Source organism: Novosphingobium sp., from assembly GCF_031417815.1.
GTDB lineage: Bacteria > Pseudomonadota > Alphaproteobacteria > Sphingomonadales > Sphingomonadaceae > Novosphingobium.
The window spans coordinates 1-57,671 of sequence record NZ_JANOWI010000036.1; the positions used below are offsets into that span (position 1 = coordinate 1).

General features: G+C 64.2%; 40 protein-coding genes (1 of these 40 running past the window's edge). 19 read left to right on the forward strand and 21 right to left on the reverse strand.

What is annotated here, in order from left to right; all coding sequences use genetic code 11:
* Positions 1 to 55: 55 nt before the first annotated feature.
* On the reverse strand, positions 56 to 1,435 hold the full coding sequence (locus RMN99_RS08755) for an L-serine ammonia-lyase (RefSeq protein WP_309622927.1): 1,380 nt from the start codon (positions 1,433 to 1,435) through the stop codon (positions 56 to 58).
* Positions 1,436 to 1,829: 394 nt separating this feature from the next.
* Between RMN99_RS08755 and RMN99_RS08760 the strand changes: the two genes are divergently transcribed.
* From RMN99_RS08760 to RMN99_RS08785, 6 genes are all read left to right on the forward strand, one after another.
* Positions 1,830 to 4,613 (forward strand): TonB-dependent receptor, encoded by a 2,784-nt coding sequence (locus tag RMN99_RS08760; protein WP_309622928.1) that lies wholly within the window; start codon positions 1,830 to 1,832, stop codon positions 4,611 to 4,613.
* Positions 4,614 to 4,777: 164 nt separating this feature from the next.
* Entirely contained in the window at positions 4,778 to 6,790 is a 2,013-nt protein-coding gene (locus RMN99_RS08765; RefSeq protein ID WP_309622929.1) for a sulfotransferase, read from the forward strand.
* A gap of 54 nt (positions 6,791 to 6,844) precedes the next feature.
* Positions 6,845 to 8,104: an MFS transporter gene (locus RMN99_RS08770; RefSeq protein WP_309622930.1), complete on the forward strand. Its 1,260-nt coding sequence runs from the start codon at positions 6,845 to 6,847 to the stop codon at positions 8,102 to 8,104.
* Between the two features lies 1 nt (position 8,105).
* Complete coding sequence (locus RMN99_RS08775; protein ID WP_309622931.1) at positions 8,106 to 9,533, forward strand: aldehyde dehydrogenase family protein; 1,428 nt, start codon at positions 8,106 to 8,108, stop codon at positions 9,531 to 9,533.
* Positions 9,530 to 10,720, forward strand: a complete 1,191-nt coding sequence (locus RMN99_RS08780) for a mandelate racemase/muconate lactonizing enzyme family protein (protein WP_309622932.1) — start codon at positions 9,530 to 9,532, stop codon at positions 10,718 to 10,720. Before RMN99_RS08775 ends, RMN99_RS08780 begins: the two co-directional genes overlap by 4 nt.
* Positions 10,717 to 12,324, forward strand: coding sequence for a GMC family oxidoreductase N-terminal domain-containing protein (locus RMN99_RS08785; protein ID WP_309622933.1), 1,608 nt, complete (start codon positions 10,717 to 10,719; stop codon positions 12,322 to 12,324). Before RMN99_RS08780 ends, RMN99_RS08785 begins: the two co-directional genes overlap by 4 nt.
* On the opposite strand, the gene RMN99_RS08790 is transcribed toward RMN99_RS08785, so the two are convergent.
* Positions 12,321 to 13,274 (reverse strand): NAD(P)-dependent oxidoreductase, encoded by a 954-nt coding sequence (locus RMN99_RS08790; protein WP_309622934.1) that lies wholly within the window; start codon positions 13,272 to 13,274, stop codon positions 12,321 to 12,323. The two genes, RMN99_RS08785 and RMN99_RS08790, sit on opposite strands and share 4 nt — an antisense overlap.
* Before the next feature lie 151 nt (positions 13,275 to 13,425).
* Here RMN99_RS08790 and RMN99_RS08795 point away from each other — a divergent pair, with 151 nt between their 5' ends.
* From RMN99_RS08795 to RMN99_RS08840, 10 genes are all read left to right on the forward strand, one after another.
* Positions 13,426 to 14,556: a TauD/TfdA family dioxygenase gene (locus tag RMN99_RS08795; RefSeq protein ID WP_309622935.1), complete on the forward strand. Its 1,131-nt coding sequence runs from the start codon at positions 13,426 to 13,428 to the stop codon at positions 14,554 to 14,556.
* Positions 14,553 to 15,263, forward strand: a complete 711-nt coding sequence (locus RMN99_RS08800) for a class II aldolase/adducin family protein (protein ID WP_309622936.1) — start codon at positions 14,553 to 14,555, stop codon at positions 15,261 to 15,263. The genes RMN99_RS08795 and RMN99_RS08800 overlap by 4 nt, the downstream gene beginning before the upstream one ends.
* Positions 15,260 to 16,342, forward strand: coding sequence for an alcohol dehydrogenase family protein (locus RMN99_RS08805; protein ID WP_309622937.1), 1,083 nt, complete (start codon positions 15,260 to 15,262; stop codon positions 16,340 to 16,342). The genes RMN99_RS08800 and RMN99_RS08805 overlap by 4 nt, the downstream gene beginning before the upstream one ends.
* 100 nt (positions 16,343 to 16,442) lie before the next feature.
* Complete coding sequence (locus RMN99_RS08810) at positions 16,443 to 18,962, forward strand: FAD-dependent oxidoreductase (protein WP_309622938.1); 2,520 nt, start codon at positions 16,443 to 16,445, stop codon at positions 18,960 to 18,962.
* 4 nt (positions 18,963 to 18,966) lie between these two features.
* Positions 18,967 to 19,332 (forward strand): cupin domain-containing protein, encoded by a 366-nt coding sequence (locus RMN99_RS08815; RefSeq protein ID WP_309622939.1) that lies wholly within the window; start codon positions 18,967 to 18,969, stop codon positions 19,330 to 19,332.
* Complete coding sequence (locus tag RMN99_RS08820; RefSeq protein WP_309622940.1) at positions 19,329 to 20,564, forward strand: aromatic ring-hydroxylating dioxygenase subunit alpha; 1,236 nt, start codon at positions 19,329 to 19,331, stop codon at positions 20,562 to 20,564. Before RMN99_RS08815 ends, RMN99_RS08820 begins: the two co-directional genes overlap by 4 nt.
* Complete coding sequence (locus RMN99_RS08825; RefSeq protein ID WP_309622941.1) at positions 20,561 to 21,814, forward strand: sarcosine oxidase subunit beta family protein; 1,254 nt, start codon at positions 20,561 to 20,563, stop codon at positions 21,812 to 21,814. The genes RMN99_RS08820 and RMN99_RS08825 overlap by 4 nt, the downstream gene beginning before the upstream one ends.
* Positions 21,814 to 22,086, forward strand: a complete 273-nt coding sequence (locus RMN99_RS08830; RefSeq protein WP_309622942.1) for a sarcosine oxidase subunit delta — start codon at positions 21,814 to 21,816, stop codon at positions 22,084 to 22,086. Before RMN99_RS08825 ends, RMN99_RS08830 begins: the two co-directional genes overlap by 1 nt.
* Positions 22,083 to 24,944 carry a 2Fe-2S iron-sulfur cluster-binding protein gene (locus RMN99_RS08835; protein ID WP_309622943.1) on the forward strand — a complete coding sequence of 954 codons (2,862 nt, stop codon included), beginning with the start codon at positions 22,083 to 22,085 and terminating at the stop codon, positions 24,942 to 24,944. The genes RMN99_RS08830 and RMN99_RS08835 overlap by 4 nt, the downstream gene beginning before the upstream one ends.
* On the forward strand, positions 24,937 to 25,449 hold the full coding sequence (locus tag RMN99_RS08840; RefSeq protein WP_309622944.1) for a sarcosine oxidase subunit gamma family protein: 513 nt from the start codon (positions 24,937 to 24,939) through the stop codon (positions 25,447 to 25,449). Before RMN99_RS08835 ends, RMN99_RS08840 begins: the two co-directional genes overlap by 8 nt.
* Here RMN99_RS08840 and RMN99_RS08845 read toward each other — a convergent pair.
* The 8 genes from RMN99_RS08845 to RMN99_RS08880 all read right to left on the reverse strand — a co-directional run bounded on the left by RMN99_RS08845 (position 25,424) and on the right by RMN99_RS08880 (position 35,274).
* The gene (locus tag RMN99_RS08845; RefSeq protein ID WP_309622945.1) at positions 25,424 to 25,903 is read right to left on the reverse strand and encodes a hypothetical protein; all 480 of its coding nucleotides are present in this window, start codon (positions 25,901 to 25,903) and stop codon (positions 25,424 to 25,426) included. The genes RMN99_RS08840 and RMN99_RS08845 overlap by 26 nt on opposite strands.
* A complete protein-coding gene (locus tag RMN99_RS08850; RefSeq protein WP_309622946.1) occupies positions 25,896 to 28,652 on the reverse strand; it encodes a 2Fe-2S iron-sulfur cluster-binding protein in 2,757 nt (918 codons plus the stop codon). Before RMN99_RS08850 ends, RMN99_RS08845 begins: the two co-directional genes overlap by 8 nt.
* Positions 28,649 to 28,912: a sarcosine oxidase subunit delta gene (locus RMN99_RS08855; RefSeq protein ID WP_309622947.1), complete on the reverse strand. Its 264-nt coding sequence runs from the start codon at positions 28,910 to 28,912 to the stop codon at positions 28,649 to 28,651. Before RMN99_RS08855 ends, RMN99_RS08850 begins: the two co-directional genes overlap by 4 nt.
* A 70-nt stretch (positions 28,913 to 28,982) precedes the next feature.
* Complete coding sequence (locus RMN99_RS08860; protein WP_309622948.1) at positions 28,983 to 30,239, reverse strand: sarcosine oxidase subunit beta family protein; 1,257 nt, start codon at positions 30,237 to 30,239, stop codon at positions 28,983 to 28,985.
* The gene (locus RMN99_RS08865) at positions 30,239 to 31,363 is read right to left on the reverse strand and encodes an FAD-binding oxidoreductase (protein WP_309622949.1); all 1,125 of its coding nucleotides are present in this window, start codon (positions 31,361 to 31,363) and stop codon (positions 30,239 to 30,241) included. The genes RMN99_RS08860 and RMN99_RS08865 overlap by 1 nt, the downstream gene beginning before the upstream one ends.
* Complete coding sequence (locus RMN99_RS08870; protein WP_309622950.1) at positions 31,360 to 32,817, reverse strand: FAD-dependent oxidoreductase; 1,458 nt, start codon at positions 32,815 to 32,817, stop codon at positions 31,360 to 31,362. Before RMN99_RS08870 ends, RMN99_RS08865 begins: the two co-directional genes overlap by 4 nt.
* The gene (locus tag RMN99_RS08875) at positions 32,814 to 34,073 is read right to left on the reverse strand and encodes an aminotransferase class I/II-fold pyridoxal phosphate-dependent enzyme (RefSeq protein WP_309622951.1); all 1,260 of its coding nucleotides are present in this window, start codon (positions 34,071 to 34,073) and stop codon (positions 32,814 to 32,816) included. Before RMN99_RS08875 ends, RMN99_RS08870 begins: the two co-directional genes overlap by 4 nt.
* The gene (locus RMN99_RS08880) at positions 34,066 to 35,274 is read right to left on the reverse strand and encodes an aromatic ring-hydroxylating dioxygenase subunit alpha (RefSeq protein ID WP_309622952.1); all 1,209 of its coding nucleotides are present in this window, start codon (positions 35,272 to 35,274) and stop codon (positions 34,066 to 34,068) included. The genes RMN99_RS08875 and RMN99_RS08880 overlap by 8 nt, the downstream gene beginning before the upstream one ends.
* A 164-nt stretch (positions 35,275 to 35,438) precedes the next feature.
* Between RMN99_RS08880 and RMN99_RS08885 the strand changes: the two genes are divergently transcribed.
* A complete protein-coding gene (locus RMN99_RS08885) occupies positions 35,439 to 36,329 on the forward strand; it encodes a LysR family transcriptional regulator (protein ID WP_309622953.1) in 891 nt (296 codons plus the stop codon).
* Between the two features lie 64 nt (positions 36,330 to 36,393).
* Here the strand turns inward: RMN99_RS08885 and RMN99_RS08890 are convergent, their stop codons facing one another.
* The 6 genes from RMN99_RS08890 to betB all read right to left on the reverse strand — a co-directional run bounded on the left by RMN99_RS08890 (position 36,394) and on the right by betB (position 45,513).
* Positions 36,394 to 37,608, reverse strand: a complete 1,215-nt coding sequence (locus tag RMN99_RS08890; protein ID WP_309622954.1) for an MFS transporter — start codon at positions 37,606 to 37,608, stop codon at positions 36,394 to 36,396.
* Positions 37,605 to 39,305, reverse strand: coding sequence for a formate--tetrahydrofolate ligase (locus RMN99_RS08895; protein ID WP_309622955.1), 1,701 nt, complete (start codon positions 39,303 to 39,305; stop codon positions 37,605 to 37,607). The genes RMN99_RS08890 and RMN99_RS08895 overlap by 4 nt, the downstream gene beginning before the upstream one ends.
* A 112-nt stretch (positions 39,306 to 39,417) precedes the next feature.
* Positions 39,418 to 40,392, reverse strand: a complete 975-nt coding sequence (locus RMN99_RS08900) for a LysR family transcriptional regulator (protein ID WP_309622956.1) — start codon at positions 40,390 to 40,392, stop codon at positions 39,418 to 39,420.
* A gap of 93 nt (positions 40,393 to 40,485) precedes the next feature.
* Positions 40,486 to 41,850, reverse strand: coding sequence for an FAD-dependent oxidoreductase (locus RMN99_RS08905; RefSeq protein WP_309622957.1), 1,365 nt, complete (start codon positions 41,848 to 41,850; stop codon positions 40,486 to 40,488).
* The gene (gene betA, locus RMN99_RS08910; RefSeq protein WP_309622958.1) at positions 41,847 to 43,514 is read right to left on the reverse strand and encodes a choline dehydrogenase; all 1,668 of its coding nucleotides are present in this window, start codon (positions 43,512 to 43,514) and stop codon (positions 41,847 to 41,849) included. The genes RMN99_RS08905 and betA overlap by 4 nt, the downstream gene beginning before the upstream one ends.
* Entirely contained in the window at positions 43,501 to 45,513 is a 2,013-nt protein-coding gene (betB, locus tag RMN99_RS08915; protein WP_309622959.1) for a betaine-aldehyde dehydrogenase, read from the reverse strand. Before betB ends, betA begins: the two co-directional genes overlap by 14 nt.
* 345 nt (positions 45,514 to 45,858) lie before the next feature.
* Between betB and RMN99_RS08920 the strand changes: the two genes are divergently transcribed.
* Both RMN99_RS08920 and RMN99_RS08925 read left to right on the forward strand, forming a co-directional pair.
* Positions 45,859 to 48,297 carry a TonB-dependent receptor domain-containing protein gene (locus tag RMN99_RS08920; RefSeq protein ID WP_309622960.1) on the forward strand — a complete coding sequence of 813 codons (2,439 nt, stop codon included), beginning with the start codon at positions 45,859 to 45,861 and terminating at the stop codon, positions 48,295 to 48,297.
* A gap of 84 nt (positions 48,298 to 48,381) precedes the next feature.
* Entirely contained in the window at positions 48,382 to 50,001 is a 1,620-nt protein-coding gene (locus RMN99_RS08925; protein ID WP_309622961.1) for an APC family permease, read from the forward strand.
* On the opposite strand, the gene RMN99_RS08930 is transcribed toward RMN99_RS08925, so the two are convergent.
* The 5 genes from RMN99_RS08930 to RMN99_RS08950 form a co-directional block, all read right to left on the reverse strand.
* On the reverse strand, positions 49,998 to 52,034 hold the full coding sequence (locus tag RMN99_RS08930) for an NADH:flavin oxidoreductase (protein WP_309622962.1): 2,037 nt from the start codon (positions 52,032 to 52,034) through the stop codon (positions 49,998 to 50,000). The two genes, RMN99_RS08925 and RMN99_RS08930, sit on opposite strands and share 4 nt — an antisense overlap.
* Before the next feature lie 101 nt (positions 52,035 to 52,135).
* A complete protein-coding gene (tdh, locus tag RMN99_RS08935; RefSeq protein WP_309622963.1) occupies positions 52,136 to 53,182 on the reverse strand; it encodes an L-threonine 3-dehydrogenase in 1,047 nt (348 codons plus the stop codon).
* Between the two features lies 1 nt (position 53,183).
* Positions 53,184 to 54,386, reverse strand: coding sequence for a glycine C-acetyltransferase (locus RMN99_RS08940; protein ID WP_309622964.1), 1,203 nt, complete (start codon positions 54,384 to 54,386; stop codon positions 53,184 to 53,186).
* A gap of 103 nt (positions 54,387 to 54,489) precedes the next feature.
* Entirely contained in the window at positions 54,490 to 56,061 is a 1,572-nt protein-coding gene (locus RMN99_RS08945) for a BCCT family transporter (RefSeq protein ID WP_309622965.1), read from the reverse strand.
* Between the two features lie 230 nt (positions 56,062 to 56,291).
* Positions 56,292 to 57,671: the 3' portion of a trimethylamine methyltransferase family protein gene (locus RMN99_RS08950; protein WP_309622966.1), read on the reverse strand. Its footprint extends 156 nt past the window's final position; only the last 1,380 of its 1,536 coding nucleotides appear in the window; the start codon falls outside the window, past its right edge; the stop codon is at positions 56,292 to 56,294.

Genomic DNA, 57,671 nt, shown 5'->3' on the forward strand with positions numbered 1-57,671 from the left:
GGCCGGTGTTGCAAAGCTGATCGCGGAGGCGATCAGCGCACCAAACGAAAGCGCCTCAGCACTCCACCACATTCACCGCGAGCCCGCCGAGCGACGTTTCCTTGTACTTGTCGCGCATATCAAGCCCGGTCTGGCGCATCGTTTCGATCACTTTGTCGAGGCTGACGTGGTGAGTGCCATCGCCCAGCAGCGCGAGGCGCGAGGCGTCGATCGCTTTGACCGCGCCCATCGCATTGCGTTCGATGCAGGGGATCTGGACCAGCCCGCCGATCGGATCGCAGGTCAGGCCAAGGTTGTGCTCCATGCCGATTTCGGCGGCATTCTCGATCTGGGCGTTGGTTCCGCCCATCGCCGCGGTCAGCCCCGCCGCCGCCATCGAACAGGCCACGCCGACTTCGCCCTGACAGCCCACTTCGGCGCCCGAGATCGAAGCGTTCTTCTTGTAAAGCACGCCGATCGCCGCTGCCGTCAGCAGGAACGTACGGCGGGTTTCGGCCGTGCCGCCATAACAGCGATCGTGGAACCGCAGCACCGCCGGGATAATCCCCGCCGCGCCATTGGTGGGGGCAGTAACCACCTGGCCGCAGGCGGCGTTTTCCTCGTTCACCGCCATCGCCCACAGGTTGATCCAGTCAAGCACCGCCAGCGGATCGCCCAGGTTCATGCCCTGCTTTTGCGCCAGATCGCAGGCCAGCGCCGGGGCGCGGCGTTTTACCTTGAGCCCGCCGGGCAGCACGCCTTCGTTGCGGCAACCGCGATCGATCGAATCCGACATCGCCTGGGCGATCCGGTCAAGTCCGGCCTCTGCCTCTGCCGCCGGGCTGCGCGAACATTCGTTGGCAAACATCAGTTCGGCAAAGGTCAGACCGGTCTGAGCGCCCAGCGCCAGCAATTCCGCGCCCGAATGGAAATCGTACGGCAAGGCCATATCGGCAGCGTCGGCCCCGCTGTTGCTGCCCGCCTCGTCCTCGTCGAGCACAAAGCCGCCGCCGATCGAATAGTACATCCGCCGACAAATCTCGCCGCCATCGGCATCGAGCGCGATCATCGCCATGGCATTGGAATGGAACGGCTGGCGCTGGCGCTGCAGGAACGCGATGTCGCTGGCCGGATCGAAAGCGGCGCGGTGGCGGCCCAGCAGAAGCACGGTCTTTTCGCCGTGGACCCGCGCCAGCAAGGCCGGGACGCCATCGGTATCGACCGTGGCCGGTACTTCGCCGCACAGCCCCAGAATGATCGCGGTATCGGTGGCGTGGCCCTTGCCGGTCAGCGCCAGCGAGCCATAGAGATCGACTTTGATCCGAGCCGCCAGCCCCAGCCGCCCGGCCTGTTCGAGCCAAAGCGAAAAGCGCCGCGCCGCGACCATCGGCCCGACGGTATGCGAGCTCGACGGGCCGATGCCGATCTTGAACAGGTCGAACGTGCCGAAACTCATGGCCTGGCGGCCTCCTTCATCACACGCAGCCTGGGCGACCGGCGTTTGCTTGCACGCTTCATAGGGCTGCGCGCGCGTAGTGCCAAACGCCGATTCCCCAGCTTCACTGCCGCTAATGCCGCATCTAAGCCTTGCTGATGCAGGGCAATTAAAGTTTACCGCATCGTGAAACCCGGCAATCGTTTGCGCGGGAGAAAGCGCCAGCCTTTCCGTTAGAAACTCTGGGTCTTTCGCTCAGTCGCCGGTTCGAAAAGCAATCCGGCGCAGTTCCAGGGGGCGATGATGCATGGCCCCATGCGAAAATGAGATTTCGCGGCGACAGGCCCGTTGGCCATACCGTATGATACCCGGCATGAGACCGAGCAATTCGGACCGAATCCAGGGGAGGGAAAACATGAAGACGAGTTTGAAACTGTCGTCGGCAGCCATCGCGATCGCGGTTCTGTCCACCGCTTCACCTGCTTTCGCGCAAGCCGCGGACGAAAGCGCCGAATCTTCCAACAGCACCGTGCCCGATCTGATCGTGACGGCCACCCGCCGCGCCGAAAGCGCCAACCGCATTCCGGTGGCGATCCAGGCGATCGGCGGCGAAGAGCTGGACCAGCTTGGCGTCGCCAACTTCGAACAGCTGGTCGAATACCTGCCCAACGTGCGCACCGCTTCGCGCGGGCCGGGGATTTCGTCGATCTACATTCGCGGCTTGTCGACTGACACGGCCGGTGCGCAGATTCTGGGCGTTGCCGGGGTGCAGCCCAACGTCGCGCTTTACGTGAACGACGCGCCTGCCTCCACGCCGGGCCGCAACCTTGATATCCACGCCACCGATATCAACCGCATCGAAGTGCTGGCCGGCCCGCAGGGGACGCTGTTCGGCGCCAATGCGATGGGCGGTGCGATCCGCTATATCACCAACAAGCCCGAACTTGACGAAGTCCACGCCGGCTTTTCGGCGACCGCCGCCACCACCAAGGGCGGCGCGCCAAGCTTTGGCGTCGACGGCTTCCTCAATCTGCCGATCATCAAGGACAAGCTGGGCCTGCGCCTGGCGTTCTATAGCGATCATCAGGGCGGCTATATCGACAACGTTGCCGGCACCTACCGGATGCCGTGGGATCCGGGCGGCGCGGGCCGTCTGCCCACCGGCAATCCGCTGCTGGTGGCCCAGGCGATCGAAAGCTGCGTCGGAGTGGTCGGCTGCGTTGCCACGGCAACCGGCACCTCCGGCGGCTTCAAGGTTCCGCTGCGCCAGTCGATCTCCAACAGCGCCTTCATCGAAGACAATTACAACGACGCCAATTACAACGGCGGCCGCGCCACGCTGGCCTACCAGATCAACGATGACTGGTCGATCGAAGCAATGACGCTGTACCAGGAACTCGAAACCGACGGCGTGTTCGATTACACCCCGGCGATCGGCGATCTCAAGGTCCAGCAATACGGCCCCAACACGCTTGAAGACACGATCAGCCTGTCGACCCTGACGATCAAGGGCCGGCTCGGCATGCTCGACGTGATCTTCTCCTCGTCGTACCAGGACCACCACGCACTGCAGGTTGGCGATTATGCCAAATATGCCTCGTTTGGCCTCTATCTGCCGTTCTACAACTGCGATCGCGGCGTTTATTATTCGGGCTATACCGCCACGAACCCGGACTTTCTGGGCAGAACTTCTGCCGGGATGGGCCAGACCTGCTATTCGCCGAACAACAGCTACAAGATCGATGATACCAACCGGCGCTGGACGCAGGAACTGCGCATCACCACCCCGGCCGACAAGCGCGTCCGCGGCACGCTGGGCGTCTACTACGATGTCAACCGCATCTATGACGTGACGCAGTGGAACTATGTCCTGCCGGCCGCCGGGTTCATCTACAACCTGGCACCCAATCCGGCGGTCAATGTGCTGGGCGTCGGCCCGCTGGCCGGGGCGGGCTTCGTCAACACGATCCTGCGCCGTGATCGCCAGTTTGCGGTCTATGGCGAAGTGAATATCGACATCGTGCCCGACAAGCTGATCCTGACCGGCGGGGCGCGCTATTACAACGAAAGCGCGGGGATGTATGGCGGGTCGAGCACCAGCTTCTCGGGCTCGGTTCGGGCCAATTGCGCTTCGGTCAGCACCGATCCGGCAACCGGGCTAACCACCTGCAACTACGTGCCGCTGGCGGTTGCACCCACTTCGCTTCCAGCCAGTGCCAATCTCACGGTCAACCTGGCGGGCATCAACCCAGCCAGCTATTCGGGGGTCATCTTCAAGGGCAACCTGTCCTACAAGGTATCATCGACTTCGCTGGTCTACTTCACCTACTCCGAAGGGTTCCGTCCGGGCGGCTTCAACCGCAAGGGCTGCAACGGCGGGGTTGCCTCCAATGCTACCTATACCGCGGCCTGTTCAACCAACCGCGCCTACAAGCCGGACTCGGTGACGAACTTCGAAGTGGGTGCCAAGCTGGGCCTGTTCGACCGGCGGCTGCAGATCAACCTTGCCGCCTATGCGATCGACTGGAAGGAAATCCAGATCGCCGCATTCAACCAGAACATCTCGAACCAGACCTTTGTCAGCAACCTTGCCAACGGCAAGATCAAGGGCATCGAAGGCGATATCACGGCGCGTCCCAGCCCCGGGCTGACGATTGGTGCCGGGTTCTCGTACAACGATTCCGAGCTGACCGGCTGCACCACCAACGCGATCGCGCAGCTGCTGTGCAGCCAGGGCGTGGTCGTGGCGGCGGGCAGCCCGCTGGCGCTGAGCCCGAAGTTCCAGGGCAACATCCAGCTGCGCTACGAATGGGAAACCAGCACCGGGCTCAAACCGTTCGTCCAGGCCGGGTTCCACCACGTCGGATCAACCATCTCGTCGGTGATCGCCAATACCAACATCCTCTACACCGGCTGCAATTCGCCCTATGCGGTGTGCGGTCAGACTTCGGTGATCAACGGGGTTACGGTAACGCCCGGCAGCGCGATCCAGCTGCAACCGCAATCGTTCGCGCAGGCGGGTTACAGCACCTTCGAAGCCTCGTTCGGCTTCAGCAAGGACAACTGGTCGATCACCATCTATGGCGATAATCTGGGTGATGAACGGCCGCAGCTGTTCACCAGCGCCAACGATGGCGACAAGCGTGTCACCACCACGCGCCCGCGCACCATCGGGATGCGGGTGTCGTACAAGATGTAACAAGCAAGAGCCGCGCCCAATCCGGCCGGCGCAAGCCGCGTCCGGTTCGGGGTGTCAGGTTCTTCGGGTCGGGCAGGGGCAGCGTCCAGTACGCTGCCCCTGTTTGGCACCAAGGTTTGGGGGTTGGACAATGCCGCAAATCCAGCCAGATTGACCGGATGGGAATGGATAGAGCCACCGATCAGACCGATCCCGCCGCAGACCTTGCCGTCAAGGTCGAGGCGGCCAAGGCCGCCCTGCAACGCGGGGCGCCGGCCGAAGCCGAGCAGCTGTGCAAGGATGTCCTGACCGTCCAGGGTGAACACCGCGAGGCGCTGTATATCATGGCGGCGGCGCAGCGTTACGATCACCGCCCGGCCGATGCCCTTGCCGCCACCGAGGCGCTGATCAAGGTCGACCCGGGCTATGGCCGCGCCTATCAGGAACGCGGGCACTGCCTGCGCGCGCTGGGCCGGATCGACGAAGCCCTGGGCGCCTATCAGGATGCGGTGGCCCACAATGTCGGCCTGCTCGCCAGCTGGAAGATGCTGGTCCAGTTCCATACCGCAGCGGGCCGCGCCGAAGCCGCCCAGTTCGCCCGCGCGCAATGCGCCTATCTGGAAAGTCTGCCACCCGAATTGCAGGCGGTGGTCAGCCTGGTTCAGGAACACCGGCTGGGCATGGCCGAACGCCAGGTCCGCGCGTTCCTGCAGCGCAATGGCCGCAATACCGAAGCGATGCGGCTGCTGGCCGAGATCGGCGTGAAATTCAATTCCTATGACGATGCCGAATTCCTGCTGGAAAGCTGCCTCGTGCTCGAACCGGCCAATACCAACGCCCATTTCGATTACGTCAACCTGCTGCACAAGCGGCAGAAGTTTGGCGAAGCGCTGGACCAGGCCGCCGCGCTGCGCCGCAAGGCCCCGCACAACCCGCAGTTCGAGCTGCTTTATGCCAACCAGGCGCTGGCGGTCGGCCAGTTTGACGAGGCGCTGGACCTTTATGCCAATGCGATCACGCGCAACCCGGAAAATCCCACCCTGCACCTTTCGGTCGGCCATGCGCTGAAGACCATCGGCAAGCAGGCCGAGGCGATTGCGGCCTACCGCGATGCTTACGGCGTACGCCCCGATTTCGGCGATGCCTATTGGAGCCTCGCCAATCTCAAAACCTACCGCTTCGAAGATGCCGAGATCGATCAGATGCGCGCTTTCGAAGACCAGCCGGCCACCCAGCTGAGCGATCGCTATCACTTGTGTTTCGCGCTGGGCAAGGCGCTGGAGGACCGCGGAGCCTTCAGCGAAAGCTTCGGCTATTACGAACGCGGCAACCGCCTCAAGCGGGGTGAGGTCGGCTATGACTGGCGCCGGATCACCGCCGAGATTGCCCTGCAGCGCGAACATTGCACGGCTGAACTGTTCGAAAAGTTTGCCGGGGCGGGCTGCCAGGCGCCCGATCCGATTTTCATCCTTGGTCTGCCGCGCGCCGGTTCCACGCTGCTTGAACAAATCCTTTCATCGCACAGCCAGATCGAAGGCACGCTTGAGCTGCCCAACGTGCTGGCGCTGGCGCACCGGATTGACGGGCAGCGCCGGATTGGCGAAGCGGCCAACTATCCCGGCAACCTGACCGATCTGGGGCCTGACAAACTGCGCACCTTCGGTGAAGCCTTTATCAGTGACACCCAGATCCACCGCAAGCGCGGCACGCCGTTCTTCATCGACAAGATGCCGAACAATTTCCGCCATATCGGTCTGATCCACCTGATCCTGCCCAATGCGAAAATCATCGACGCGCGGCGCGGGGCGATGGGCTGCTGCTTTTCGGGCTTCAAGCAGCTGTTCGCCGAAGGGCAGGAATTTACCTATGGCCTGACAGAAGTGGGCCACTATTACCGCGATTACGTCGGCCTGATGGACCACTGGGGCGCGGTGTTGCCCGGCAAGGTGCTGCGCGTGAACTATGAGGACGTGGTGGCCGATCTGGAAAGCCAGGTCCGCCGCATGCTTGATTTTCTGGGGCTGCCGTTCGAAGCGGCCTGCCTCAACTTTCACGAAACCGAACGCGCGGTGCGTACCGCCAGTTCGGAACAGGTCCGGCAACCGCTGTTCAAAAGCGGCGTCGATCAGTGGGAGAACTATTCGGACCACCTCGATCCGCTGCGCGCGGTTCTGGGGCCGGAACTGGCAAGTACCTGAGGGGGAAAATACATGGCAACGATTGCACCACCGGCGCGGGACAGCAGCCCAAGTTTGGGACAGCGCTGGTACGTGCTGATCGTGATGATGCTGGTCTACACGATCAACATCGCCGACCGCTATGTGATGTCGACCGTGCTCGAACCGATCCGGGTCGAACTGGGGCTGTCAGACGGACAGGTGGCGTTCCTCACCGGGGTCTCGCTGGCGCTGTTCTATGTCACCATGGGGCTGCCGCTGTCGTGGGTGGCAGACCGCTATAACCGTCGCAACCTGCTGTCATTCTCGATTGCCGTGTGGTCCTTGATGACGGCGCTGTGCGGGATGGCAGTGGGGTATTGGCAGCTGCTGCTGGCGCGGATCGGGGTGGGGATTGGCGAGGCTGGCGGAACCCCGCCGTGCAACACCATTGTCGCCGACTACTTCCCGCCTGATCGCCGCACCATGGCGATGACCATCTTTGCCCTGGGCGCACCGATCGGCGCCTGGCTGGGGGCCGACATGGCGGGCCAGGTGGCCAATGCCTATGGCTGGCACGCCGCCTTTTATGTGCTGGGGGTGCCCGGAATCTTGCTGGCGCTGCTGATTTTGTTCACGATCAAGGAGCCACCGCGCGGCCGCTATGATGCACCGATGGATGGCGCTGCGCCCGATTTCATCACCACCATGCAGTTCCTGTGGTCGCAGAAGGCGGCGGTGCACACGATGATGGGCAGCGGCCTTTCGGCCTTGTGGGGCTGGGGACTGATGTGGTTCACCCCGGCCTATATCGAGCGGTCCTATGGCTTGCCGGTGGGCGGCGGCGGCGGCGTGCTCGCCCCGATCCACCTGATCGGCGGGATCGGCGCTTCGCTGCTGACCGCCTGGCTGTTCGCCAAGCCCAGCTACACCGATCCGCGCAAGATCCTGCGGGTGCTGGCCGTGGTGACCGCGCTGGCGACGGTGCCTTCGTTCCTGGCCTATTATACCCACTCGCTGGAAACCGCGCGGCTGATGTGGTGGCTGTTCATCCCGGCGATCTACTTTTACATCGGCCCCGCCTTTGCGCTGGGCCAGAACTTTGCCCCGCCCAAGATGCGGGCGATGTTCATTGCCGTTTCGTTGCTGGTGGCCAATGTCTTCAACCTGATCGTCGCCCCGCAGGCCGTGGGCTGGATGAGCGACTATTTCGCCGGAGGTGGTGAGCCCAGCGCGGCTTCGCTGCGCATGGCGCTGCTGGTGCTGGCGCCGACCGGCTTCTGGGCGGCTTGGCATTACTGGCGCGCAGAAAGGCTGGCAGTCGAAGATCAAAAGCGGGCGGTGGGATATGTCTGAAATGCTGAAATCCTATATTGCCGGACAATGGGTGCTGCCGGAACCTGCGGGCGGCGTGTTCGAAGCCATAAATCCCGCGACCGAGGACGTCTGTGCGCGCGTCGCCCTGTGCACCCCGGCAGAGGCCAATGCTGCCATTGCCGCCGCGCGGGCGGCGTTCGATGGCTGGGCCGCCACACCGCTCGACGCGCGGCTCGCCTTGGTCGAAAAGCTGATCGCGGTGTTCGAGGCGCGCTATGACGAAATGGTTGTGGCGATCAGCACCGAAATGGGCGCGCCTTACGACCTTTCCCGCGATGCCCAGGCCGAAAGCGGGCCCGGCCATCTGAAGGCCACCGTCCGCGCGGCGCGCGCGATGGCGTGGGACTATGAGGTGGGCGAGGACGGGATCGTCACCCACGAGCCGATCGGGGTCTGCGTGCTGATCACGCCGTGGAACTGGCCGATCAACCAGATCGCCTGCAAGGTCGGCCCGGCACTGGTCGCGGGCTGCACCATGGTGCTCAAACCCAGCGAAATGGCGCCGCTTTCCGCGCAGCTGTTTGCGGAAATGATCGCTGAGGCGGGTTTCCCTGCGGGCGTGTTCAACCTGGTCCACGGCACCGGCGCGGCGATCGGCGCAACGCTGACCAGCCACACTGAGGTCGATATGATCTCGTTCACCGGATCGACCCGCGCCGGGGTCCAGATTGCCAAGTCGGCGGCCGCTACGGTGAAGCGCGTGGCGCAGGAACTGGGCGGAAAATCAGCCAATATCGTGTTTGCCGATGCTGGGCTGGAAGCGGCGGTCACGCGCGGGGTCCAGCAGTGTTTCGGCAACACCGGCCAGAGCTGCAACGCACCGACCCGGATGCTGGTTGAGCAATCGGTTTATGACGAAGCCGTGGCAATCGCCGCCCGCGTTGCAAAGGAGACAGCGCTGGGCGATCCAAAGGCCAGGGGCGATCATCTGGGGCCGGTGGTCAGCAAGGCGCACTTCGACAAGATCCAGTTGCTGATCCAGGCGGGAATCGACGAAGGGGCCCAACTGGTGGCCGGTGGCACCGGCCGCGCTGAGGGGTTTGAACGCGGCTATTACGTCAAGCCGACCGTGTTCGCCGGGGTCCACAACCAGATGACCATCGCGCAGGAAGAAGTTTTCGGCCCGGTGCTGGTCATGATCCCCTTCGCTGACGAGGCTGAAGCGGTCAGAATCGCCAATGACAGCCCCTACGGGCTCTACGCCTATGTCCAGACCGACGATCTGGCGCGGGCACGGCGCATTGCGCGCCTGATGCGCGCGGGCGGGGTTAGCATCAACGGCACCAGTCAGGACTACATGGCACCGTTCGGCGGCTACAAGCAATCGGGCAACGGGCGCGAATACGGCAAGTTCGGACTGCACGATTTTCTGGAAATCAAATCGATCAGCGGGTTCCGCGTGCCATGAAGCTGACCGCAATCGAGACGTTCGTGGTCGGCAATCCGCCGCCGCATTTCGGCGGGCGCTATTTCGTGTTCGTCAAGCTGACCACCGACAATGGCTCGACCGGGCTTGGCGAAGCTTACTGCGTGCCGTTCTCGCCGCACCTGGTCGCCAAGCTGATCGAAGACATGTTCGCACGCTACCTCGAAGGCTGCGATCCGCACGATATCGAGAGCATGTGGCGGCGGGTCTATTCGGCCGGCTTCACCCAGCATCCCGATCTGACGGTAATGGGCGTACTCTCGGCGCTCGAGATGGCCTGCTGGGACATCATCGGCAAGGAAGCGGGGCAACCGGTCTACAAGCTGCTCGGCGGGCAAGTGCACGAAGCCTTGCGCAGCTACACCTACATCTACCCGCGCCCGGGCGACCAGAGCGACGTCTATCACGATCCCGATCTGGCGGCGGAGCGCGCCCAGCTTTATCTCGACATGGGCTTCACTGCGCTCAAGTTCGATCCCGCCGGGCCCTATTCGGCGTTTGACGGACGGCAATTGCCGTTGGAAGCGCTCGATCTGTCGGAGCGCTTCTGCAAGGTGCTGCGCGAAGCGGTGGGCAGCAAGGCTGACCTGCTGTTCGGCACTCACGGCCAGATGACCGCAGCGGGCGCGATCCGGCTGGCGAAGCGGCTTGAGGCTTATGATCCGCTGTGGCTGGAAGAACCCGTCCCGCCCGATGCGCCCGAGGAAATGGCCAAGGTCGCCCGCGCCACCTCGATCCCGGTCGCGGCGGGAGAGCGGCTCGCCACCAAGTACGATTTCGCGCGGCTGCTTGACTGCGGCGCGGCAGCGATCCTGCAGCTGAACCTGGGACGGGTTGGCGGGCTGCTTGAGGCCAAGAAGATCGCCGGGATGGCCGAAGTGCGCCATGTCCAGATCGCTCCGCACCTCTATTGCGGCCCGGTGGTGGGCGCCGCCAATGTCCAGCTGGCCACTTGTTCGCCCAATTTCCTGATCCTCGAATCGATCGAAGACTGGGGCGGATTTCATAGCGAGATCCTGAAAGTGCCGATGCAGTTCGAACAAGGCCGGGTGATCCCGCCGACGGCTCCGGGACTAGGGATCGAGCTCAACGAGGCCGTTGCCCGCGCGCATCCCTATACCGGCGATATGCTCCACCTCGACATGACGCAGCATCCTGTCAGCCCATGAGCGGCGACTATGATTACATCGTGATCGGCGCGGGCACTGCCGGCTGCGTGGTGGCCAGCAGGCTAGCTGAGCGACCCGGCACGCGGGTGCTGCTGCTGGAAGCTGGCGGTAGCGACCGGCGGCTGATGATCCAGCTGCCGATCGGTTATGGCCGCACCTTCTTCGATCCCAAGGTCAACTGGATGTACGATACCGATCCGGTTCCGGGGCTGGACGGGCGCAGCTCATACTGGCCGCGCGGCAAGGTGGTGGGCGGATCGGGATCGATCAACGCGATGGTCCACGTTCGCGGCTTTGCGCACGATTTCGATGATTGGCGTGCGGCGGGCAATGTCGGCTGGGGCTGGTTCGATGTGCTGCCCCATTTCATCAGAGCCGAGGACAGCGACATCGCCGAACCAGGCGTGCGCGGCCACGGCGGGCCGCAGCACGTGACCGACATTTCCGCCAAGGCCCATCCGCTGTGCCAGCGCTTTATCGCTGCGGGGGCGGGGTTGGGCGTGCCGGTCAGCCCCGATTTCAACGGCAGCAAGGGCGAAGGACTGGGGATTTTCCAGATCAACACCCGGAATGGCCGCCGCGCTTCGACTGCCAACGCATACCTGCGCCCGGCGCTGCGGCGCGGGGGCATAGATCTGCAGACCGGGGCGCAGGCCACGCGCCTGCTGCTGGACGGAAAGCGCGTGATTGGCACGGAATACCGCCAGCACGGTCGGCTCAAGACCGCGCGGGCACGGTGCGAGGTGGTGCTGTGCCTGGGCGCGATCGGATCGCCGCAACTGCTGCAGCTTTCGGGCATCGGTGACGGGGCGCATCTTGGCGCGACCGGGATCGAACCGCTGCATCACTTGCCCGGCGTGGGTGCCAATCTGCAGGATCACCTCGCGGTCAGCTATTTCTACGGCAGCACCGTGCCCACGCTTAACCAGGAGCTTGGCCCGCTGCTGGGCAAGGCCCGCGCTGCGCTGAACTATGCGTGGAACCGCGGCGGGCCATTAGGGATGAGCGTCAATCAGGCCGGCGGGTTCGTGCGCGGCGCGCCGAGTGAAACGCGCCCCAACCTGCAGCTCTATTTCGCACCGGTCAGCTACACCCAGACGCCGCTAAGCGAGCGGCGGCTGGCCAATCCCGATCCGTTCCCGGCCTTCCTGCTGTCGTTCAACGCTTGCCGCCCGACCAGCCGCGGCTGGCTGCGGATCAAGAGCAGCGATCCGTTCGCGCCGCCGCAAATCCAGCCCAATTACCTCGATACCGAGCATGATCTGGCCGAAGCGCAGCAGGGGATCGCCATGATCCGGCGCATTGCCGCCGCCGGGCCGCTCGCCGACATCATCACCGCGCGGCTGGTTCCTGAAGCGGAGCCGGCCAACTGGATCGCCGATTTCCGGGCCCGCGCCGATACCGTCTATCATCCCGTCGGCACTTGCATGATGGGGCCCGATCCGGCGCACGCGGTGGTCGATCAGCGGCTGCGGGTACACGGAATCGCGGGCCTGCGTGTGGCCGACGCCTCGATCTTCCCGGGCATCACATCAGGCAATACCAACGCGCCGACGGTAATGGTCGCCGAAAAGGGCGCGGCGCTACTGTTGGAAGACGCCTAGCGCCGCGGGATCACTTCGTAGCCCGGCTCTTCGGGCTCATCGTCAACCATATCGGCCGGGAACCCCGACCCCAGCACCTTCAGCCCGAGCGGCTCTTCAAAGCGGCGGATGATGTTGGGCGAAAACTCGCGGTCGCCGTAGACTTCGCGCGATTCCTTGAACAGGCGGACGATCAGCGGCGACAATTCCACCGGCACGCCGTGCTCAGCTGCGATATCGTCGAACAGACCCACGTCCTTGCTCACCAGATCCATGGTGAAATTGATGTCGCGGCTGCCGTTGAGGATCACCTGGCTTTCGGTTTCGTGGACGAAGCTGTTGCCACTGGAAATGCGGATCGCTTCGTAAGTTGTGTTCATGTCGAGCCCGGCGGCCTTGCAGGTGGTCAAGGCTTCGGCCAGCGCGACGAGGTGCACGGTGCACAGGTAATTGGTCATCACCTTGAGCTTTGATGCGGTGCCGAGATCGCCGGTGTGGAGGATCCGCCGGCCCATCGACTTGAGCAGCGGCAAGACCGTATCGAACCCATCGCGCGGGCCGCCGGCGAAGATCGAGATATTGCCGGTATCGGCGCGGTGGCATCCGCCCGAAACCGGGCATTCCATGAACAATGCGCCTTGCGCCGCAACCAGTGCGCCGAGCCGGATGACCTCTTCGAAATCGGTGGTGCTCATTTCCATCCACACCTGCCCCGGGCGCATCACGGGCAAAAATCCGTCCGCGCCTTCGGCAACTGCGGCGCTGGCGGCGGGCGATGGCAGACAGGTGACGATAACATCGCAGCGCTCACCCAGATCGCGCGGGCTGGCCGCAGCACTGGCCCCGCGGGCGACGAAATCCGCCATCAGCGCTGGATCGAGATCGCGCACCACCAGATCGTGTCCGTTCCGCAGCAGACTGCCCGCCAATTTGCCCCCGACATTGCCGAGGCCGATGAAACCGATCTTCATGTTTACTCCCTGCTGTTGCTTCGCGCCCTACAGCATGCCCTTACTGGCGCGTGATCGCCAAAATTAGAAATGGTTATGCTCGAATTGCGTTGATCCTCGCCCCCCGGGCTGCGCTATGTGAGGCTAACGACGCAAACGGCGAGAGGCGGCAATGGCAACCGAAGCAGCAATTCACGCAGTGCAGCTGGGCGACAAAGGCCTGGAACTGGTACTGCCGGCGAGCGGCGCGGCCTATTTCAACTATTACTGGCTGCGCGACAATTGCCCCAGCTCGTTCGATCACCAGACGCGCGAGCGCACCTATGACATCTTCCACCGCGCCGCGCCGCCGGTCCCGCAATCGGCCCGAATCGACGGCGATGCGCTCGAAGTGGTCTGGGCCGGCGAAAACCACGTGTCGCGCTATCCGCTTGGCTGGTTGCAGGACTGTGCGAGCGGGCGGCGCAAAGATCCGTCAGATCTGCCGCGTCGGGCGTGGTATGCAGATCACTATCCGGCCGCGCACCGCGTAACCTTCGCCGATCTTCAGGCCGACAAGGCGAAGCGCGCCGCCTGGCTTGAAGCGCTGCTGGTCGAAGGCTTGGCCTTTGTCACCGACATGCCCGACAGCGATGCTGCGCTGACCGAACTTGCAGGCCATATCGGCCTGGTCCGACCAACCTTCTTTGGCGACTATTTCGATGTCCGCACCCACATCGAGCCATCGAACCTGGCCTATACCGCCAAGGCGCTGGAGTTCCACACCGACACCCCGGCCGAGGAGCTAGCCCCGGGGATCCAGTTCCTCCATTGCCGCGCCAATTCGGTGCAGGGCGGCGACAACCTGTTCCTTGATGGGGTCGCGGTGGCCGAGGATCTGCGCCGGCTGCATCCCGAAGATTTTCGTCTGCTCAGCGAAACCGCCGTGCCGTTCTACTGCGAACACGATAGCTACGACATGCGCGCGCGCCAGCGGGTGATCGAGCTGGACGAACACGGCGCGGTTTCCGGCGTAACGATCAGCCAGCACATGGCCGATGTGTTCGATCTGCAGCAGCACGAACTCGATGCCTATTACCCCGCCTTCTGCCGCTTCGGACAGATGCTGGCCGATCCCAGGTACGTGATGCGCTTCAACATCCAGCCGGGTGAATGCATCGTCTTTGACAACCACCGGATCGTGCATGGCCGCGATGCCTATTCGGCGACCAGCGGGGATCGCTACCTGCGCGGCTGCTATGCCGATCGCGGTGAACTGCGCAGCGCTTACCGCGTGCTGGCGGGTGAAGGCCGGTTCAAGTGAGCGAGGCGGCGCTGCGCGAGGATCTGGCCGCCGCGTTCCGGCTGGCGGCCCAGTTTGGCTGGCACGAATCGGTTGGCAATCATTTCAGCGCGGCCACTTCGGACGATGGCACGCGCTTCCTGCTCAACCCGCGCTGGCGGCATTTCGCCTCGATCGCGCCGGACGATCTGTTGCTGCTCGATGCCAATGACCCTGCGGTGATGGACGACCCCAATCCGCCCGACGCCTCGGCCTGGACCATCCACGGCGCGATCCACCGCGCTTGTCCGGCAGCAAAGGTGGTGCTGCATTGCCATCCTCCACATGCCACCGCGCTGGCGATGCTGGCCGATCCCGCGCTCAAACCGACCGACAACAACACCGCGCGGTTTTTCAATCGTGTCGCAATCGACCGCCATTTTGGCGGGATCGCCGACGATGCTGCCGAAGGCGTGCGGCTGGCGGGGGTGCTGGGCCGGCACAAGACCATGCTGATGGGCAACCACGGCCTGACCTGCACCGGCGAAACCGTGGCCGAAGCCTTCGAAGACCTGTATTTCTTCGAACGCGCCGCGCAGACGCTGTTGCTGGCCTATGCCAGCGGCCAGCCTTTGGCGGTGCTGAGCGATGATCTGGCCGAACAGACCGCGCAGGGCTGGGACGCCTATCGCGGCATGGCGGCAGCGCATTTCAGCTGGCTCAAATCACAATTGCCCGTGCTGCCATGAGCCATGCGCTGCCCGCCGCAATGCGGGGCGTCGTGCTCACCGGTTTCGGCGGGTTCGACAAGCTTGATTACCGGATCGACTTGCCGGTGCCCCGCCCCGGCCCAGACGAGGTGCTGGTCAAGGTGGGCGCGGCGGGGATCAACAACACCGATATCAACACCCGGATCGGCTGGTATTCGCCCGCCGTCGAAGGCGCGACAGCAGCCGGCGGAGCCAGCGGCTTTGCCGAGACTCAGGGCGAAGGATGGAGCGGCACACCGTTCACCTTCCCGCGCGTGCAGGGGATCGATGCCGCCGGGCGGATCGTCGCGGTAGGTGAAGGCATAAGCGAGGACCGGATCGGCGCGCGCGTGCTGGTCGAGCCGGCGCTGCGCAGGGCCGATGGCGGTGTCGATTTCTTCGGCTCGGAATGCGACGGGGCATTTGCCGAGTATACGATCGCGCCCGCGGTCCACGCCCATGCGATCGATTGCGCGTTGAGCGATGTTGAGCTTGCCTCTTTCCCCTGTGCCTATTCGACCGCCGAAAACCTGCTGCACCGCAGCGGCGTGAGCGAAGGCGAACGGGTATTGGTAACCGGCGCATCGGGCGGCGTGGGATCTGCAGCCGTTCAGCTGGCCCGGCGGCGCGGGGCCTTTGTCACCGCGTTGGCTGGGCTTTCGAAGCACCGAGCGGTTGCCGCGCTGGGCGCAGACGAAGTGCTTGATCGTCATGCCCCGCTGGAAAGCGATTATTTCGACGCCGTGATCGACGTGGTCGGCGGTGCCAGATTTGGCGGCCTGCTGCGGGCGCTCAAGCCCCGAGGCCGCTACGCCTGCTCGGGCGCCATTGCGGGGCCACTGGTCGAACTCGATCTGAGGGCGCTTTACCTCAAGGACCTGACGTTGCTGGGCTGCACCGCGCTTGATGACGGCGTTTTCGCCAATCTGGTCGGCCATATCGAGCGCGGCGAAGTGCGCCCGCTGGTCTGCGCCACCTTTCCGCTCGAAAAGATCGCCGCAGCGCAGCGCGTTTTCCTCGAAAAGCGCCACGTTGGAAAGATCGTGCTGACCGTCGATCCTGCCGCCCGAACGGGCTAATCCAAACCATAAGAAAGCGCCATAACGCGCACTGATGTTGTCGCGGCGCGGCAAGGACTGGCATGGGAAAGCCGCGAAATGAAACAGGCAGGCGTCAGCAATGAAATCGACAGCACGGGTAGTAGTCATCGGCGGCGGCGTGGTGGGCGTATCGACGCTTTATCACCTCGCCAAGATGGGCTGGAGCGACTGCATCCTGATCGAGCGCAAAGAGCTGACTTCGGGCTCGACCTGGCACGCTGCGGGCCTGCTGCCCTTGTTCAACCTGTCGTATTCGGTCGGCAAGATCCACCAGTACTCGGTCGATTTCTATCCCACGCTGGAGGCCGAGACCGAGCTTAGCGTCGGATTTTCCAACGTCAGCAACATCCGCCTGGCGCGCACGCAGGACCGGTTTGACGAATACAAGTACTATGCCGGGGTCGCCGAAACGATCGGGGTCGAAGTCAACTTCCTCACCCCGGATCAGGTCAAGGAAGTCTGGCCGCTGTGCAACGTCGATGGGGTGATCGGGGCGATCCAGCATCCCGCCGATGGCTATATCCAGCCCGCCGATCTGACCCAGGCGCTGGCCAAGGGCGCACGCCAGCGCGGCGCCAAGATCCAGCGCAACACCACTGTTACCGGCATCACCCAGCAGCCCGGCGGCGAATGGGTGGTCCACACCGAGTGCAATGGCGAATTGGGCGAAATCACTTGCGAACATGTGGTGTCCTGCACCGGCAATTTCGCCCGCCAGACCGGCCGCATGGTCGGGCTCGACGTTCCGGTGATCCCGGTCGAGCATCAGTACATCGTCACCGACCAGCACCCCGCGATCATGGAACGCCGCGCGGCTGGACTGCCCGAAATGGGCGTGCTGCGCGAAAGCGATTCGAGCTGGTATATGCGCGAGGAAGCCGGCGGGTTGCTGCTGGGGCCTTACGAGATCGGCGCGCCAGCGTGTTACGTCGATGGCCCGGCAGCGAACAGCGAGTACGAGCTGTTCCCCGATGCGCTAGACCGGCTGATGCCCTATATCGAAACCGCGATCGCCCGTGTGCCGGCCTTCGGTGAAGTCGGCGTCAAGAAGGTCTACAACGGCGCGATCGCCTATACCCCCGATGGCTCGCCGATCGTCGGCCCGGCGTGGGACAAGAAGAACTTCTGGCTCAACGAAGGCCACTCGTTTGGCATCACCGCTGCGGGCGGCGCAGGCTGGCAGCTGGCGCATTGGATCGTCGAAGGCGAACCCAGCATCGACATGATGGGCGTCGATCCGCGCCGCTTCGGTGACTATGCCGGCGAAGGCTATCTGACTGCCAAGAACGAGGAAGCCTATGCCAAGGTCTTCGCGGTCCACTATCCCGACGAAGAACGCGAAGCCGCGCGCCCGCTGCGCCAGACCCCATGCTACAGCCGGATGAAGGACCTGGGGGCAGTGTTCGGATCGGTGTTCGGGTGGGAACGCCCGAACTGGTTCGCGCCCAAGGGCTATGAGCTCAGCGACGCCGATCTTGACCGGCCCGACGTGCTGCTGAACCACAACCATCCCGATGTGCCCGGTGCGCCAATCCGTGAAAAATGGTCGTTCCGCCGCTCCAACTATTTCGAGCATGTCGGGGCCGAATGCCGCCACGTGACCGAAAAGGTCGGGCTGCAGGACATGAGCGCCTTCGCCAAGTGCCGGATCAGCGGCCCGGGCGCGGAAGAATGGCTGGGCGGCCTCCTCACCAACGCCGTGCCCAAGAAGATCGGGCGGGTGACGCTGTCATACCTGCTGACCAAAAACGGCGGCGTCCGCGCCGAATTCACCGTCTACAAGACCGGGCCGCAGGACTATTATCTGGTCTCGGCCGGGGCCTATGAGCGCCACGACCAGGATTACCTGAAGAAAGCGCTGCCCACCGACGGTTCGGTCACGTTCGAACGCCTGACCACGGCGATGGGTGTGCTGGTGCTGGCCGGCCCGCGCAGCCGTGACGTGCTGGCCAAACTTACCCGCGCCGACTTGTCGAACGAGGCCTTCCCGTGGCTCACCGGCCAGAAGGTCAGCATCGGCGCCGCCCCAGTCGATGCGCTGCGGGTCAATTTCATCGGCGAGCTGGGCTGGGAAATCCACCATCCGATCGAGATGCAGAACTACATCTTCGATGCGATCATGGCCGCCGGGGCCGAATTCGACATCAAGCCGTTCGGGATCCGGGCGATGACCTTGATGGCGATGGAAAAGAGCTACAAGCTGATCCCGCGCGAACTGTCGATCGAGTACAACGCCTACGAGAGCGGGCTTGACCGCTTCATCAGCCTCAAGAAGCCCGGCTTCCACGGCAAGGACGCACTGCTGGCCGGCAAGGACGCGGGGCTGGCCAACCAGCTGGTGACGATGGAAGTGTTGGGCGTGACCGACGCTGATGCGCGTGGCAGTGAGGCGGTCTATCTGGGCGACGAACTGGTCGGCCGCGCCACCTCGGGCGGTTATGGCTGGCGCGTCGGCAAGAGCCTGGCGCTGGCAATGGTGCGCCCCGATCTCTCCGCCGTCGGCACCGAACTGGAGATCGCGATCCTTGGCCAGCGGTACACGGCGGTGGTGATCGCGGACAGCCCGTTCGATCCCGAAAACACCGCGCTGAGGGGCTGAGGCGATGTTCGAAGCCTTAGGCGGCGATGTGCTGACGGTGCCGGTCTCCGGTTCCGCAGTGCTGCGCGGCGCGGGCGAATGGCGCCCCAGCGGCACGCCCGGATTCTGGGTCAAGCCGCTCCTCGAAGACGCCGAGGCCGGCCTGCGCACCTGGCTGATGAAAAGCGACCCAGGCGCGACATCGGCGCTGCACAGCCATGACGAAATCGAACAGATCTATGTCCTTGAAGGTAGTTTCGCCGATGGCGAAACCACCTATGGTCCGGGCAATTACATCGTTCGCGCGGTCGGTGCACCGCACCTTTCCACATGCCAGCACGGATCGCTTTCGCTGGTCGTCTATTGCCGTCAGGCGGAGCCAAAGACATGAGCCATTTTGAACCTGTCGCCGGCTGGCTGGCGCTTGACCAGGCGGGGCGCAGTCTGCCCCAAGGCCTTTACATCAGCGACGAGGCGTTCGCTTTCGATACGCAGGTAATGCTCAAATCGGTCTGGCTGTTCGCCTGCACCGTGGCGCATGTGAAGAAGCCGGGCGATTTCTATCTGTTCGAGATGGCCAACGCCTCGGTCATCATCGTGCGCGGCCGCGATGGCGAAGTGCGCGCCTTCCATAACAGCTGCGCGCATCGCGGCGCCAAGATCTGCAGCCAGGCAAGCGGCAGCGGCCCGCGGTTTACCTGCCCATATCACCAGTGGTCCTACGGGCTGGACGGACGGCTGCTGGCTGCGCGCAACATGCCCGATGGGTTCGAGAAAGGTGCAAATGGCCTCAAGCCGGTCGCGCTTGAAAACATCGCGGGGATGATCTTCATCTGCCTGGGCGACAATCCGCCGCAAATTGGCCGCGCCAAGGCCGAAATCGCCGAACAGGTTTCGCTCTACAACCTCGACCGGCTGAAGGTCGCGGTGCAGGAGGATATGGTCCATCAGGCCAACTGGAAGCTGGTGATGGAAAACAACCGCGAATGCTATCATTGCGATGCCAACCATCCCGAACTCAACAAGACCTTCGTACCCTATGGCTTTGATAATGACATGCCGGTCAGCGACGCCGAAAGCGGCTATATCGCGGGCCAGATCGCCCGCTGGAAAGACCTTGGGATCTATCACGATCTGATCGAATTTCCCGAAGGCGGCTGGCACCGCGTGTCGCGCCTGCCGATGGCCGAAGGTACCTATGCAGCAACGCTGGACGGCCAGCCCGCATCGCGCCTGCCGATCTGGAGCGTTCCCGAAGCGGACAGTTCCAGCCTTTCGGTCCACACCCAGCCCAACTCCTGGCACCACTTCTTCTGCGACCATGCCGTCACTTTCTCGCTCACCCCGCTGGGCCCTGACCGGACCTTGCTGCGCACTTCGTGGCTGGTCCACGAGGACGCCGTCGAGGACGTAGACTATGACCGCGAAAACTTGACTGCGGTGTGGCGCGCCACCAACCACCAGGATGGGCATCTGGCCGAAATCAACCATGCCGGGATTGCGACCGACGGGTATAGCCAGGGCTACTACTCGCTCGACGAAGGCATGGTCGAAGCGTTCAAGGATTTCTATGTGAGCCACGCGCGCACCGCGCTGACGGCAACAGAAGGATCGGCGGCGTGACCCGTTTTTCCGCGTTCAGCCTGTTTGCCAAGGCGCTGGGCAATCACCAGGACTGGCCCGAACTGTGGCCCGATGCGAGCCCCAAACCCGCCTATGACGCGATCATCGTCGGGGCCGGCGGGCACGGTCTGGGCGCAGCCTATTACCTCGCCAAGAAATACGGCATCACCAATGTCGCGGTGATCGAGAAGGGCTGGCTCGGCGGCGGCAACACCGGCCGCAACACCACCATCGTGCGCTCGAACTACCTCTACGATGAAAGCGCGTTTTTGTATGATCACGCGGTCAAGCTGTGGGACGGGCTGAGCCAGGAGCTCAACTTCAACGTGATGTATTCGAAGCGCGGGGTGATGATGCTCGCGCACAATGTCCACGATGTGCAAAGCTTCCAGCGTCACATCCACGCCAATCGCCTCAACGGCGTCGATAATGAATGGCTGACGCCTGAGCAGGCCAAGGACTACTGCCCGCCACTGAGCATCGATCCGGGCGCACGCTATCCGGTGCAGGGCGCGGCCTTGCAGCGCCGCGGCGGTACCGCCCGCCACGATAGTGTGGCCTGGGGCTATGCCCGCGCCGCAGCCGCATTGGGCGTCGATATCATCCAGAACTGCGCGGTAACCGGGATCAGGCGCGGGGTAGATGGAGCAGTCGAAGGCGTCGAAACCACCCGCGGCTATATCGCTTCGAAGAAGATCGGCGTGTCGGCGGCGGGCAATTCATCGGTAGTGATGAAGATGGCCGGGCTGGACTTTCCGCTCGAAAGCTATCCGCTTCAGGCGCTGGTTTCCGAACCGATCAAGCCAGTGTTCCCCTGCGTGGTGATGTCGAACACGGTCCACGCCTATATCAGCCAGTCGGACAAGGGCGAGCTGGTGATCGGCGCGGGTACCGATCAGTACGTCTCCTATTCGCAGCGCGGCGCGCTCCACATTGTCGAGCATACCGTGGCTGCGATCTGCGAGATTTTCCCGATTTTCCGGCGGATGCGGATGCTGCGCAACTGGGGCGGGATCGTCGATGTCACTCCCGATCGCTCGCCGATCCTGGGCAAGACCCCGGTTCCAGGGCTTTACGTCAATTGCGGCTGGGGCACCGGCGGGTTCAAGGCTACGCCCGGCGCGGGTGATCTTCTGGCCTACACCATGGCCAAGGACGAACCGCATGCCATCAACGCGCCCTACAACCTCGACCGGTTCCGCAACGGGCGGTTGATCGACGAAGCGGCAGCAGCAGCGGTGGCGCACTGATGATACTCATACACTGCCCTTATTGCGACGATACGCGCCCCGAACTTGAATTCGCTTATGCCGGCGAAGCGCACATCGCGCGGCCCGCCGATCCCTCAGCGCTGAGCGACGGAGAGTGGGAAGGCTACCTGTTCATCCGCGCCAACCCGCGCGGGCGGCATAATGAACGCTGGCGGCATATCCACGGCTGCGGGCGCTTCTTCAACGCGGTGCGCGATACGGTGACCGACAAGTTCGAGCTGACCTACAAGGCGGGAGAACCCCGCAAATGACCTCGCACCGGATTGCAGATGCGGGCCGTTTGGGCAGTGCCACCACGGTAAATTTCACTTTCGATGGCAAGCCCTATCAGGGCAAGGCTGGGGACAGTCTTGCCTCCGCCTTGCTGGCGAACGGCGTGGTGTTGTTTGGCCGCAGCTTCAAATACCACCGTCCGCGCGGGTTGCTGGGCGCAGGCGCGGAAGAGCCCAATGCGCTGATCAGCGTGACACGCGGCGCAGGGCGTTTCACGCCCAACCTGCGCGCCACCGCGATCGAGCTTTACGAAGGGCTGACCGCGCGCAGCCAGAACCGCTGGCCCAGTCTTGCAACCGATTTCGGATCGATCAACGACCGGCTCGGGCGGTTCATTCCGGCGGGCTTCTACAACAAGACCTTCATGTGGCCGCGCTCGTTCTGGGACAAGCTCTACGAACCCGCGATCCGCCGCATGGCCGGGCTGGGCGATGCGCCGGTCGATCCCGATCCCGATGTCTATGACGCCTGCTACGCCCACTGCGACGTGCTGATCGTGGGCGCCGGCCCGGCCGGGATCGACGCCGCGCTGGCCGCATCCGCCTCCAACAAGAAGGTGTTCCTGCTCGACGAACAGGACGAAATGGGGGGCGGTGCACTCGCCGATCAAGCGCTGTGGCCGTGGCTGGCGGAAAGCCTGAAGGACCTCGCCACGCTGCCCAATGTCACTATGCTGAACCGCACCACGGCATTCGGCTATTATCACGATAACTTCATCGGCGCGGTCGAGCGGCTGACCGAACACCTGCCCGATCCCGGTCATGCGCCGCGCGAAAAGCTGTGGCGGATCCGCGCGGGCGAAGTGGTGCTGGCGCAGGGCGCGATCGAGCGCCCGCTGGTGTTTGCCGGAAACGACGTTCCCGGCGTGATGCTGGCCTCGGCAGCGCGGACTTACCTTGCCCGCTACGGCGTGGCAGTGGGGCACAACGTTGCGTTGATGACGGTGCACGACAGCGGCTGGCGCGATGTCTTCGCCATGGCGCGCGCGGGCGTGAAAGTCACCGCGATCATCGAGCTGCGCGAAAGCGTCGATGCCGCCTTGCTGGTTGAAGCAGGCGAACTGGGCATTGCGGCCGAACTTGGCAGCGCGGTGATCGGCGTTGCAGGGCGGCAGGCGGTGAACGGGATCGAGATCGCCCGTGCCGACGGCTCGCAGCGCCGCAAGCTGGCCTGCGATGCCGTGTTGATGGCGGGTGGCTGGACCCCTTCGGTGCATTTGTGGTCGCATTCGCTGGGCAAGCTCGCCTGGTCGGAGGACTGGGGTGCTTACCTACCCGATGTTCCCAACGAAAATGTGCGCTGCGTTGGCGCTTGCAGCGGCACGTGGAGCTTTGGCAGCGGTCTCAACATCGGCCAGCTTCCCACCCAAAAGAATCCTGGCAAGATCAAGGCCTTCGTCGATTTCCAGAACGATGTCACCGCCAAGGACATCGCGCTGGCGGTGCGCGAGGGGATGAAGTCGGTCGAGCATATCAAGCGTTACACCACCAACGGGATGGCGACCGATCAGGGCAAGACCAGCAACCTCAACGCGCTGCAATTGGCCTCGGCCGCGCTGGACCGCCCGGTCCAGGCGATCGGCCTCACCACCTTCCGCCCGCCCTATACCCCGCAGACTTTCGGCGCGCTGGCGGGCCACGCCAAGGACGCGCTGTTCCAGGCCGTTCGCAAGAGCCCGATCGATCCCTGGGCCGCGGCCGAAGGGGCAGTGTTCGAGCTGGTCGCGCAGTGGCGGCGCGCGCGCTATTTCCCCAAGGCGGGCGAAGATATGGACACCGCGGTGGCGCGCGAATGTCTGGCGGTGCGCAGCGCGGTCGGGATTTTCGATGCCTCCACGCTCGGCAAGATCGAGGTGGTCGGGCCTGACGCGGCCGAATTCCTCAACCGCATGTACACCAACCCCTGGAAGCAGCTGGAGCCTGGCCGCTGCCGCTATGGGCTGCTGCTGCGCGAAGACGGGTTCATCACTGATGATGGGGTTTCGGCGCGGATGGCGCCCGACCGGTTTCACCTGACCACCACCACCGGCGGTGCGGCGCGGGTGCTCAACATGATGGAGGACTACCTCCAGACCGAATGGCCCGATCTGAATGTCTGGCTGACCAGCACCACCGAACAGTGGGCGGTGATCGCATTGCAAGGCCCCAAAGCGCGCGATGTGATCGCGTCGCTGGTATCGGGCATCGACCTGTCGAGCGAGGCTTTCCCGCACATGGCGGTGCGCGAAGGCACGATTTGCGGGGTGCCGACGCGGTTGTTCCGGGTCAGCTTCACCGGCGAACTGGGCTTTGAAATCAACGTCCCCGCGGCCTTTGGCCGCCACGTCTGGGATGCGGTCTGGGCTGCGGGACAGGCGCACGGCATCACGCCATACGGCACCGAAACGATGCACGTGCTGCGGGCCGAGAAGGGCTTCATCATCGTCGGCCAGGATACCGATGGCACGGTCACGCCTTATGACGCCGGGCTGGACTGGGCAGTGGGCAAGAAGAAGCCGGACTTTGTCGGCCGGCGCTCGCTCGCCCGGCCCGATATCGTAGCCCCGGGGCGCAAGCAGTTGATTGGCCTGCTGACCGACGATCCGAATGAGGTGCTGGAGGAAGGCGCGCAGATCGTTGCCGATCCCAGCCAGCCGGTGCCGATGACCATGATCGGCCATGTCACCTCGAGCTACCACAGCGCCACCCTGGGCCGGTCGATTGCAATTGCGCTGATCCAGGGCGGGTTCGAGAAGATGGGCGAAACGCTGCACGTGCCGATGCCCGGCAAGACGATCACGGCCAAGGTGGTGAAGCCGATGTTCTATGACGCCGAAGGGAGCCGGCTCAATGGCTGATCTGGCAATGCGCGCCGCGCCGGTTCCGGCCGAGCCGGCTGATTTTCCGGGCGTTTCGATCGCGCTGGGAGCGCCGCTGGGGCGCTGGTCGCTGCGTGGGCGCGATCCGGGGGCATTGGCCAAAGTGGTGGGCCACAAAGTACCTGCAAAGATCGGCGAGGCCTTGGACGGGATGCTCTGCCTTGGTCCCGACGAATGGCTGCTGCGGCTGCCGGAAGGCGCGGCAATACCGATGGGCGCAGGCCTGCCGCTGAGCGTGGTCGACATATCCGAACGCGCAATATCGCTGGTGCTGGAAGGCCCGCGCGCGATCGAAGTCCTCTCGAGCGGATGCCCGCGCGATCTTTCCAAATTCGCAGTCGGTTATGGCAGCCGCACGATTTACGAGACGGCCGAGATCGTGCTGATCCGCGAAAGTGAAGAGCGCTGGTCCGTCGAGGTCTGGCGCAGCTTCGCGCCGTGGCTGCACCTCGCGCTGGTTACTGCGGCAAGCCACCTGCGCTGACCTGCCAGAAATGCAGCAGGTCCGCCGCATGGCTGGCCGGGAAATAGGCAAGGCAGGCTGCTGCGCTTTCGACCCGCAGCGTCACGGTAACATGCTCGATCAGCGTGGTTGCCACGCAATCCGCCGCAAACTCTGGCGCTTCGGCGTTGAACAGGCCGCCTTCCATCAGCAGGCTGCGCCACTTGGAACCTGACAGCCGCGCCCGCACATAGCCGCCGCCAACCGGAGTCAGCGCGCCGCTATCACCCAGCACCGCCTTGATCGCTGCAACATCACCTGCGACCAGCCATGTCGTTGGCGAAAGGCGCATAACATCGCCGGCCGCGCGCCCCGCCCCTGGCAGGTCATGCCCCAGGGCTTTGGCGATCTGCTTGGCTGCCCGCTTCGGATCGCCCCAAAGTTCCAGCACGTGGAGCAGCGCGCGCTCCAACGGTTCGATCCGCAGCTCAGTCACGGTAACGCTCCCCGGCCGGGTCATAGAAATGGGGTGATCTGACCCGGACCTTCGCGGTTACCTTGCGGGTGGGCGAATGGGCGTAAAGCACTTCGCCGTGGCGGCCCTGCCCGCCCCTCAGATGGGCCAGTGCAATCGATCCGCCTTCGATCACCCTGAGGCCGGATCCGGTGACATGACCCTCTGCTGGTGTGGCCATCTCCCGGACCAGCATCGCGCCTTCGGGGATTGCCCCGCCGTCAATCGCTTCCACGCCCACCAATTGCTTGCGCATCGGATCGGCGAGATCGGGTCGCTGCAGGCAGGCTTCGCCGATATAGCCGCCGGCCGTGTTCAGCATCTTGCCCATGCCAAGCTCCTGCGCGGTCAGGCGACCGTCGATATCGGGGCCGACCACCAGATGGCCCTTCTCGATCCGCAGCAATTCCATCGCCTCGATCCCGTAAGGCGCGCCGCCCACCGCCTGCACTTCGGTCTCAATCGCCTGCCACCCGGCTTCGGCATGGCTGGCGTCGAAATGCACTTCGAACGCGCGCTCGCCCGAAAAGCTGGCGGCCAGCAGCAGCACCGGTAAGCCCGCGATTTCGGTATGGACAACCGACATATGGCGCGGGGCTTCAGCGCCGGTCAGCGCAGCCATGATCCCAGGCGATTTCGGCCCGGCCACGGCGATCGCGGCATAGTGTTCCTGCACGCAGACCACCGAAACCTTGAGATCGGCACACAGGTGGCTGCGGACATAGGACAGCCAGGTCGCCATCCGGCTCGCGCCGCCGGTCGAGCTGGTCAGGAGATAGCGGTTCGCCTCCAGCCGCCAGACGGTGCCGTCATCGAACACCAACCCGTCCTCGCGCAGCATGAAGGTGTAGCGCCCGCGGCCTACCGCGAGCTTGCCGACCGTGGTTGCGCAGACGCGTTCGAGGAATTGCACCGCATCGGGCCCCTGCACTGCAAACTTGGCGAGCGTCGAGACATCGCACAGCCCCGCCGAGGTCCGCACCGCGCGCGCCTCGCGCAGGCCAGACTGGGCGAGTGTCTCGCTACCTTGCGGGTAAGTCCGCACCCGCTTCCAGTAGCCGGCATCGAACCAGATCGGATCCCTGGCGGCATGGACCGCATGGAGCGCCGGGCGGCGCATGGGCAAGGCGTGTTCGCCCATCGAAGCCCCGGCCAGCGCGCCCATCGACACGGGCGTATAGGGCGGGCGGAAGGTGGTCAGCCCGGCTTCGGGAACCGCGATCCCCTCACGCCGCGCGATCCGGTCAAGCGCGGTCATGTTGCTGGTCTTGCCCTGGTCGGTCGCCATGCCCAGCGTGGTGTAGCGCTTCAGGTGCTCGGCCGAGCGATACCCTTCGCGCCAGGCAAGATCGAGATCGGCCACCGTCACGTCATTCTGGAAATCGACGAACGCCGCCTTGGGATTGCCGCTTGCGCCCAGCGTTTCGGCGGGCTGTGGCTGCGCGGCAAGGCCGACCGTGCGGACATTGTGCGGTGCCGCGCCGGGGACGAAAGCCTGCGCGGCCGCGTCCCAATCGAGCTTTCCGCCCGCCTGCATGTGGAGGTGCACCACCGGCGTGAACCCGCCCGCCATGGCGATCAGATCACAGGCGAAAGTGCGCTCGGCCCCGTCGATCAAGGCGATCAGCCCGGTCACACCCTGCTTGCCGCCATTGGCCATGAGCGGCGCGGCCCGGTTGTGCACTTCAAAACCGCTGTCCTGTCCAGCAGGCGCGGTGCGGCTGTCGAGCACCACCACTTCGGCCCCGGCCTGGCGCAGCGCGGCGGCCGTGCGGTAGGCATCGTCATTGGTAGCCGCGATCACCACACGCTTGCCCGGGACAACGCCAAAGCGGTTTGTATAAGTGCGCACCGCCTGGCTCAGCATCACGCCGGGCAGGTCATTGTTCGCGAACGTCAGCGGGCGTTCGATCGCGCCGGTGGCCAGCACCACTTCAGCGGCGCGAACGTGCCAATAGCGCTGGGTCAAGCCATGCTCAGGGACCTGCCCCGGTTCCACCAGCTTCTCCGACAGGCAGATGAAATTATCGTCCCACAGCCCGCTGGCACTGGTCCGGGTCAGCACGCGCCCGCCCGAACTGCGCACTTCGGCGGCTATTTCGTCCGCCCAGGTGTGGCCAGGCTTGCCTTCGATGGTCTGAGGATCGCAGAGCAGCGACGGAGCAATCACCGCATCCTGCTCGACCAGCATCACCTTTTTGCCCGCGCGAACGGCATCGCGCGCCGCGATCAGCCCTGCCGGGCCGGAGCCGACCACCAGCACATCGCAGAACGCGGCGCGCGTGGCATAGCGATCTGGATCGACCTCCGTCGGCGCAGGGCCCAAACCAGCCGCGCGGCGGATGAACTTTTCGTAGAACAGCCACAATCTGGGCGGTCCGAAAAAGGTCTTGTAATAGAACCCGGCGGGCAGCGCCCTGGCGACCAGTTGCAGCACCGCGCCGGCATCGAAGCGCAGGCTGGGCCAGCGGTTCTGGCTGATGGCAACCAGGCCTTCGTAAACGAACAGATCGGTCGCGCGGGTGTTGGGCTCCATCCGCCCGCCTTCGCCCACGGTGACCAGCGCATTGGGTTCTTCCACCCCGGCCGAGAGGATCCCGCGCGGGCGGTGATACTTGAAGCTGCGGCCGACCAGCTTGATCCCGTTACCCAGCAGCGCCGCTGCCAGCGTCTGCCCCGGCTTTGCGGTCAGCGCGCGGCCATCGAAAGTGAAGTTGATGACGCCGCTCATGGCAGCGCCTCCGGCCCGATCGGCCTGATCCATTCGATATCGTGGCTCACCCGGTCGCGCCGGATCAGCAGCCACATGCCGCAGCCATGGGTGTGGCGCCACAGCTCTTCCTCCATCCCGCGCAGGTTGGCGCGGGTGAACAACGCGGCGACGGCAACGGCGGGTTCGGCATCGAGCGGCACGACCGAATCGGCCGTGCGCTCATAAATGAACTCGGCCTGGGCACGGTTGCCGCAGTGGGGGCAGGCGATCTGCTTCATGATCTATAGCCCCTCCCCGGCGGGGATCGGAGGAAGAAGAGCATCCAGGCTGATGGCGAACGCATATCCATCAGCGATGATTCGGGAACGGGCCGGTGCCGTTCTCGTCAACCGGCGCGCCGCGCGCGAACCGGTCAAGCGCGAACGGCGCGACGATCGGATGGGGACGGCCATGCGCCAGCGTATCGGCGAACAGCCAGCCCGATCCGGGCGTCGCCTTGAACCCGCCATAGCACCAGCCGCCATCGATATAGAGCCCATCGCGCGGGGTCAGCCCGATCACCGGGCTGCCATCGAAGCTCATGTCGGTCACCCCGGCCCAGCAGCGCAGCATCCGAAGCCGCGAGAGCGCCGGGATCAGCGCCAGGCCTTGCTGCACTGCCAGTTCCATCGTCACCGCATGACCGCGCTGGGCGTAGCTTGGCCAGTTATCGGGATCGCCGCCGAACACGATCCCGCCCTTGTCGCTCTGGCTGATGTAGCAATGCAAGGATTGCGACATTACCACGGTATTGACCATCGGCTTGACGCCTTCGGTGACCATTGCCTGCAAGGTCTGGCTTTCAATCGGCAGCTTCAGCCCCGCCATCGCCGCGACATGGCCGCTGTGCCCGGCAACGCAGATCGCCACCTTCCCGGCCATGATCCGGCCGCGCGAAGTCTCAACCCCGGTTACCCGGCCCGCGTCCATCACCATCCCGGTGACTTCGCACTTCTGGATGATATCAACCCCGCGGCTGTCGGCCCCGCGGGCATAGCCCCAGGCCACCGCATCGTGGCGCGCGGTGCCGCCGCGCCGCTGGATCATCGCGCCTTCGATCGGGAAGCGGGCTGACCGCGAAAAATCGAGGCATGGTTCCAGCTTCATCACCTGATCGCGGCTCAGCAATTCGGCATCGATCCCTTGGCATGCCATGGCATCGCCCTTTTCGGCAAGGCGGATCATGTCGGCGTCCGAATGGCCCAGCGTCAGCGCGCCGCGGGGGCTGAACATCACATTGAAATTGAGATCGTCCGACAGCCCTTCCCACAGCTTGAGGCTGAATTCGTAGAACCGGCTGAGCGGCTCCTGCCGGTAATTGGAGCGCACGATGGTGGTGTTGCGCCCGGTGTTGCCGCCGCCGATGTAGCCTTTTTCAAGCACCGCAACATTGGTGATGCCGTGGACCTTGGCGAGGTAATAGGCGGTCGCCAGCCCATGCCCGCCGCCGCCGATTATCACCACGTCATAGCTGGCCTTCGGCTCAGGATCGCGCCAGGCTGGCTGCCAGTGCGATTGGCCATTAAAGGCGCCGCGCAGCAGCGAAAGGGCGGAGTATTTGCCCATCAGAGCGGCAGCCAGCCCTTGCTTGTCCGCCAGTCCGCCTCGATCCCGTCAAACCGGGAGAGCCCCAACTTGGCGATATCGGTGAAGCTGCAGGCCCCTTCGAGCGCCAGATCGCGGAGCGCATGGCCGCTGGCCGGGGACAGGCCAAAGCCGACCCCCGACATGGTGCAGAAGGTGACATTCTCGCGCCGGTCGATCACCGGGCGGCCATCGGGGGTCATCTCGATCACCCCGGCCCATGAACGGATCACGTTGAGATGCGCCGCACCGGGCAGCAGTTCGGCCAGCCGCCGCGCGAGGTTGCGGGTCAGCGGGGTGCTCGGCTTCACATCCGGCCCCAGTTCGCCAAATTCGACCCATTCGTGCGGACCGCCGCCATAGGCGAGATTGCCGCGCAGTGTCTGGCGGCCATAAAGCCCGTTGCCGTCCACCCCGCCCAGCTTCATCATCGGTGCGGGTTCGGTCACGATCATTTCCGCCCGCGCGGCGGCGAGCGGCAACGCGATCCCCAGCTTTGCCAACAGCGTGCCGGTTTGCGGTCCGGCAGCCACGATAACCGCATCGCAGTCGTAGCTGCCGCTGATGCTTTCCACCGCCGTTACCTTCCCGCCGCTGGACCTGAAACCAGTGGCCGGCGAATGCTGCACGATCCGCCCGCCCAGATCCTGCAGCGCCCAGGCATAGGCCTGCACCGTGCGGTGCGGATTGGCATGGCCGCCGAAGCGGTAGTGGATCCCGCCCAGGCAATTGTCCCCCGCCAGCGGCACCGCTTCGCGCACCTGCGCCGCATCGAGCAGATCGACCCGGTGCCCCAGCCGGTTGTTCATTTCGGCGATGTAGTGATACTGATCGAGCTGGCGCGGCGTGACCGCGACGATGATCCGCTGCGGGCTGAATTCGGTCGGATAGCCCAGCAGTTCGTCCAGCTGCGGCCACAGCCGCTGCTCTTCGGCAAACAGCGGGCTTTGATAGTGCGAGCAGCCGCCGCCGTTGCGCCCCGATGCTTCCCAGCCGACCACGCCCTTGTCGAGCACGGTGACGCTTACGCCGCTGCGCGCCAGCCACCAGGCCGCCGAAAGCCCGGTCGCGCCAGCACCGACGACAACGACGTTCCCAGTGCTCACAGGCTCATATTCCCGCCCAGCCGCCGCCGGTTCTCGTCCTCAAAGGAGGTGCCGATATCGGCATAGGGCACCCACTGGGTCGGGATCCCCATCCACACGTCCCACCCGGCCCGCATCTCCTCGCTCTCGTCCCAATCGGCGATGACTTTCAGCGGTAGCGGCCGCACCGGCGCGCGGTGGGTGGCCAGCGGCACCTCGGCCAGCGGGCACTTCGCTTCGGCCGCCAGGATCATCGCCACCTGATCGCGGCAACGGCGGCCCTGGCATTGGCCCATCCCACTGCGGGTCAGCCGCTTGACTTGATCCTGATTGGGCGGGCCATCAGCAAGCAGGGTCGCCAGCGAGCGGTGTTGCAGCGCCGCCGGACGATCGAGATAGCGCGGCGGCTGGACCCCGATCAGATCGGCCAGCGTCATCTCTTCGCACTGGCAGATCACCGTATCGCCGCCGCAAGCCCCGCCCAGCGCCTCCATCCAGTCCTGCCGGTAAGCAGCGTGATCGAAGGAGGTATCGGGCAGCCCGGCGCACAGACCGACCACTTCCACCGCAGCATTGCCCGAAGGAATCCAGCCGCCGCGCATCGCATCGAAGCGGCGCTGCCCATGCATCGCATCGACCAGCTCGATCATCGGGACGAGGCCGATCGCCATGACCACGCTGTCGCAGGCAATGCTGTTGCCATCGGACAGCACCAGCGCCTCAACCCCGTCCAGCCCGCCCTTGGCTTCGACCGGGGTAACGCCGCAACGGATGGCAATGCCCGCAGCTTCGACCTGTGCCGCCAGCACCGGACCGCCCTGCACCGTCGCGCGCACTTCCAGAATGGCGGCGACCGCGATCCCGCTGGCCTGCGCCGCCAAAGCAGTTTCAAGGCCCAGATCGTGTGAGCCGACCACCACGATCCGCCGCCCGGCAAAGGCATCGTACAGCGCCAGCAGCTTTGACAGCGCCATGGCCCCCATCACGCCGGGCTGGTTCCAGCCGGGGAAAGCCATGGGCAGATCACGCGCGCCGGTGGCCAGCACCAGCCGGCCGAAACCGGTCAGCCACGATCGCTCGGCATCGGCCAGCCCGATGACCTGGCCCGGCAAGCTGCCCACCAGCGGCCCGTTGCGATAGACCCCCCAGGCGGTGGTGCCGAGCTGCACTTCGGCCCCGGCTTCGATCACCGGTTCAAGCCACGGCATATGCGCGAATACCGTCTCGACCATGCGCTGGCTGTTCTGCACCGCCGCGGTTGCGCGCCCGCCGAAGAACCACGGCACATCGGTGCCGATCAGTGCGCCCGCCACGGGGTTCTCGTCGACCAGCAGCACGCTAAGCCCGCCTTGTGCGGCCCTTAACGCCGCTTCAGCGCCGCTTGTCCCGGCGCCCACCACGACCACGTCAAAGTGCAGATCGGGCACCGGAAACTTGCCGTCAATGGCATGGGGATCGCGTCCGCACGCGGTCATGCCGCCGCCAGTGCCTGGGCCAGATCGGCGATGATGTCGTCGACATGCTCGAGCCCCACCGAGAGCCGGATCGTGCCATCGGTTATCCCGCTGGCGCGCCGGTTTTCGGGCGAAACCGCGTAATGCGTGGTGCTGGCCGAATGGCAGATCAGGGTGTTCGACCCGCCCAGATTGACCGCCATCTTGAGCAGTTTCAGCCGGTCGAGCATCGCGAACGCCTCGGCCTCGCCGCCGTGGAGGTGGAACGAGAAGGTCGAACCGGCGCCCTTGCACTGGCGTTCAAAAACCGCGCGTGCGGGGCTCCCTGCGGGGGTGAAGCCGAGATAGGTGACCCCCGCCACCTTGGAATGATCGCGCAACCACGCCGCCACGGCAGCGGCGTTTTCCATTGCCCGCTCAGTGCGCAAGTGTACCGTTTCCAGACTACGCAGCACCAGCCAGGTGTTATAGGGATCAAGGTGGCTGCCCCACACCAGTCGCTGCAGTTTGAGCGGCGCGATCAGGTCCTTGCGGCCCGTGATCGCCCCCGCCAGCAGGTCCGAATGGCCCGCGACATATTTTGTGAGCGAGGTGACGACCAGATCCACCCCATGCGCAATCGGGCGCTGGTGGAACGGGCCGAGCAGTGTGTTATCGACCATCACGATCGGCCGCCGGCCCTGCGCTGCTTCGATCCGCCCGGCGATTTCTACCAGCAGATCAAGATCGACCAGCGCCGCGGTGGGATTTCCCGGACTTTCCGCCGCGAGCAGTGCAATCGGACCTTTGACCATGGCACGTTCGCAGGCCGCCCAGATGTTCGCCGCGTCGCAGCCATCGGTATAGGCTTCGGCGTGGCTGCCAAATTGCGGCATGATCCCGCCCAACAGCCCATCGACGCCCGAATAGAACGGGCGGCCGAACACCACCCCTTCGCCGGGGCGCAGATAGGCCAGCGCCACGGCGGTATGCGCGGCCATCCCGCTGCAATAGGCGAGCGCCGCCTCAGCCCCGTCGATCACCGCCAGCCGCGCTTCGAGCACATCGAGCCCAGGGTGGCCGAGCCGGGCGTAGATATGGCTGCTGCCGCCCGCTTCGGGGCCATCGCCATCGAAATAGGCGCGGTGCACATCCTTGGCCGCCTGCGCCGAGGGATAAGTGAAGGTCGCGGTCATGAAGACCGGCGGCTTGGCGCTACGCAGCGCATCTTCGGGATCCCAGCCGTGGGAAATCGCCAGCGTTTCGGGGCGAAATTGCGGAGCCTTGGGATCAGTCATGGGCGGCAACATAGTCCTGCGCGAGGCTGCAATACCAGTCGGTAAACCGGGCCACCAGGGCTTCGGCTTCAAGCGAATAGGGGCCGGGCCGATATCCGGGGCTCAGCACCCCGCGCTGGTTGTTTTCGGCCAGTTCCTTGTCCTGCATATTGGTTTTGAGCCACAGCTCCTTGAGCGCGGGCAGCTGGTAGTCCACGCCTTCCACTGCATCCTTGTGGACGTACCAGCGGCTGAACACGTGGGTTTCCTGCGGACCAACCGGCATGCAGCTGAACACGATGACATAGTCCGCCGTGGCGTGGGCAAACATGTGCGGATCAATCGCCCAACGCAGCGATCCGACATCGCCGCCATTCGCTCTGGTCAGCGGCCTGGTACAGAGCGGCTCTCCGTCCATGCTGATGCTGGTGCTTCCGGGATTGAGCGCGAACCGGGCAATCTGCCACCACGGCCCCTCGATCGCCGTATGCGGCAGCCCGGCCGCATCCATTGACGCATTGAAAGCCTCGACCTGCGGATTTCGGAACGCATCGAAATGGCGCGACATGTGGACCGGAAAGCTCTGGCTCAATTCCGGGTGTCCGGTGGGGCAATGATAGCATTCGCGGGCATTTTCCATCACCAGCTTCCAGTTCGCCTGCTCGACCAGCAGGTCGGTCGCGGCGAGCTTGAGCTGGGAGAAATCGAGCGGACCGGCATAGGCGCTGAAGCGTTCGCCAAACTCGTCGAACGGCGCAGGGTCTGCGGCAAGGCAGATAAACATTGCCCCGGCGACAACCCGCAGCGCAACTGGCGACAGCCCGTGCGCCGATTTATCGAACTGTTCACCCATCCGCCCGGCGGCAAACAGCGATCCATCAAGATCATAGGTCCAGCGGTGATAGGGGCAGACCAGCTTGGGCGCAGAACCATAGCCGTTCTGGCACAGGATCGAGCCGCGGTGCCGGCAGGTGTTGTGAAAGGCGCGCAGCGTACCGTCCTTGCCCCGCACCACCAACACCGGCCAGTCGCCGATGCTGAACGCAAGGTAGCAGCCTGGATCCGGCAGTTCGCATTCCATTCCAGCCATCAGCCACGACTGGCGATAGATCGCCTCAAGATCGAACGCGAACGCGCGCTGATCGGTATAGAGCCCCTGCGGCAAACTGTGGTCGGGCTGGCGGGCTTTGAGCTGCGCGGCGGCCCAGGCGAGGTCGGTCATCTAGGCCTCCAAACGGAGGTTCAGCGTGTGGGCAATTCCGCAAGGTGAGAACAATTGAATTTTCGCATAGCCCTATCTGATCCAGACCGGCTATTCAGCCGGTGACGCCGCCTAAGGAGGGCACTATCGCCAGCAGATCAGCCATCAATCGCCGCTGGCTTCCCTTGAACGCGCTGCGCGCCTTCGAGGCGGTGGGCAAGCACCTCAGCTTTACCGGCGGGGCGGCGGCGCTGTCGGTCTCGCAAAGCGCGATGAGCCGCCATGTCGCGGCGCTTGAAGACCTGCTCGGTCAGCGGCTGCTGGACCGCGATGCCAACCGCCTGGCGCTGACCCCGGCGGGGCAGGAATTGCTGGCCGTGGTGACCAAGTCGTTCGAGCGGATCGAGCAGACGATGAACACGATCCGCGATGACAGCGTCCCCACCCGGGCGATGCGGCTGCACGTGCCGCCAACCTTGCTGCACCAGCTGTTCATGCCGATGCTGGCCGAATTCCACCGCGAACACCCCGAAGTGCGGATCGACGTGTTCAGCGCCAATGTCACCGGGTTTCCCGATACCGAACTTGATATGGCGATCGTCTATGACCGCCCCAATGTGGATGACAAGATCACCGATCTGCTGTGGATGGTGCGGGTCGCGCCGCTGTGTTCGCCGATCGTGGCCAAGGCCGCCGAAGGCAAGCCGATGGCCGAATTCCTGGCTGGACAGGAATTGCTCCACGTCAAGCTTGACCTCCAGCCGCGCGATCTTTTGTGGGGCGATTACTTGCGCCGCCAGGGGATCGCCTTGCCAACCCACGGCGGGCTGGCCTTCGATACCGGCCTTGCCGAAGCGCGCTATGCGGTGACCTCGGGCGGGGTGATGCTGGGTGATGTCGATATGTTCGCGGCTGAAATTGCCGCCGGTGGGCTGATCGCGCCCTATGATGCGGTGATCGAGGATGGCTACGGCTATTACCTCAAGCTCCATCCCGACGATCTGGCCGATCCGGCGATCTCGGTGTTCCGCAGCTGGCTGATTGGCCGCTTCGCCAATTTCCGCGAACGGTTCTGACATGCAGCAATTGGCGGCGGCCCCGATCATGTAAAATCGTCACGCCGCCATGCGTGGCAGCGGGTCAGTGTCCCGAGGCGGCAGCGCGTGTACCGTCATTGGGCCGCGTGCGATCGAACTGGCGGGCCAGCGGCCAGGCCACGGCTATCGCCACTACGCAGGTTAGTGCGCCGAGCGGTCCGATCGGGCGATAACCACCGAATTGCTGCGCAATCGCCCCCGCCGCCAACGATCCAAGCGACTGGGCCAGCAACCAGGTGCCAGTGGTCATCACCGCCAGCCGTCCGCTGCTGTCGCAATCATAGGCGAGCCCCAGCAGCATCGGATAGGTCAGGAACCAGGTGACATAATAACCGATGAAGGCCGCGGCAAAGGCAGGCGCAGTGCCAACCGTGGTCAGCAGTGCGCAGGTCACGCCGCAGGCACCCAGCACCACGGCCAGCGGCAAGGCGCGCGGTAGCCGCGCGGTGATCGCGGCCAGCACCGCATTGCCCAGCGCCGAGGCCAGCGTTGCCATTGATTGAAAGCGGCCAAATTCGGTCGCCGGAATGCCGATCGCATGGGCGGTGCGTTCGATGAAGGGCCAGATCGCCAGCGTGCCGAAAGCGAACAACGCCATCGCCGCCAGCACCCGCAGGCCGTCCTTGCCAATCGGCGTGTTGGGCAGCGCGGTCGCATCGGCCAGAGCGGCGTCGGCACCGCCGGGCAGGAACAGCGCCAACAGCCCCAGCACCAGCGAAAGCCCCGCGAGGCCATAGAACATGCCAGCCGCGCCGTAACTTGCGCCCAGCTGCGGCAAACCGAGGGCAATCCCCGCGAACAGCACCGTCTGGAATGCGATCCCCAGCGAAATCCACCGCGCCGGATGTCCGGTTCGCCCGGCAGCCAGATTGACTGCGGAATTGAGGATACCAAACCCCAGCCCGGTTCCGATCCGGCCGGCAAGCAGCAGCGCGTAATTCCCCGTCAAAGCGGAACCTGCCTGCGACAGCATCACCAGCACGCTGGCCGCAACGGCAAGCACCCGCGGGTCAAGCTGGCGGGCGCGCGGTGCGATGACGAACATCGCGGCGGCATAGCTCAGCGTTTCGGCCATCGACCACGCGCCCATCGCGAACGGGGAAAAGCCAAAGCGGTCCATCAGTCCGCCGACCAGGTAGGTGGTGAAATTGTTGCCAAGATGCGCCGCAGTGCTGGCCGCGCCAATCCCGATCAGCGTGAACAGGAACGGACGCGCGGCCCCGCGCGGGGTGGCCAGAGGCGCGCGGCTATCGCTCAAGCCAGCCCGACGATCTGGCCGCTATCGTCCAGCCCGATCTCGTTCGAGGCCGGGCGGCGCGGCAGCCCCGGCATGGTCATGATATCGCCGCAGACCGCAACGATGAACCCTGCGCCGGCCGAAAGCCGCACTTCGCGCACTTCGACCACGTGTCCGGTCGGCGCGCCGGCTTTGGTCGGATCGGTCGAAAAACTGTACTGCGTCTTGGCGATGCAGACCGGCAGCTTGCCGTAGCCGAGCTTCTCGTAATCCTTGAGCGTCGCGGCGGTCGATCCGGTCAGTACGATCCCTTCGGCGCGGTAAATCTCGCGCGCGATGGTCTCGATCTTTTCGGCCAGCGGCATATCGTCAGGGTACAGCAGCTTGACCTCGGGCGAACCGGCATCGAGCTGGGCTTTGACCTGGCGGGCCAGCGCTTCGGCGCCCTTGCCGCCTTCGGCCCAGTGCTTGGCCAGCGCCACGCGCGCGCCGTACTTTTCGCAGACCGCCGTCAGCGCGGCGATTTCTTCATCGGTGTCCTTGATGAAGTGGTTGATCGCCACCACCGGAGTGAGACCAAATTTCTGCAGGTTCTGGATATGGCGTTCGAGATTGACCGCGCCGCGTTCGAGCGCGGCGACATCGGGATTGCCAAGGTCATCCTTCTTGACCCCGCCCTGCATCTTGAGCGCGCGGACCGTCGCCACCAGCACCACCGCATCGGGGCGCAGGCCCGAATGACGGCACTTGATGTCGATGAACTTTTCGGCCCCGAGGTCAGCCCCGAACCCGGCCTCGGTCACCACCACATCGGCGAGCTTGAGCGCGGTCTGCGTTGCCATCACCGAATTGCAGCCGTGGGCGATATTGGCAAACGGCCCGCCGTGGATAAAGGCCGGGTTGTGTTCGATCGATTGGACCAGGTTGGGCGAAATCGCATCGCGCAGCAGCACCGCCATCGCCCCATCGGCCTTGAGATCGCGCGCGGTGATCGGGGTCTTGTCGTAAGTGCGGGCGACGATGATATCGCCAAGCCGCCGCTGCAGGTCCTTCAGGTCGCTCGCCAGGCACAGGATCGCCATGATTTCCGAAGCGACGGTGATATCGAACCCGGTTTCGCGCGGCACGCCATGCGTGACCCCGCCAAGCCCGACATTGATGTTGCGCAGCGCGCGGTCGTTCATGTCGACCACCCGGCGCCAGACAACCCGGCGCGGATCGATATTGAGTTCGTTGCCCCATTGCAGATGGTTGTCGAGCAGCGCCGCAAGCAGGCTGTGCGCCGAAGTGATTGCGTGGAAATCGCCGTTGAAGTGAAGGTTGATGTCCTCCATCGGAATCACTTGCGCGCGGCCCCCACCAGCCGCGCCGCCCTTCATCCCGAAGCACGGGCCCAGCGAAGGCTCGCGCAGGCAGACGATCGATTTGACCCCGATCAGGTTGAGCCCGTCGCTGAGGCCAACCGAGGTGGTGGTTTTGCCTTCGCCCGCCGGGGTCGGCGTAATCGCGGTGACCAGCACCAGCTTGCCGTTAGGGCGATCCTTAAGCGAGGCAATGAAACCCAGATCGACCTTGGCCTTGAAGTGGCCATAGGGCACCAGCGCTTCGGGCGCGATGCCAAGCCGCGCTTCGGCCAGTGGCAAAATCGGCGCCATCTTCGCAGCACGGGCAATCTCGATATCCGGGGCACCGGGCGGCGGAAGCTGGTTCTCTTGCATCTTGGTTCCTCTGAAGCACGGTCGCGATTTCCGCCATGTGCGGGGCCGGCACAAGCCGGGTGCGGAAAATGATCGCTACCATGTCTTGCGGTAATACCGTTGGGCTTGGGGATCAGTCCTCACCGACCTTGAACGAACCTTCGAGCCACGGAAGTTCGGTCAAGAGTGCGGGGAAAACCTCTTCCTCCAGGATCGCGCGGCATTCGTCGACGATCACCCGCGGGGCTGAACCCAGCGTCTGCTGGCGCGCCAGCAGGGTCATCCGGCGGCCAAACTTGCCGCGCAAGATCGGGTGGACCGAAAGCTGTTCGAACGCCCACGGCATCTGGAACAGGCACAGCGGCGTGGTGATCCACCAGCCCAGCCCATAGGAGACCGCAGAGGCGTGGCCGACGATCGAATCGAATTCGATGTCCGAAGCGTATTTCAGCTGCAGCCGGTTAAGCTGCGCCTCGGTCTGCCGGCCCATCGAAGACCGCAGCGAAAAGCGGATGAACGGAATGTCGGCCAGATGCGGCCCCAGTTCGGGGGCCAGCTGGAACTGCTTGGGGAAGATCAGCACATACGGTTCGGTGAACAGGTTGTAACGATCGACATCGAGCATGTCCGAGGTGTTGCTTTCCTCGGTGATCATGATGTCGGCCGCGTGGGTGTTGAACTTGGCGCGTTGATCGGGCATCAAACCGTTAGAAATCCGCCAGTTACGCGCCAGATCGCCTTTGCGGCGATAGAGCCTGGGGCCAAGCACATTGGCCAGGCTTTCGGGCATCGCGATCGACAGCGAGGCCAGTTCGCCGCTTTCGCTTTCGGTCGCCTCGACAAACGCGGAGTTGAGATCGCCAAGGATCTTCTGGCTTTGCCGCAGCAGCACCTGGCCAACCTTGGTCAGCACGATCGGGCGGATCGAGCGGTCGAACAGTTGCCGCCCGACCGCTTCTTCGAGCGCGGCGATGATTTGCGAGACGCCCGACTGGGTCAACCCCAGTACCTTGGCGGCTTGAGTCATGCTGCCCTGTTCGGCGGTGACCACGAAGACCTGCAAGGCGCGGAATTCAAAGCTGCTCGGCAGCTGGCTTTTGTTGAGCATAATCAGTCCCCCCGGACCCGCGCATAGCAGAAGCGCGCATTATCATAAGCGAGGCTTATACACCCGCAGAGCGCTTAGGGGAATAGCACCGTTTCAGGCAATCCGCGCGCCTTGGCGGCGCAATTCGGCCTGGACAGCGCCCAGATCGACCGTTTGGAACTCGCGCCCGGTCTTGACCGCAATCGCCGCCGCCGTGCCTGCGCCTTGCCCGGCCACCGCGCAGCACATCATGTTGCGCACCGCCGCGTGGCTGATCTTGTCACCGCCGATGGTGCGGCCGGTGACGATCAGGTTTTTCACCCCTTTGGGCAGCATCGCACGGTAGGGCACGTGGAAGTAGCGCCCGGTGGTGGGCAGGATCAGCAAGCCATAGCCATCGATGAATTCGGGGAAGATTCCGATCGAATCCGCAAACCGCGCCTGCCCCCGCACATCGGCGGCGGTCAGGTTGTAAGCGGCATCGATCTTGCGCGTATCGCGGATCCCCAGCGTCATCCCGAAATTGCGCAGCTTGGCGCTTTCGCAGCCCGGTTGGAACCGCCGCAGCGCTGCAATCGCCTGCATCGCCTGACGGCGGCCCTCGATCTCGCCGTGAGTCAGATCGTCCGGGTTTGTGCCATCGAGCGTCATGTGGACCATGTTAAGGTAGGTCAGATCGCCCTGATCGGAAACCGTGCCCCAGGTGCCGGCAATGGTCGCCAGGTTGTCGGGCAGCAGACCGGCTTTGTGCGCCTGTTCGAACGGTTTGCGCAAAAAGGGCGAGAACATCGCGTCCTCCTTGCCCGTGGTTTCGACCGACCATTCACCGTCCTTGGCCCAATCGGCATAAGTCTGCGGATCGGCCTTCACAGCATCGATGAACCGCGCCTTGTCCACCCCGCACATCGAGAACATCACCGAGGCGCTCATCATTTCGGCCTTGGGATGCATGTGGGTCGGCGCGCCGGCCCGGTGAGCAAGGTCGCCGTCGCCGCTGGCATCGATCACCAGCCGCGCCAGGATCGCCTCGCGCCCGGCCTTGCTTTCCACGATCACGCCGCGGATGGTGTCCCCCGCCATGATCGGCGCAACGAACATGCGGTGCAGCATCGGGATCACGCCCGCCTCGGTGACCAGACAATCGGCGACATATTTGAACGCTTCGGCATCGAGCGCGTGGCTGATCGATTGCGGTTCGGGCAAGGCCGCGCCCATCGCCTTGGCGCGGTCTTCGAACTCGCGCCCGATCCCTTCGCTGTCGATCGTGGCCGGGTGGCGGTACCAGGCGAAGCCTTCCACGCCCACTTGTGTGATATTGCCGCCAAAGCAGCCGTAGCGTTCGACCAGCGTGGTCTTGACCCCGGCCCGGGCCGAGGCGAGTGCGGCGGCGAGCCCGCCTGGGCCAGAGCCCACCACCAGCACATCGGTCTCGTGGATAACCGGAATGTCGCGCGCCGGTTCAGGAACCACGCAGCTCATCGCTGCGCCGTTTCCCAATCGGGCGCGACGTACCAAGGCGCATTCGACGGGGCCAGCAACCCCTTGCCGAGCACGTGATCCGCGCCCTTTTCGCCGATCATGATTGTCGGCGCGTTGAGGTTGCCGGTGGTGATCGAAGGCATCACCGAACTGTCGATTACCCTGAGGCCTTCGACCCCGATCACCTTGAGCTCGGGATCGACCACCGCCATCGGGTCATTCGCATCACCCATCTTGCAGGTGCACGAAGGGTGCAGCGCGCTTTCGACATGGTCCGCAATGAAGGCGTCAATCGCTTCATCGCTGACGCAGTCCGCGCCGGGCTGAATCTCGCGCCCGCGCCATGGCCCAAAGGCGTCCTGCTGGAAAATCTCGCGGGTCAGGCGCACGCAGGCGCGCATTTCGGCCCAGTCTTCGGGGTGGCTCATGTAGTTGAACAGGATTTTCGGGTGCTCGCGCGGGTCCCTGCTGCGCAGTGTCACGCTGCCGCGGCTTTTGGATCGCATTGGCCCGACATGCGCCTGAAAACCATGTTCGGTGGCGAGCGACGAACCATCGTAATTGATCGCCATCGGGAAGAAATGGTATTGGATATCGGGGTACTTGATCCCGGCCTTGCTGCGGATGAAGCCGCAGGTTTCGAACTGGTTCGACGCCCCGATCCCGCGCCGCAGGAACAGCCATTCCGCGCCGACCATGGCCTTGCCCAAAAGGTTCGCTTTGCCGAACAAGGTGATCGGCTTGGTGCAGGCCATCTGGAAGTAGAACTCAAGGTGATCCTGCAGGTTCGCGCCGACCCCGGGGCGGTCGGCCAGCACGTCGATCCCGAGACTTCGCAGCTCCTCAGCCGGGCCGATTCCCGAGAGCTTGAGCAGCTGCACCGAGTTGATCGAGCCGCCCGACAGCAGCACTTCTCTGGTCGCCCGAACTTGATGCAGCGTGCCGTTCCGCTCATATTCGATCCCGACCGCGCGTTTGCCTTCGAACAGCACCCGGGTCGCAAGGGCATGCTGCACCACCGTCAGATTCGCGCGTTTGCGCGCCGGATAGAGGTAGGCTTTGGCGGCCGAACAGCGCGTACCAGCGCGCACCGTCATGTCCATCCGGCCGAAGCCTTCCTGACGAAACCCGTTGTAGTCTTCGGTCAGGTCATACCCGGCTTGCCGCGCGGCATCGAGCCAGGCCTGGTTGAGCGGGTTCCTTAGCGTGCCGTAACAGGTCGATAAGGGGCCGTTAGCGCCGCGATAATCATCACCGCCCTCGGCGCGGGTCTCGGCGCGTTTGAAATAGGGCAGCACATCGCCGTAGCCCCAGCCGCGCCCGCCGTCCTGATCCTTCCAGCGTTCGAAATCGAGCGGATTGCCGCGCACGTAGACGAGGCCGTTGATCGAGCTCGATCCGCCCAGCCCCAGCCCGCGCGGACAGTGCAGGCGGCGATTGCCCAAGTGCGGCTCCGGCTCGGAATGATAGCCCCAGTTCCACCGCTTGGTGTTGATCGGATAGGCCAGCGCGGCGGGCATCTGGATGAAGATCGAGCGGTCCGATCCGCCAGCCTCGAGCAGCAGCACCGTGTTTTGCCCGTCCGCGCTCAGCCGGTCGGCCAGCACGCAGCCGGCTGATCCCGCGCCGACCACGATGAAATCGAACCGATCAGTATGGGGCATCGATCGGCTCCATCGCCACGTAGACGCTTTTAAGCTGGGTGAAGTATTCGATCGCCGCCTTGCCGTTTTCGCGGCCCAGCCCCGATTGCTTGTTGCCGCCGAACGGCAGCTCGATCGGCGTGATGTTGTAGGTGTTGATCCAGCAGGTTCCGGCTTCCAGCGCGGCGATCACGCGGTGCGCGCGGGTCAGATCATTGGTGAAGATCCCGGCTGCGAGGCCGAGCTCGGTAGCGTTGGCGCGGGCCACCACTTCGGCCTCGTCCTCGAAATCGAGCACGGACATGACCGGGCCGAAGATTTCTTCGCGCACGATTGCCATATCGTCGGTGCAATCGGTGAACACAGTGGGCTGGACGAAGGCGCCCTTTGCCAGTGCGCCCTCGGTCACGCGCTGGCCGCCGGTCAGCAGGGTGGCGCCCTGCTGCTGGCCCAGCGCGATATAGCTCAGCACTTTTTCCATATGCGCCTGCGATATCAGTGCGCCCATCTGCGTGGCAGGATCGAGCGGATCGCCGACAACCATCGCCTCGGTCCGGGCCTTCAACTTGGCGAGGAAGGCATCGCGCACCTTGCGGTGCACGAACACCCGCGTGCCGTTGGTGCAAACCTCTCCGGCCGAATAGAAATTGGCCAGCAGCGCGCCCGATACGGCCTCATCCAGATTGGCATCCTCGAACACGATCAGCGCCGATTTGCCGCCCAGTTCGAGCGTGACGACCTTGAGTGTGGCGGCGGCATCGGCCATCACTTTCTTGCCGGTGCCAACCTCGCCGGTCAGTGAAACCTTGGCGATCCCGGGATGGCGAGTGAGCAAGCGGCCGGTGTCAGCCTTGCCTTGCACCACCTGAAACAGCCCATCGGGCAGCCCGGCATCGCGGTAGGCCTTCTCAAGTTCGATCGCGCTCAAAGGAGTGAGCTCGGCCGGCTTGAACAGCATGGCATTGCCGCAAGCCAGTGCCGGCGCGCTTTTCCAGCAGGCGATCTGGATCGGATAGTTCCACGCCCCGATCCCGGCGACCACGCCGAGCGGCTCGCGCCGGGTATAGCCGAACGCGCCGGGCCCGAGATCAAAATGCTCGCCCGATATGGTGCGGGCAATCCCGGCAAAATATTCGATCGCATCGGCGCCAGAAAGCACATCGACCGCGATCGTTTCCTGGATCGGCTTGCCGGTGTCCTGCGCTTCCAATCGGGCAATGCCCTCGTTGCGCTCCACCAGCAATTGCGCCGCGCGGTTCAGGATCCGGCCGCGTTCCGCTCCGGGGGTGCGCGCCCACAGCTTCTGCGCTTCGGCAGCGCGGCCCACCGCCTTGTCGACCTCGGCTTGGCCGTCGATCCGGATTACGGCCAGCACTTCGCCGGTGGCGGGGTTGATCGTCTCGAAGCTGTCCGCCGCGGCCGCAGCGCCTTCGGGCAGCCGCGCGGCGGCGAGATCGCGTTCGATCGCGGCGAAAATCCAGTCGACCGGGATCTGCACGTCGGGTTTCCACGCGCTGGCCAGCGCCGCACGCAGCCAGAACCCGTCAATCAATGCGCCGATTGTCTCGGCAATCCGTTCCACCGCACCCGGCACCACCAGCGCACGCAATTCGTGCCTGAGGTTGGAGACCATCCGTTCCTGATGGACCCGCTGCAACCGCGCCAACGCCGGAGCATAAAGCGCCAAGCCCCAGAACGAGAGCCACGCGCGTGAGGCTTCGGAGCTGAGTTCGCTGGGGTTGAGATGCGCCAGCACGAACGCCCGCAGCCGCGCTTCGGGATCGTCGCCGCCGGCCAGCGCGCGCATCGGCAAAGTGGTGACGCGTTCGACCAGCTGGCGAAAGGTCGCCTCGATCAGCTTGTCACGGTCGCCAAAGTAATGGACCACCAGGGCCGGCGAAACCGCAGCCCGGCGCGCGACTTCGGCCATGGTGAAATTTTCGATTCCCGTCTCGGCCAGGCTGGCCAACGCTGCCTGCAACAATTGTCCGCGGCGATCTTCGGGTTCCTTGCGGCCCATTGTGCAGCCCTCTCCCAGTCCATTGAATGAACGTTCAATACCAAGCGCACGAGCGCCGCGCCATCACATTTTGACGCACCGAACCCCACCATGAAATCCTTTGATACAGATTATCATTCAATCACATTCTGTGCCATATTGCAATATTATGATTATTTTACAGATTGTTATAAATATATCGCGGTGCGAACGCTGACCCCTGTGGACAAGCTGAAGCAGTCGGTCACTCTGACCAAAGCTTCTTGCACAGACGTTCAATATGGCGCAGTCTCACCTCTTCATAAGGTCGTGCGGCGGCACCAACCGGCATTCGAGCCCTGGGCCGCCGCCAATCGGGAGGTGAGCATGACCTATCGCACCAAGCAATTCCGTTTCGCGGCGTCGTGCGCCGCTATGGCCCTTGGCCTCGTTGCCAGCGCGGCGCAGGCACAGACCGCCGAGGCCGGCAGCGACAGCACCGCCGATGCCCCGGCCGAAGGCGACATCGTGGTCACCGCGCAGAAGCGCGAGCAGCGGCTGCAGGACGTTGGCATCGCGGTGTCGGTGCTGAGCGAGAAGGACCTGCAGAACCGGTCGATCACCAGCGCGACCGATGTCGTGGGGGCGATCCCCAACCTCAAGTTCAACGCCTATTCCTCGTCGCAAGTGGTGTTCAACATGCGCGGGGTTTCGCAGAACGACTATGGCGACCAGCAGGAGCCGCCGGTCGCGGTCTATCAGGATGACAGCTACGCCAGCTCGATTACCACGGCGAGCTTCCCGGTGTTCGACCTTGCCCGGGTTGAAGCGCTGCGCGGGCCGCAGGGCACGCTGTTTGGCCGCAATGCCACCGGCGGTGCGGTGCAGTTCATCTCCAACCAGCCGACCGACACCGCCGAGGGTTACCTCAGCCTGACCTATGGCCGCTACAACCAGACCATCATCGAAGGCGCGGTTTCGGGCCCGCTGGGTGGCAACCTGAGCGCGCGCATTTCGGGCATCTACAACCGCGACGATGGCTATATCGAGAACATCACCCCGGGGCAGAAGGATCGCGGTGCCAACAACCATTGGGCGGTGCGCGGGATCTTTGCCTATGAGCCTTCGGGCACGTTCAAGGCCAAACTGACGCTGCGCTATGCCCAGGCCGATCGCGAACGGCAGGCCGGCATCTACAACTACGCGCCAACCTGCCCGAATGCCCAGTTCCAGGGCGAATTCCTGTCGCCGACCGCAAGCTGCGGATACTGGGGCACCACCGGCACTGCGGGACCGGGCTATTTCAATCCTGCCATTGCAGCCTCGCAAGGCGGCAACCCGTGGGCCACGGCCGGCACCGGTGACGCATACGTGGATCGCAAGCTGTTCGGCGCAACGCTGCGGCTTGATGCCGAGATCGGCAGCCTCGATCTGGTTTCGATCACCGATTACCAGCACATGGACAAGTTCTACATCGAGAGCGGCGATGGCCAGCCCGAACTGCCCTATGTCGAAGCGGTAACCCCGCCGCCCTCAGGCCCCTGCGCGCCGCCGGCAGCCAGCGTGACCTGCTATGCTTCGGGCACGGTGTTCTATCAGGGTGCCAAGGTGAACCAGGTCAGCCAGGAAATTCGCCTGTCGCACACCAGCGACCGCAATTTCCTGACCTTTGGCGGCTTCGCCATGATCATCGATGGTGATTACCGCGCCAAGTATGCGGTGCCGTTCATTGCCTATGATCCGCGGGTCAACTTCACCCAGCGCACCGAAAGCTTCGCCCTGTTCGCGCAGGATGAGTTCGAGCTGAGCGACAAGGTCAAGCTGATCGGGGGCTTGCGTTACTGGCGCGACAGCAAGGAAGGCGATTACACCGCCACCCAGCCGCTGCCGCTCTATGCGCTGTCACTGCACTTCGGGCCGGGCGGGATTTCCTATACCGACCTGACCGGCACCAATACGCCGGCCAGCTGGACCTATGGCGCGGGCACTTCGGGCGTGACGATCACGCCGGACGCCGCCAGCCCGACGTTCGACGGGGTGACCGCCCGCGCCGAGCTTGATTACAAGCCCAGCAATAACACGCTGGTCTATCTCAGCTACAACCGCGGTTCCAAATCGGGCGGGTTCACCTTCTCGACCGGAACGCCGTTCCCCAGCCAGCTGGTCGATACGCTCAACAACCTCGCCTACCAGCCCGAAACGCTCAACGCCTACGAAGTGGGGTTCAAATCGACGCTGGCACCGGGTACCACGCTGAACATCTCGGCGTTCCACTATGACTACCAGAACTACCAGGCGTTCGTGCAGGTCGGCTTTACCCAGGTGGTGCGCAACCTGCCGGCCAAGTCGCAAGGGATCGAGCTCGATTTCACCGCGCGTCCGGCCCCGGGGCTGACCTTCCAGCTTTCGGGCAGCTACCTCAACACCGAGGTCCGCAATGTGCTGCTGCCCGATGGAGTGACGGTGGTGACTCACGATCTGCCGCAATCGCCCGAATTTTCGGGCGGCGCGCTGGTGCGCTATGAATTCGACTTTGGCGGCGGCAAGGCGATGCTCCAGGCCGATGCGCTGTTCCAGTCATCGATGTGCTTCACCGTGATGTGTGCGCCGGTTGAGCGCGAAGGCGGCTATGCGGTCGCCAATGGCCGGGTCGGCTACACCACTGCGGATGACCGGATCAGCGTGGCGGTGTTCGTCAACAACGTGTTCAACCGCGACTACCGGATGTACGCCTTCGATGGCTCGCTCTATTGGGGCGATACGCTGGGGGTCTATGCCAAGCCGCGCACCTGGGGCGTGTCCTTGCGCTACAATTTCGGAAACTGAGATTCCTTCTGGTCGGAAGGAAGACGGGCCGGTCTTTGGAGCAATCCGAAGGCTGGCCCGATCCGCATATGAGGGGATGACGAGGTGGCAAGCCAGGCTGAGACCTTAAACGCAGGCGGCGCGCTGCAACTGCGCCGCCAGCTCGATTGGAAGGATGCCTTCTGGGCCTCGAGCGGGGTCCCGGCCGGCGTGCTGCTGACGATGGGCGGGATCGCCACGGTGATCGGCCAGCCGAGCTGGGTGATCTGGATCGCCTCGATCTTCATGGGCTTCATCCAGTGCTTCGTTTACGCCGAGATTGCCGGGCTCTATCCCAACAAGTCGGGCGGCGCTTCGGTCTATGGCGCGGCGGCGTGGCTGCCTTATGGCAAGTTCATCGCGCCGATTTCGGTGTGGTGCAACTGGCTGGCCTGGTCGCCGGTGCTGGCGCTCGGCACCAGCCTGGCCGCGGGCTATGTCATGGCCAGCCTGTTTCCGGCGGATGCCGCGATTCGCACCTGGCAGCTTGAATTGCTCGATCTGGGCTTCATCCGTGATGGATTGACCATGCGGATCAATTTCGTGGCGCTGATCGGTGCGGCCTTCCTGTTGCTGACTTTTGCCTTGCAGCACCACGGCGCAGCGCGCGCGGCCAGTTTCCAAAAAGTGCTGGGGCTGGTCTGCATGCTGCCGCTGCTGCTGGTCGGGCTGGTGCCGCTGCTCACCGGCGATCTGCCGCGCGATCACCTGTTCCCGCTGCTGCCAATGCTGCGCGACGCGGCGGGCAATCCCGGTTTCGGGACCTGGGACGGGGCGGGCCTGGCCTTGCTGGCGGGTGCGATGTTCGGCGCCGGCTGGTCAACCTACGGGTTCGAGACGGCGGTGTGCTATACCCGCGAATTCCGCGATCCGGCCAAGGATACCGCCAAGGCGATCGTCGCCGCAGGCTTGCTCTGCATTGCGATCTTCACGCTGGTGCCGCTGGCCTTCCAGGCCTCGCTGGGGCTCGAGGGGATGCTCGATCCCAGCATTTACGATGGTTCGGGCGTGGGCAATGCGCTCGCCAAGATTGTCGGCGGCGGTGCGGTGATCGGCAACCTCTTGATCGTGATGCTTGTGCTGGCTTTGCTGCTGATCGTGATGACCAGCATGATGGGATCGAGCCGGACGCTCTATCAGGCCTCGGTCGATGGCTGGCTGCCCAAGTATCTGAGCAAGGTCAATCACCACGGCGCGCCCACTGCGGCGATGTGGACCGATCTCGGCTTCAACCTGATCCTGCTGATGGCATCCGACTATTTCGCGGTCTTGATGATGTCGAACGTCTGCTATTTCATTTTCAACTTCCTCAACCTGCAGGCCGGGTGGATTCACCGGATCGACCGCAAGAATTGGGCCCGGCCCTACCGCTGCCCAACCTGGCTGCTGGCGCTGGGGGCAGTGTTCGGCTTCGTCAACATGGTCTGGATGGGCGCGGGCGCTGATATCTGGGGCGAAGGCACTTTGCGCAACGGGTTGCTCGCCGCGCTGCTGATCGTGCCGGTCTTCGCGTTCCGCCATTATGTGCAGGACAAGGGCAAGTTCCCAGTCAGCGAAGGCAGTGCCGACGATCCGTTCGAGCGCGAAGTGGTGGTCCCGCGCGCCGGGATGTTGCCCTATGTGGCGCTGGCGGCCTGCGCCGTGCTGGTCTGGGCGACGCACCGCTGGGCGATCAGCCTGGGCTAGAGGTCCTTCACCAGCCGCAGCGCATCATAGATCGCCGCGTGGGTATTGCGCGCGGCCACCGCATCGCCGATTCGGAATAACTGGAACGCGCCCTCTGGATTGGTCGCGACCTGCTGCGGCCGCCCGGCAACCAGCGCCTTATGATCCACTTCGCCAAGGTTCGATGAGAGCGGCTTCAAGGCAAAGTAAAGATCATCAAGCGGCAGCGTGCCGTGGTTCACCACCACCTGATCGACCCGCCGCTGCTGCGCCACCCCGCCATATTCGCTGCCGATATGCGCGATCAGCGCGTTGCCATCGCGCTCCACCGATTCGAGCGCGAAAGTAACGGTGAACACGGTATCGAGCGCCTGCAGGCTGCGCATATAGGGCACCAGGTTCATCGCCATCACTTCGGGCGCGAAGCTGCGATCGGGGGTCATGATTTCGACCCGCCCGCCGGCCTTGGCGATCACTTCGGCGGCCTGCAGCCCTGCATGATCGCCAGCATCATCGTAGACCAGCACGTTGCTGCCGGGCCGCACATCGCCGCTGATGATGTCCCAGGCCGATACCACCAGATCGTTGCCAGCGCTCAACACTTCGGTGTGCGGCAGGCCGCCAGTAGCGACGATCACCACGTCCGGCGCCTCGGCCAGCACCGTTTCAGCTTCGGCCCAGGTGTTGAAGCGGAAGGTGACGCCGCGCTTTTCGCACTGACCCATCCGCCAGTCGATGATCCCGATCATCTCGCGCCGCCGCTGGCTTTGCGCGGTCAGGCGGATCTGCCCGCCGGGGCGATCGGCGGCTTCGAACACGGTCACTTGATGGCCGCGCTCGGCCGCGACGCGTGCTGCTTCAAGCCCGGCCGGGCCGGTGCCGACGATCACAACCTTGCGCTGCCTTTGCGCCGGTTCAATAACTTGGGGCATGGTCTCTTCGCGGCCGGTCGCAGCGTTATGGAGGCAGTGCGCGAGCCCCCCCTGATAGATCCGGTCAAGGCAGTAGTTGGCGCCGACGCAGGGGCGGATATCGTCCTCACGGCCTTCGATCAGCTTGTTCAGCAGATGCGGATCGGCAATGTGCGCCCGCGTCATCCCGACCATGTCGAGCAGCCCCGCAGCGATCGCGTGGCGTGCGGTGGCGAGATCGGGAATGCGCGCGGCGTGGAAGGTGGGAAAGCCGGTCGCCTTGCGTATCGCGCCGGCGAAATCGAGGTGCGGCGCGCTGGGCATGCCCTGAATCGGGATCAGATCGGTCAACCCGGGATCGGTATCGATATGGCCGCGCACCACGTTGAGGAAATCGACTTGCCCGCTGTCCTTGAGCCGCTGCGAGATCGCGATCCCGTCCTCGCGGCCAATCCCGCCTTCGAGCATTTCATCGCCGGTATAGCGGATCCCGACGATGAAATCAGGGCCAACCCGTTTGCGGATCTCGGTCAGAACATCGAAAGTGAAACGCAGCCGGTTATCCAGACTGCCGCCATAGGGACCATCCAGTTCATTGGTCAGCGGTGACCAGAACTGGTCCATCAGGTGGCCGTATGCCTGCAGTTCGATCCCGTCCATGCCGCCCGCCTGCATCCGCTCTGCGGCATCGCCATAGTCGGTGATGATCCGGGCAATGTCCCAGTCTTCCATCTTCTTGGGGAACGAGCGGTGCGCCGATTCGCGGCGATGCGAGGGCGAGACCACCGGCAGCCAATCGGCCTTGTCCCACCGCGTGCGGCGGCCCAGATGAGTCAGCTGGATCATCACCGCCGCGCCCGCTTCGTGCACCGCATCGGTCAGCTCGCGGGTCCATTTGACCACCTCGTCCTGCCACGCGAGGATGTTGTTGAAGACCGGCGGACTATCGCGCGAGACCGCGGCCGATCCGGCGGTCATGGTCAGCGCCACCCCGCCGCGCGCGCGCTCGACATGATAGGCGCGGTAGCGGCCCTTGGGCATGCCATCTTCGGGATAGGCGGGCTCATGCGCGGTCAGGATCACGCGGTTGCGCAGCGTTAGATGCTTGAGCTGGTAAGGCTGGAGCAGCGGATCTTCGGCCATTGGCTCCCCCTGGGTGGAAGCACAGCCTAGGCCCGGACAGCCGCGCTGTAACCGGCAAAAAACATCACACGACCATCAGCTTTGGTTATGCGATGGCTGGATCAGGCCCCGGTCCAATCGAGCACGATCTTGCCCGAACGGCCGCTGCGCATGGTTTCAAACCCGCGTTCGTAATCAGTATAGGGCATGCGGTGCGTGATCAGACCCGAAACGTCGAGGCCTGAACCCAGCATCGCCAGCATCTTGTACCAGGTTTCGAACATCTCGCGTCCATAGATCGCCTTGATGGTCAGCGCCTTGAAAACGATCTTGCTCCACTCGATGCTGGTCTCGCCGGGCGGAAAGCCGAGCATCGCCACCTTGCCGCCCATCACCATGTTTTCGACGATCTGGTGCAGCGCTGCGCCTGCGCCCGACATTTCCATGGCGACATCAAAGCCTTCAGTCATCCCCAGCTTGTGGCGCACCGAAACGAGGTCTTCCTCGGCGACGTTGACCGGCAAGCAATCGGCGATCTTGCCCGCCAGCTCGAGCCGGTAAGGGTTGATATCGGTAATCACCACATGGCGCGCGCCGACATGGCGGGCGACCGCCGCGGCCATGATCCCGATCGGCCCGGCGCCGGTGATCAGCACGTCCTCGCCGATCAGGTCGAACGCCAGCGCGGTGTGGACCGCATTGCCGAGCGGATCGAGCATCGCGGCCACATCCATTTCGACATGATCGGGCAGCGCGATCACGTTGAAGGCGGGGATGCACAGATACCTGGCGAAAGCGCCGGGGCGGTTGACGCCGACGCCTTGCGTTTCGGGATCGAGGTGGAAATGCCCGGCGCGCACCGCCCGGCTTTTCTCGCCGATCAGGTGGCCTTCGCCCGAAACCCGCTGGCCGATCTTCAGCGGGCGCTTCACGTGGTCGCCAATCGCCGCGATCTCCCCGCCGAATTCGTGGCCGACGATCATTGGCACGGGAATTGTCCGCTGAGCCCAGTCATCCCAGTTGTAGATGTGGATGTCGGTCCCGCAGATCGCGGTGCGGTGAACGCGGATCAGCACTTCGTCGGGGCCGGGCTGCGGAATGGGCTGCTGCTCCAGCCAGATGCCGGGCTCGGGCCGGGCCTTGACCAGTGCGGGCATGGTCTCGGTCATTTCAAATCACTCCCAACGTGCGGCCAACCTTGGTGAAGGCAGTAATCGCGCGGTCGATATGGTCGAAAGTATGGGCGGCGCTCATCTGGGTGCGGATCCGGGCCTGGCCCTTGGGCACCACCGGGAATGAAAATCCGGTCACGTAAATTCCTTCATCCAGCAGCCGTGCGGCCATGTCGGATGCCAGCTTCGCGTCACCCAGCATCACCGGGATGATCGGGTGTTCGCCCGGTTGCAGGGTGAAGCCGGCGCTGGCCATACCGGCACGGAACCGCGCGGCATTGGCGAACAGTTGCGCAGCGAAGGGATTGCCCTGTTCAAGCATGTCGAACACCGTGAGGCTGGCCCCGACCAGCCCCGGCGCCAACGCATTCGAAAACAGGTACGGCCGCGCCCGCTGGCGCAGCAGATCGATCACCGATTGCCGCGCGCAGATATAGCCGCCCATCCCGCCACCGAGCGCCTTGCCCAGCGTGCCGGTAAGTATGTCGACCCGCCCCATCACCCCGCAATGTTCGATCGTGCCGCGCCCGGTTTCGCCCATAAACCCGGCGGCGTGGCAATCATCGACCATCACCAGCGCGCCGTGTGCGTCGGCCAGGTCGCAGATCGCGGCAAGGTTGGCGATGAACCCGTCCATCGAGAACACCCCGTCGGTGACAATCACCCTGGCTCCGCTACCTTCCGCGTCCGCCGCTTTCAGCTGCGCCTCAAGATCGGCCATGTCGTTGTTGGCGAAGCGGTAGCGTCGCGCCTTGCTCAATCGCACCCCATCGATGATCGAGGCGTGGTTGAGGCTATCCGAAATGATCGCATCGTCCGCCCCGAACAGCGGCTCGAACACCGCGCCGTTGGCATCGAAACAGGCGGCGAAAGTGATCGCATCGTCAAAGCCGAAGAACGCGGCGATGCGGCGCTCAAGCTGGCGGTGGATGTCCTGCGTGCCGCAGATGAACCGCACCGAGGCCATGCCGAAGCCGTGGCTCTGGCTATAGTGGTGCGCCGCCGCGACCAGATCGGGATGATCGGCCAGGCCGAGGTAGTTGTTGGCACAGAAGTTGATCACACGGGCGCGGCCGGCGGGGGTATCAACCTCAACCTCCACCCCTTGCGGCGAAAGCAGCTGCCGCTCGTGCTTGGTCAGGCCCTGGGTCTCGATCTCTTCAAGGGCCTGCTCGACCCCGGCATAGAATGCATCGCGCATGGCGGACTCCAATCCTTCACGCAAGGATGGCAGGACGCGGACGGACAGTCCAGATCATGTCTATTTTATATTATCCCATCTGGGCATTTTGTTTGGTTTGAAACTAATTTTGTTGCCGCCGGTGCACCGCGAGCAAACCCTTCAAGGTGCCCGCGCACATCACCAGCAGCACCAATGCCAGGGGCAGTCCGGTGGCAATCGCGCCGGCCTGAAGCGAGGTGAGCCCGCCTGATAGCAGCAGCACCACTCCGATCCCGCCGACCGCGAACAGCCAGAACACCTTCTGCCGTAGCGGCGTGTCCGTCCGTCCGCCCGAGGTCATGCAATCGATCACCAGGGTGCCCGAATCCCACCCGGTGACGAAGAACACCAGGATCAGCACCACCGCCGCGAACGAGGTGAACTGGGCCCAAGGGAGCGAGCCGAGCAGTTCGAACAATTGCGTTTCAAGGCTGGCCTTGGCGAGGCCCGGGGCCTGGCCCGACACGATCTCGGCAATCGCCGCATCGCCAAACACGGTCAGCCAGATGATGCCGAGCACGCTGGGCGCGATCATGGCCCCGGCGATGAATTCGCGCACCGTGCGGCCCAGCGAAATCCGCGCCATGAAGGTGCCGACGAACGGCGCCCAGCTGATCCACCAAGCCCAGTAGAATACAGACCAATCACGGTAGAAGCCCTGATCTTCGCGGCCCACCGGGTTCGACAGCGCGGGCAGGTGCCACAGATACTGAAAGGTATTGCGCGCCAGATCGCCAAGCAGCGCGAGCGCCGGGCCGGTGGCGAGAATGAAGGCCAGCAGCGCCACCGCCATCCACATGTTGGCTTCGGACAGGATCCGGATCCCGCGATCGATCCCGCCGCGCACCGACAGGAAAGTGACGAACGACATGATCGCAATCAGCGCCATGATCGCCAGCTTCGAAGAAGGAATGCCATAGAGGAAGGTCACTCCAGCCATCGCCTGCTGCGCCCCGATGCCGAGCGAACTTGCGAGGCCAAAGATCGTTGCGAAGACCGAGAGGATCTCGATCACATCGCCGGTGCGGCCCCAGGCGGCCTTGCCGATCAGCGGATAAAACGCCGATCGCATCGAAAAAGGCATGCCAAAATCATAGGCGAACAGCGCCATCGCCAGCCCCGCCACCGCAAAGATCGCCCACGGGTGCAGCGCCCAGTCGAAGATCGTCGCCGCCATCGCCAGATCGCGCGCCGCTGCGGCGTTGCCCGCTGCCCCGCCCAGCGGCGCGGCCGCTCCGCCCATCATCGACGCCGTGAAGTGCGAGACCGGTTCGGAGACGCCGTAGAACACCAGGCCGATCCCCATCCCGGCGCCGAACAGCATCGAGAACCAGCTCATCCGCGAATAATCGGGGCTCGCGCCTTTGCCGCCCAGCCGGATTTTGCCAAGCGGCGAGACCGCCACCACCACACAGAACAGCAGCAGCAGGTTGCCGGTCGACATCAGGAACCAGTCAAAGGTGTTGGTCGACCAGGCGCGCAGATCGCCGAACAGCTTGGCCGATTGCTGCGGCGCCAGCACCGAATAGACGATCACCGCGAGCGAAATCAGCGCGGTGGGGAAGAACACCAGCGGGTCGATCCGCATGCCCAGCACAGTGCGCGTCGCCTTGCCGTATGCGCCGGTGTCGATGCTATCTGCCCAATCCGCCATGCCATGCTCCCTTGGCGCAAAAGGCTAGACGGCGGACGCAGACGTGGCGAGTCCATCGCCCCGATTAATGCGCGGCATAAGCTTGTGGTTTTAGTACCGACATGCCTCCCCTCCCCGTCGGGGAGGGGCAGGGGGCTCGAGGTCTCGCTTTAACGCAATCGTCGGACCCCCATCCCAACCCTTCCCCAGTGGGGAAGGGCTTCTTACGCATAACTCTAGCAGGATAGACTCTAGCTGATGTTCGAATCCGGGAAGCTGGCCTTGGCCTCTTCCATGAATTTGATCAGCCGGGCGTCGATCTCGGGATCAAGCTCGGGCGCGACGTAGCTTGCCAGCATCGCCTTGTAGAGCTTTTCGGCGCGCTGTTCGGCGTCGAGCTTGCCATCTTCGACCCACTGTTCGTAGCTGTTGTTGTCGGCCACGGTCGAACGGTAAAACGCGGTCTTGAAATTGGCCTGGGTGTGGGCGCAGCCCAGGAAGTGCTGGCCCGGACCAACTTCGCGCATCGCATCCAGCGCCTGGCCGTTGTCGCTCATGTCGACGCCCTTGGCATAGATCGCCATCATCGCCGCCTGATCGCAGTCCATCACGAACTTTTCATAGCCCATGGCGAGCCCGCCTTCGAGCCAGCCAGCGGTGTGGAGCATGAAGTTGACCCCCGCGATCAGCCCCTGCTGCAGCGTGTTGGCGCTTTCATAAGCGGCCTGCGCATCAGGTACCTTGGACGCATTGAACCCGCCCGCGCTGCGGAACGGCACGCCGAGGCGCCGGGCCAGCGCCGCACCGGCGTTGATGATCAGCGAAGCCTCAGGGGTGCCAAAGGTCGGCGCACCCGATTGCATCGACATTGACGAGACGAAATTGCCATAGATCACCGGTGCACCAGGGCGGACCAGCTGCGCCAGCGCCATCCCGCACATCCCTTCGGCCAGGCTCTGCGCCGCGACCGCCGCGACGGTGACCGGCGACATTGCCCCTGCAACGATGAATGGGCTGACCATGGTCGCCTGATTGTGCCGGGCATAGACCTTGAGCGCGCCGAGCATCGTCTCATCGAACGTCATCGGCGAATTGGCGTTGATCAGGTTGACCGTGACGCAGTTTTCTTCAACGAAATCCTCGCCGAACACGATTTTCGACATGGTCACCGTATCTTCGGCGCGGCTCGGGTGGGTGACCGATCCCATGAACGGCTTGTCGCTGTATTTGATGTGGCTGTAGACCATATCGTAGTGGCGCTTGTTGACCGGCAGGTCGACCGGTTCGCAAATCGTCCCGCCCGAATGGTGCAGACTGTCTGCCATGTAGGCCAGCTTCACGAAATTGCGGAAATCCTCGATCGTGGCATAACGCCGCCCACCTTCACGGCTGTAGACAAACGGGCTGCCATAGGCCGGAACCAGCACCATGTTATCGCCGCCGATGACCACGTTGTTGGCCGGGTTGCGGGCATACTGGGTGAAAATCTTCGGCGCGTTGTTCTGGATGATCTCGCGGCACATGCCGCGCGGGAAGCGCACCCGCACGCCATCGACCGAAGCCCCGGCGGCAACGAACAGCGCGATCGCTTCGGGATCATCCTTGATGTCGATCCCAATCTCTTCGAGGAT

Excerpts from the sequence above, each read along its gene's own strand:
- RMN99_RS08755 (WP_309622927.1), bottom strand. The coding sequence starts at position 1,435 with ATGAGTTTCGGCACGTTCGACCTGTTCAAGATCGGCATCGGCCCGTCG.
- RMN99_RS08760 (WP_309622928.1), top strand. The coding sequence starts at position 1,830 with ATGAAGACGAGTTTGAAACTGTCGTCGGCAGCCATCGCGATCGCGGTT.
- RMN99_RS08765 (WP_309622929.1), top strand. The coding sequence starts at position 4,778 with ATGGATAGAGCCACCGATCAGACCGATCCCGCCGCAGACCTTGCCGTC.
- RMN99_RS08775 (WP_309622931.1), top strand. The coding sequence starts at position 8,106 with ATGCTGAAATCCTATATTGCCGGACAATGGGTGCTGCCGGAACCTGCG.
- RMN99_RS08780 (WP_309622932.1), top strand. The coding sequence starts at position 9,530 with ATGAAGCTGACCGCAATCGAGACGTTCGTGGTCGGCAATCCGCCGCCG.
- RMN99_RS08785 (WP_309622933.1), top strand. The coding sequence starts at position 10,717 with ATGAGCGGCGACTATGATTACATCGTGATCGGCGCGGGCACTGCCGGC.
- RMN99_RS08790 (WP_309622934.1), bottom strand. The coding sequence starts at position 13,274 with ATGAAGATCGGTTTCATCGGCCTCGGCAATGTCGGGGGCAAATTGGCG.
- RMN99_RS08795 (WP_309622935.1), top strand. The coding sequence starts at position 13,426 with ATGGCAACCGAAGCAGCAATTCACGCAGTGCAGCTGGGCGACAAAGGC.
- RMN99_RS08805 (WP_309622937.1), top strand. The coding sequence starts at position 15,260 with ATGAGCCATGCGCTGCCCGCCGCAATGCGGGGCGTCGTGCTCACCGGT.
- RMN99_RS08810 (WP_309622938.1), top strand. The coding sequence starts at position 16,443 with ATGAAATCGACAGCACGGGTAGTAGTCATCGGCGGCGGCGTGGTGGGC.
- RMN99_RS08815 (WP_309622939.1), top strand. The coding sequence starts at position 18,967 with ATGTTCGAAGCCTTAGGCGGCGATGTGCTGACGGTGCCGGTCTCCGGT.
- RMN99_RS08820 (WP_309622940.1), top strand. The coding sequence starts at position 19,329 with ATGAGCCATTTTGAACCTGTCGCCGGCTGGCTGGCGCTTGACCAGGCG.
- RMN99_RS08830 (WP_309622942.1), top strand. The coding sequence starts at position 21,814 with ATGATACTCATACACTGCCCTTATTGCGACGATACGCGCCCCGAACTT.
- RMN99_RS08835 (WP_309622943.1), top strand. The coding sequence starts at position 22,083 with ATGACCTCGCACCGGATTGCAGATGCGGGCCGTTTGGGCAGTGCCACC.
- RMN99_RS08840 (WP_309622944.1), top strand. The coding sequence starts at position 24,937 with ATGGCTGATCTGGCAATGCGCGCCGCGCCGGTTCCGGCCGAGCCGGCT.
- RMN99_RS08850 (WP_309622946.1), bottom strand. The coding sequence starts at position 28,652 with ATGAGCGGCGTCATCAACTTCACTTTCGATGGCCGCGCGCTGACCGCA.
- RMN99_RS08855 (WP_309622947.1), bottom strand. The coding sequence starts at position 28,912 with ATGAAGCAGATCGCCTGCCCCCACTGCGGCAACCGTGCCCAGGCCGAG.
- RMN99_RS08860 (WP_309622948.1), bottom strand. The coding sequence starts at position 30,239 with ATGGGCAAATACTCCGCCCTTTCGCTGCTGCGCGGCGCCTTTAATGGC.
- RMN99_RS08870 (WP_309622950.1), bottom strand. The coding sequence starts at position 32,817 with ATGACCGCGTGCGGACGCGATCCCCATGCCATTGACGGCAAGTTTCCG.
- RMN99_RS08875 (WP_309622951.1), bottom strand. The coding sequence starts at position 34,073 with ATGACTGATCCCAAGGCTCCGCAATTTCGCCCCGAAACGCTGGCGATT.
- RMN99_RS08880 (WP_309622952.1), bottom strand. The coding sequence starts at position 35,274 with ATGACCGACCTCGCCTGGGCCGCCGCGCAGCTCAAAGCCCGCCAGCCC.
- RMN99_RS08895 (WP_309622955.1), bottom strand. The coding sequence starts at position 39,305 with ATGCAAGAGAACCAGCTTCCGCCGCCCGGTGCCCCGGATATCGAGATT.
- RMN99_RS08900 (WP_309622956.1), bottom strand. The coding sequence starts at position 40,392 with ATGCTCAACAAAAGCCAGCTGCCGAGCAGCTTTGAATTCCGCGCCTTG.
- RMN99_RS08905 (WP_309622957.1), bottom strand. The coding sequence starts at position 41,850 with ATGAGCTGCGTGGTTCCTGAACCGGCGCGCGACATTCCGGTTATCCAC.
- betA (WP_309622958.1), bottom strand. The coding sequence starts at position 43,514 with ATGCCCCATACTGATCGGTTCGATTTCATCGTGGTCGGCGCGGGATCA.
- betB (WP_309622959.1), bottom strand. The coding sequence starts at position 45,513 with ATGGGCCGCAAGGAACCCGAAGATCGCCGCGGACAATTGTTGCAGGCA.
- RMN99_RS08920 (WP_309622960.1), top strand. The coding sequence starts at position 45,859 with ATGACCTATCGCACCAAGCAATTCCGTTTCGCGGCGTCGTGCGCCGCT.
- RMN99_RS08930 (WP_309622962.1), bottom strand. The coding sequence starts at position 52,034 with ATGGCCGAAGATCCGCTGCTCCAGCCTTACCAGCTCAAGCATCTAACG.
- tdh (WP_309622963.1), bottom strand. The coding sequence starts at position 53,182 with ATGACCGAGACCATGCCCGCACTGGTCAAGGCCCGGCCCGAGCCCGGC.
- RMN99_RS08940 (WP_309622964.1), bottom strand. The coding sequence starts at position 54,386 with ATGCGCGATGCATTCTATGCCGGGGTCGAGCAGGCCCTTGAAGAGATC.
- RMN99_RS08945 (WP_309622965.1), bottom strand. The coding sequence starts at position 56,061 with ATGGCGGATTGGGCAGATAGCATCGACACCGGCGCATACGGCAAGGCG.